The organism is Dehalobacter sp. TeCB1 (genome assembly GCF_001707455.1).
In the GTDB taxonomy this organism is placed as follows: Bacteria; Bacillota; Desulfitobacteriia; order Desulfitobacteriales; family Syntrophobotulaceae; genus Dehalobacter; species Dehalobacter restrictus.
Genome location: NZ_MCHF01000065.1, coordinates 57,672 through 113,856, shown reverse-complemented (window position 1 = coordinate 113,856; position 56,185 = coordinate 57,672). Strand labels below are relative to the sequence as shown.

At 45.4% G+C, this 56,185-nt stretch carries 62 protein-coding genes (2 of these 62 only partly in view); 22 read left to right on the top strand and 40 right to left on the bottom strand.

Annotated features, from left to right (window positions below):
• On the top strand, window positions 1–633 hold the 3' portion of the coding sequence (locus A7D23_RS13950) for a glycosyltransferase (protein ID WP_019224691.1). Its footprint begins 504 nt before the window's first position; only the last 633 of its 1,137 coding nucleotides appear in the window; its start codon lies off the left edge, out of view; the stop codon is at window positions 631–633.
• 164 nt (window positions 634–797) lie between these two features.
• Here A7D23_RS13950 and A7D23_RS13945 read toward each other — a convergent pair whose 3' ends face one another.
• On the bottom strand, window positions 798–2,177 hold the full coding sequence (locus A7D23_RS13945) for a citrate/2-methylcitrate synthase (protein ID WP_019224690.1): 1,380 nt from the start codon (window positions 2,175–2,177) through the stop codon (window positions 798–800).
• Between the two features lie 232 nt (window positions 2,178–2,409).
• Here A7D23_RS13945 and A7D23_RS13940 point away from each other — a divergent pair, with 232 nt between their 5' ends.
• Window positions 2,410–3,666: a CapA family protein gene (locus tag A7D23_RS13940; RefSeq protein ID WP_019224689.1), complete on the top strand. Its 1,257-nt coding sequence runs from the start codon at window positions 2,410–2,412 to the stop codon at window positions 3,664–3,666.
• Between the two features lie 270 nt (window positions 3,667–3,936).
• Here the strand turns inward: A7D23_RS13940 and A7D23_RS13935 are convergent, their stop codons facing one another.
• The 14 genes from A7D23_RS13935 to A7D23_RS13870 all read right to left on the bottom strand — a co-directional run bounded on the left by A7D23_RS13935 (window position 3,937) and on the right by A7D23_RS13870 (window position 15,600).
• The gene (locus A7D23_RS13935; protein WP_019224687.1) at window positions 3,937–4,560 is read right to left on the bottom strand and encodes a biotin transporter BioY; all 624 of its coding nucleotides are present in this window, start codon (window positions 4,558–4,560) and stop codon (window positions 3,937–3,939) included.
• A 134-nt stretch (window positions 4,561–4,694) separates the two neighbouring features.
• A complete protein-coding gene (locus A7D23_RS13930; protein ID WP_019224686.1) occupies window positions 4,695–5,513 on the bottom strand; it encodes a biotin--[acetyl-CoA-carboxylase] ligase in 819 nt (272 codons plus the stop codon).
• Window positions 5,513–6,457, bottom strand: coding sequence for an acetyl-CoA carboxylase carboxyltransferase subunit alpha (locus A7D23_RS13925; RefSeq protein WP_019224685.1), 945 nt, complete (start codon window positions 6,455–6,457; stop codon window positions 5,513–5,515). The genes A7D23_RS13930 and A7D23_RS13925 overlap by 1 nt, the downstream gene beginning before the upstream one ends.
• 21 nt (window positions 6,458–6,478) lie before the next feature.
• A complete protein-coding gene (gene accD / locus A7D23_RS13920) occupies window positions 6,479–7,375 on the bottom strand; it encodes an acetyl-CoA carboxylase, carboxyltransferase subunit beta (protein WP_019224684.1) in 897 nt (298 codons plus the stop codon).
• A 36-nt stretch (window positions 7,376–7,411) separates the two neighbouring features.
• Window positions 7,412–8,761, bottom strand: a complete 1,350-nt coding sequence (locus A7D23_RS13915) for an acetyl-CoA carboxylase biotin carboxylase subunit (protein ID WP_019224683.1) — start codon at window positions 8,759–8,761, stop codon at window positions 7,412–7,414.
• 20 nt (window positions 8,762–8,781) lie between these two features.
• Window positions 8,782–9,204: a 3-hydroxyacyl-ACP dehydratase FabZ gene (fabZ, locus tag A7D23_RS13910; protein ID WP_019224682.1), complete on the bottom strand. Its 423-nt coding sequence runs from the start codon at window positions 9,202–9,204 to the stop codon at window positions 8,782–8,784.
• A 37-nt stretch (window positions 9,205–9,241) separates the two neighbouring features.
• Window positions 9,242–9,700 (bottom strand): acetyl-CoA carboxylase biotin carboxyl carrier protein, encoded by a 459-nt coding sequence (accB, locus tag A7D23_RS13905; RefSeq protein WP_019224681.1) that lies wholly within the window; start codon window positions 9,698–9,700, stop codon window positions 9,242–9,244.
• Between the two features lie 4 nt (window positions 9,701–9,704).
• Window positions 9,705–10,946, bottom strand: a complete 1,242-nt coding sequence (gene fabF, locus A7D23_RS13900; protein ID WP_019224680.1) for a beta-ketoacyl-ACP synthase II — start codon at window positions 10,944–10,946, stop codon at window positions 9,705–9,707.
• A 15-nt stretch (window positions 10,947–10,961) separates the two neighbouring features.
• A complete protein-coding gene (fabG, locus tag A7D23_RS13895) occupies window positions 10,962–11,702 on the bottom strand; it encodes a 3-oxoacyl-[acyl-carrier-protein] reductase (protein WP_019224679.1) in 741 nt (246 codons plus the stop codon).
• Between the two features lie 69 nt (window positions 11,703–11,771).
• Complete coding sequence (gene fabD / locus A7D23_RS13890) at window positions 11,772–12,710, bottom strand: ACP S-malonyltransferase (RefSeq protein ID WP_025206191.1); 939 nt, start codon at window positions 12,708–12,710, stop codon at window positions 11,772–11,774.
• A gap of 87 nt (window positions 12,711–12,797) precedes the next feature.
• Window positions 12,798–13,748, bottom strand: coding sequence for an enoyl-[acyl-carrier-protein] reductase FabK (gene fabK, locus A7D23_RS13885; RefSeq protein WP_019224677.1), 951 nt, complete (start codon window positions 13,746–13,748; stop codon window positions 12,798–12,800).
• Between the two features lie 13 nt (window positions 13,749–13,761).
• Entirely contained in the window at window positions 13,762–13,992 is a 231-nt protein-coding gene (locus tag A7D23_RS13880) for an acyl carrier protein (protein WP_019224676.1), read from the bottom strand.
• Window positions 13,992–14,975, bottom strand: a complete 984-nt coding sequence (locus A7D23_RS13875; protein WP_019224675.1) for a beta-ketoacyl-ACP synthase III — start codon at window positions 14,973–14,975, stop codon at window positions 13,992–13,994. The genes A7D23_RS13880 and A7D23_RS13875 overlap by 1 nt, the downstream gene beginning before the upstream one ends.
• A gap of 97 nt (window positions 14,976–15,072) precedes the next feature.
• Window positions 15,073–15,600: a MarR family winged helix-turn-helix transcriptional regulator gene (locus A7D23_RS13870; RefSeq protein WP_019224674.1), complete on the bottom strand. Its 528-nt coding sequence runs from the start codon at window positions 15,598–15,600 to the stop codon at window positions 15,073–15,075.
• 188 nt (window positions 15,601–15,788) lie between these two features.
• On the opposite strand from A7D23_RS13870, the gene A7D23_RS13865 reads away from it, so the two are divergent.
• On the top strand, window positions 15,789–16,145 hold the full coding sequence (locus A7D23_RS13865; protein ID WP_019224673.1) for a LysM domain-containing protein: 357 nt from the start codon (window positions 15,789–15,791) through the stop codon (window positions 16,143–16,145).
• Window positions 16,146–16,148: 3 nt separating this feature from the next.
• Here the strand turns inward: A7D23_RS13865 and A7D23_RS13860 are convergent, their stop codons facing one another.
• Window positions 16,149–16,688, bottom strand: a complete 540-nt coding sequence (locus A7D23_RS13860) for a hypothetical protein (RefSeq protein ID WP_242871538.1) — start codon at window positions 16,686–16,688, stop codon at window positions 16,149–16,151.
• A gap of 328 nt (window positions 16,689–17,016) precedes the next feature.
• Between A7D23_RS13860 and A7D23_RS15745 the strand changes: the two genes are divergently transcribed.
• Complete coding sequence (locus A7D23_RS15745; RefSeq protein ID WP_019224671.1) at window positions 17,017–17,166, top strand: DUF1540 domain-containing protein; 150 nt, start codon at window positions 17,017–17,019, stop codon at window positions 17,164–17,166.
• Window positions 17,167–17,247: 81 nt separating this feature from the next.
• Here A7D23_RS15745 and A7D23_RS13855 read toward each other — a convergent pair whose 3' ends face one another.
• From A7D23_RS13855 to A7D23_RS13840, 4 genes are all read right to left on the bottom strand, one after another.
• Window positions 17,248–17,631, bottom strand: coding sequence for a hotdog fold thioesterase (locus A7D23_RS13855; RefSeq protein WP_019224670.1), 384 nt, complete (start codon window positions 17,629–17,631; stop codon window positions 17,248–17,250).
• Window positions 17,616–19,235, bottom strand: a complete 1,620-nt coding sequence (locus A7D23_RS13850) for a HAMP domain-containing sensor histidine kinase (RefSeq protein ID WP_019224669.1) — start codon at window positions 19,233–19,235, stop codon at window positions 17,616–17,618. The genes A7D23_RS13855 and A7D23_RS13850 overlap by 16 nt, the downstream gene beginning before the upstream one ends.
• A gap of 49 nt (window positions 19,236–19,284) precedes the next feature.
• Entirely contained in the window at window positions 19,285–20,343 is a 1,059-nt protein-coding gene (locus A7D23_RS13845) for an HD domain-containing phosphohydrolase (RefSeq protein ID WP_019224668.1), read from the bottom strand.
• 139 nt (window positions 20,344–20,482) lie between these two features.
• The gene (locus A7D23_RS13840) at window positions 20,483–20,758 is read right to left on the bottom strand and encodes a DUF1294 domain-containing protein (protein ID WP_019224667.1); all 276 of its coding nucleotides are present in this window, start codon (window positions 20,756–20,758) and stop codon (window positions 20,483–20,485) included.
• A 348-nt stretch (window positions 20,759–21,106) separates the two neighbouring features.
• Here A7D23_RS13840 and A7D23_RS13835 point away from each other — a divergent pair, with 348 nt between their 5' ends.
• The 8 genes from A7D23_RS13835 to A7D23_RS16490 all read left to right on the top strand — a co-directional run bounded on the left by A7D23_RS13835 (window position 21,107) and on the right by A7D23_RS16490 (window position 26,937).
• Window positions 21,107–21,406: a zinc-ribbon domain containing protein gene (locus A7D23_RS13835; RefSeq protein WP_021315824.1), complete on the top strand. Its 300-nt coding sequence runs from the start codon at window positions 21,107–21,109 to the stop codon at window positions 21,404–21,406.
• Between the two features lie 193 nt (window positions 21,407–21,599).
• Window positions 21,600–23,993: a vitamin B12-dependent ribonucleotide reductase gene (locus tag A7D23_RS13830; RefSeq protein WP_019224664.1), complete on the top strand. Its 2,394-nt coding sequence runs from the start codon at window positions 21,600–21,602 to the stop codon at window positions 23,991–23,993.
• Between the two features lie 127 nt (window positions 23,994–24,120).
• Window positions 24,121–24,291 carry a hypothetical protein gene (locus A7D23_RS16180; RefSeq protein ID WP_019224663.1) on the top strand — a complete coding sequence of 57 codons (171 nt, stop codon included), beginning with the start codon at window positions 24,121–24,123 and terminating at the stop codon, window positions 24,289–24,291.
• A gap of 15 nt (window positions 24,292–24,306) precedes the next feature.
• Window positions 24,307–24,477 carry a DUF3787 domain-containing protein gene (locus A7D23_RS13825; RefSeq protein ID WP_015044768.1) on the top strand — a complete coding sequence of 57 codons (171 nt, stop codon included), beginning with the start codon at window positions 24,307–24,309 and terminating at the stop codon, window positions 24,475–24,477.
• A 195-nt stretch (window positions 24,478–24,672) separates the two neighbouring features.
• A complete protein-coding gene (locus A7D23_RS13820; protein WP_019224662.1) occupies window positions 24,673–25,254 on the top strand; it encodes a TetR/AcrR family transcriptional regulator in 582 nt (193 codons plus the stop codon).
• Between the two features lie 59 nt (window positions 25,255–25,313).
• The gene (locus A7D23_RS16500; RefSeq protein WP_242836967.1) at window positions 25,314–25,634 is read left to right on the top strand and encodes a YhgE/Pip family protein; all 321 of its coding nucleotides are present in this window, start codon (window positions 25,314–25,316) and stop codon (window positions 25,632–25,634) included.
• Window positions 25,635–25,736: 102 nt separating this feature from the next.
• Window positions 25,737–25,883: a hypothetical protein gene (locus tag A7D23_RS16495; protein ID WP_019224661.1), complete on the top strand. Its 147-nt coding sequence runs from the start codon at window positions 25,737–25,739 to the stop codon at window positions 25,881–25,883.
• A gap of 4 nt (window positions 25,884–25,887) precedes the next feature.
• Entirely contained in the window at window positions 25,888–26,937 is a 1,050-nt protein-coding gene (locus A7D23_RS16490; RefSeq protein ID WP_242836968.1) for a YhgE/Pip family protein, read from the top strand.
• A 106-nt stretch (window positions 26,938–27,043) separates the two neighbouring features.
• Here A7D23_RS16490 and nifJ read toward each other — a convergent pair whose 3' ends face one another.
• The 7 genes from nifJ to A7D23_RS13780 form a co-directional block, all read right to left on the bottom strand.
• Window positions 27,044–30,595, bottom strand: a complete 3,552-nt coding sequence (gene nifJ / locus A7D23_RS13810; protein ID WP_019224660.1) for a pyruvate:ferredoxin (flavodoxin) oxidoreductase — start codon at window positions 30,593–30,595, stop codon at window positions 27,044–27,046.
• Between the two features lie 266 nt (window positions 30,596–30,861).
• On the bottom strand, window positions 30,862–31,422 hold the full coding sequence (locus A7D23_RS13805) for a hypothetical protein (RefSeq protein WP_019224659.1): 561 nt from the start codon (window positions 31,420–31,422) through the stop codon (window positions 30,862–30,864).
• 20 nt (window positions 31,423–31,442) lie between these two features.
• The gene (locus A7D23_RS13800) at window positions 31,443–31,859 is read right to left on the bottom strand and encodes a hypothetical protein (protein WP_019224658.1); all 417 of its coding nucleotides are present in this window, start codon (window positions 31,857–31,859) and stop codon (window positions 31,443–31,445) included.
• Between the two features lie 134 nt (window positions 31,860–31,993).
• Complete coding sequence (locus A7D23_RS13795) at window positions 31,994–33,400, bottom strand: HAMP domain-containing sensor histidine kinase (RefSeq protein WP_019224657.1); 1,407 nt, start codon at window positions 33,398–33,400, stop codon at window positions 31,994–31,996.
• The gene (locus A7D23_RS13790; RefSeq protein WP_019224656.1) at window positions 33,393–34,097 is read right to left on the bottom strand and encodes a response regulator transcription factor; all 705 of its coding nucleotides are present in this window, start codon (window positions 34,095–34,097) and stop codon (window positions 33,393–33,395) included. The genes A7D23_RS13795 and A7D23_RS13790 overlap by 8 nt, the downstream gene beginning before the upstream one ends.
• Before the next feature lie 191 nt (window positions 34,098–34,288).
• Window positions 34,289–34,453 (bottom strand): rubredoxin, encoded by a 165-nt coding sequence (rd, locus tag A7D23_RS13785; RefSeq protein ID WP_019224655.1) that lies wholly within the window; start codon window positions 34,451–34,453, stop codon window positions 34,289–34,291.
• Window positions 34,454–34,669: 216 nt separating this feature from the next.
• Window positions 34,670–35,401, bottom strand: a complete 732-nt coding sequence (locus A7D23_RS13780; protein ID WP_019224654.1) for a FadR/GntR family transcriptional regulator — start codon at window positions 35,399–35,401, stop codon at window positions 34,670–34,672.
• 139 nt (window positions 35,402–35,540) lie between these two features.
• Here A7D23_RS13780 and sleB point away from each other — a divergent pair, with 139 nt between their 5' ends.
• From sleB to A7D23_RS13750, 7 genes are all read left to right on the top strand, one after another.
• Entirely contained in the window at window positions 35,541–36,236 is a 696-nt protein-coding gene (sleB, locus tag A7D23_RS13775) for a spore cortex-lytic enzyme (protein ID WP_019224653.1), read from the top strand.
• Window positions 36,237–36,247: 11 nt separating this feature from the next.
• Window positions 36,248–37,615, top strand: a complete 1,368-nt coding sequence (locus A7D23_RS13770; RefSeq protein WP_019224652.1) for a PepSY1/2 domain-containing protein — start codon at window positions 36,248–36,250, stop codon at window positions 37,613–37,615.
• Window positions 37,616–37,656: 41 nt separating this feature from the next.
• Window positions 37,657–37,794 carry a hypothetical protein gene (locus A7D23_RS16175; RefSeq protein ID WP_015044780.1) on the top strand — a complete coding sequence of 46 codons (138 nt, stop codon included), beginning with the start codon at window positions 37,657–37,659 and terminating at the stop codon, window positions 37,792–37,794.
• Window positions 37,776–38,468: a Crp/Fnr family transcriptional regulator gene (locus tag A7D23_RS13765; protein WP_019224651.1), complete on the top strand. Its 693-nt coding sequence runs from the start codon at window positions 37,776–37,778 to the stop codon at window positions 38,466–38,468. Before A7D23_RS16175 ends, A7D23_RS13765 begins: the two co-directional genes overlap by 19 nt.
• A gap of 37 nt (window positions 38,469–38,505) precedes the next feature.
• A complete protein-coding gene (locus tag A7D23_RS13760; RefSeq protein WP_019224650.1) occupies window positions 38,506–38,772 on the top strand; it encodes a hypothetical protein in 267 nt (88 codons plus the stop codon).
• A 270-nt stretch (window positions 38,773–39,042) separates the two neighbouring features.
• Entirely contained in the window at window positions 39,043–40,200 is a 1,158-nt protein-coding gene (locus A7D23_RS13755) for an ABC transporter substrate-binding protein (RefSeq protein WP_025206193.1), read from the top strand.
• 277 nt (window positions 40,201–40,477) lie between these two features.
• The gene (locus A7D23_RS13750; protein ID WP_019224648.1) at window positions 40,478–41,893 is read left to right on the top strand and encodes a DEAD/DEAH box helicase; all 1,416 of its coding nucleotides are present in this window, start codon (window positions 40,478–40,480) and stop codon (window positions 41,891–41,893) included.
• Between the two features lie 115 nt (window positions 41,894–42,008).
• Here A7D23_RS13750 and A7D23_RS13745 read toward each other — a convergent pair whose 3' ends face one another.
• From A7D23_RS13745 to modA, 3 genes are all read right to left on the bottom strand, one after another.
• A complete protein-coding gene (locus A7D23_RS13745) occupies window positions 42,009–42,680 on the bottom strand; it encodes an ATP-binding cassette domain-containing protein (RefSeq protein WP_026071816.1) in 672 nt (223 codons plus the stop codon).
• Between the two features lie 5 nt (window positions 42,681–42,685).
• Complete coding sequence (gene modB, locus A7D23_RS13740; RefSeq protein ID WP_019224647.1) at window positions 42,686–43,378, bottom strand: molybdate ABC transporter permease subunit; 693 nt, start codon at window positions 43,376–43,378, stop codon at window positions 42,686–42,688.
• Between the two features lie 279 nt (window positions 43,379–43,657).
• Window positions 43,658–44,446: a molybdate ABC transporter substrate-binding protein gene (gene modA, locus A7D23_RS13735; RefSeq protein WP_019224646.1), complete on the bottom strand. Its 789-nt coding sequence runs from the start codon at window positions 44,444–44,446 to the stop codon at window positions 43,658–43,660.
• A gap of 233 nt (window positions 44,447–44,679) precedes the next feature.
• Between modA and A7D23_RS13730 the strand changes: the two genes are divergently transcribed.
• Entirely contained in the window at window positions 44,680–45,633 is a 954-nt protein-coding gene (locus A7D23_RS13730) for a helix-turn-helix transcriptional regulator (RefSeq protein ID WP_019224645.1), read from the top strand.
• 107 nt (window positions 45,634–45,740) lie between these two features.
• Here A7D23_RS13730 and A7D23_RS13725 read toward each other — a convergent pair whose 3' ends face one another.
• The 5 genes from A7D23_RS13725 to A7D23_RS13705 all read right to left on the bottom strand — a co-directional run bounded on the left by A7D23_RS13725 (window position 45,741) and on the right by A7D23_RS13705 (window position 50,935).
• Window positions 45,741–46,583: a DegV family protein gene (locus A7D23_RS13725; protein ID WP_015044790.1), complete on the bottom strand. Its 843-nt coding sequence runs from the start codon at window positions 46,581–46,583 to the stop codon at window positions 45,741–45,743.
• Window positions 46,584–46,916: 333 nt separating this feature from the next.
• Window positions 46,917–47,432: a hypothetical protein gene (locus A7D23_RS13720; protein ID WP_019224644.1), complete on the bottom strand. Its 516-nt coding sequence runs from the start codon at window positions 47,430–47,432 to the stop codon at window positions 46,917–46,919.
• Window positions 47,433–47,454: 22 nt separating this feature from the next.
• The gene (locus A7D23_RS13715; protein WP_019224643.1) at window positions 47,455–48,933 is read right to left on the bottom strand and encodes a HAMP domain-containing sensor histidine kinase; all 1,479 of its coding nucleotides are present in this window, start codon (window positions 48,931–48,933) and stop codon (window positions 47,455–47,457) included.
• A 16-nt stretch (window positions 48,934–48,949) separates the two neighbouring features.
• Window positions 48,950–49,624 (bottom strand): response regulator transcription factor, encoded by a 675-nt coding sequence (locus A7D23_RS13710; RefSeq protein ID WP_019224642.1) that lies wholly within the window; start codon window positions 49,622–49,624, stop codon window positions 48,950–48,952.
• A 132-nt stretch (window positions 49,625–49,756) separates the two neighbouring features.
• Window positions 49,757–50,935 (bottom strand): GGDEF domain-containing protein, encoded by a 1,179-nt coding sequence (locus A7D23_RS13705; protein ID WP_019224641.1) that lies wholly within the window; start codon window positions 50,933–50,935, stop codon window positions 49,757–49,759.
• Between the two features lie 201 nt (window positions 50,936–51,136).
• Between A7D23_RS13705 and A7D23_RS13695 the strand changes: the two genes are divergently transcribed.
• Window positions 51,137–52,321 carry a pyridoxal phosphate-dependent aminotransferase gene (locus A7D23_RS13695; protein ID WP_019224639.1) on the top strand — a complete coding sequence of 395 codons (1,185 nt, stop codon included), beginning with the start codon at window positions 51,137–51,139 and terminating at the stop codon, window positions 52,319–52,321.
• 166 nt (window positions 52,322–52,487) lie between these two features.
• Here the strand turns inward: A7D23_RS13695 and A7D23_RS13690 are convergent, their stop codons facing one another.
• Window positions 52,488–52,727, bottom strand: coding sequence for a DUF2922 domain-containing protein (locus A7D23_RS13690; protein ID WP_019224638.1), 240 nt, complete (start codon window positions 52,725–52,727; stop codon window positions 52,488–52,490).
• Between the two features lie 37 nt (window positions 52,728–52,764).
• On the bottom strand, window positions 52,765–52,989 hold the full coding sequence (locus A7D23_RS13685) for a DUF1659 domain-containing protein (RefSeq protein ID WP_019224637.1): 225 nt from the start codon (window positions 52,987–52,989) through the stop codon (window positions 52,765–52,767).
• 143 nt (window positions 52,990–53,132) lie between these two features.
• On the opposite strand from A7D23_RS13685, the gene A7D23_RS13680 reads away from it, so the two are divergent.
• Window positions 53,133–53,879, top strand: coding sequence for a DUF3102 domain-containing protein (locus A7D23_RS13680; RefSeq protein WP_019224636.1), 747 nt, complete (start codon window positions 53,133–53,135; stop codon window positions 53,877–53,879).
• 17 nt (window positions 53,880–53,896) lie between these two features.
• Here the strand turns inward: A7D23_RS13680 and A7D23_RS13675 are convergent, their stop codons facing one another.
• The 3 genes from A7D23_RS13675 to cbiQ all read right to left on the bottom strand — a co-directional run.
• Window positions 53,897–55,117 (bottom strand): trypsin-like peptidase domain-containing protein, encoded by a 1,221-nt coding sequence (locus tag A7D23_RS13675; RefSeq protein ID WP_019224635.1) that lies wholly within the window; start codon window positions 55,115–55,117, stop codon window positions 53,897–53,899.
• A 173-nt stretch (window positions 55,118–55,290) separates the two neighbouring features.
• Entirely contained in the window at window positions 55,291–56,061 is a 771-nt protein-coding gene (locus A7D23_RS13670; protein WP_025206194.1) for an ABC transporter ATP-binding protein, read from the bottom strand.
• Window positions 56,062–56,185 carry the end of a cobalt ECF transporter T component CbiQ gene (gene cbiQ / locus A7D23_RS13665; RefSeq protein WP_025206195.1) on the bottom strand. The gene runs 686 nt beyond the window's last position, so 124 of the gene's 810 nt are visible here — the last part of the coding sequence; the start codon falls outside the window, past its right edge; the stop codon is at window positions 56,062–56,064.

Sequence of the window (56,185 nt, the reverse complement as noted above, 5' to 3'; positions counted from 1 at the left end):
GAAAATAAAATACACATTTTCGGCATTCCGGTACGGGAAGAATTCCGTCAGCCCCGCCTTGTCAGAAACAATGATGTATTTACACTGCTGATCATGGGCGGGAGCATGGGCATCCCCTATATCAAAAAATGCCTGAAAACGCTTATGGAAAACCGGCATCATCTTCGCATCCTGGTAGTATGCGGAAGCAATCGCAAGCTTTGGACTGATCTTGCAAAAAAGTACACAGGTACCTTTAACGCCAAAGATGTTGTCATTTATGGTTTCACATCGAACATCTATGACCTGATGGACCAGTCCGATGTGATTATCACAAAACCCGGCGGTCTGACTGTCTCGGAAGCGATCAACAAAAATATCCCCATCATTATTCCATTTTTTATTCCGGGACAAGAAGAAGAAAACACCGAGATTCTAGTTAAAGCAGGTGTTGCTGTCAGAACCTCAAAGATCTCCGAACTTAATCCTCTGATCGACAGTTTCTGTCTAAATCCCGGTTTACTTGAAGAAATGCGTAAGAATGCTGCGGACTTGGCCCGACAGCTTTCTCCGGGTAGTATCGTAGGGTTGGCTGATCAGCTGCTGTATGAAGGCCCTCAAGTCAAAGAATATCTGAGAGCGCATCAAAGTTAATATTTCTACGCAAAAAGCAAAGCGGTGCTGCAAAACTACTAAAGTAGTTGGCGACACCGCTTTCTTAATGTTAAAAGACAAAGAAACCAAAGAAGGTAGGGCTACGCAATGTACAACCGCTTTCGGCTGTTGTCTTCATCCGCGTATTTATTTAAAATCTCTATCTAATTCCTGCCGGAAAGCGGAATATATTCCCGCCTTGGAGCAACGCTTTTATAGGCCGGTCTAACAATCTTACCATTATTCACAATCTCTTCGATCCGGTGGGCGCTCCATCCTGACATTCTGGAGATCGCAAAGATCGGGGTAAACAGTTCCAGCGGAAGCCCCAGCATTTTATAGACAAAACCGGAATAAAAGTCCACATTAGCGCTGATGACCTTGCCTGACTTGTTATGGCCCAGGACAATATCGGGAGCAAGTTTTTCCACTCTGCTGAATAAATCATACTCTTCGGCTAGACCTTTCTCTTGAGCGAGCTTCCCGGCGTATTCTTTAAGCAGGACTTCCCTCGGATCAGAAATCGAGTAGACGGCATGGCCAATCCCGTAAATAAGGCCAGACCTGTCAAAAGCCTGTTTATTCATAATCTTCATCAAATAAGCCTTGATTTCATCCTCATCCTGCCAGTCTGTGACATTTTGTTTAATGTCTTCAAGCATATTGTAGGTTTTAATATTGGCGCCTCCATGCTTGGGACCTTTTAAGGCGCCAATAGCAGCAGCCATGACCGAATAAGTGTCCGAACCGGTCGAGGTAATGACATGCGTAACAAAGGTCGAATTATTCCCGCCGCCGTGTTCGGAATGCAGGACCAGGGAAATATCCAGCAGGGCAGCCTCAAGCTTCGTGTATTTACTGTCCGGCCGGAGCATGTGAAGAATATTTTCCGCTGTGCTGAGATGAGGCAGTGGACTGTGCAGAAATAGGCTCTTGTTTCCATGATAGTGCGCACAGGAGTGATAGCCATACACGGCCAGCAAAGGCATCCAGGCAATCAGTTTCATGCATTGTTTCAGGACATTTTCGATGGAATTGTCATCGGGGTTGTCATCATAGGAATATAGGCTCAGGATGCTCCTGGCCAGCATATTCATGATATCCTTGCCCGGGCTTTTCAGGATAGTACCCCGGACAAAGTCCTCGGGCAGTTTTTGATATGCCGTCAGCACCTGTTCAAAATCCTTCAGCTCCTCGGCGTTCGGAAGATGCCCGAACAGAAGCAAATAGCTCGTTTCTTCAAAGCCGTATCTTTCGTCTTTGATAAAGCCGTCGACGATGTCATTAATATCGATACCTCTATAGGTTAATCTTCCCGGAACAGGAATCTTTTCTCCTTCGTCTATAATATAGGAGTGCACTTCACCAATCTCGGTCAGACCGACGAGTACGCCCTTGCCTTCAAGATCACGCAAGCCCCTCATTACTTGATATTTACTATATAGCTCAGGATTGATTTTACTGCTGTCTATCGCTTTCTGCGTCAGTTCTTTAAACATTTTTGTTTCAAATTGTTCAAATTGTACGGACTCTGTTTGTTCCATTTCCCTACCTCCTCTGGATCATAAAGAAAGCTCGGCTGGCACCAAGCCTTCAGCGATAACATTCACCATTTATTCTTCCTGTCATTATAATTCGTTTTCGCTTTGAAGTAAATGTATTATAATGACTAAGAGCGACCATCCTATTCGCAGACAAGTCTAACAAAGCCAGACTATAAATCAAAAATTCTATGATCAAAAAATTATTATATCATTATCATTTGAGGTCAAGCTTATGAAAAGAAGACTCCTGATTATCCTCCTCTGCACAGTCGCTGTCCTATTCATTGCGGGCGGTCTGATCGCCTACCAATATACCAACCAGATTTCTTTTCAAAATCCTCCGGATCCTTCTTCGCTTCCGGAATCCGAGCCGCAGCCTTCCTATGTGGATATCTCTATCGCTTCCGTCGGCGACATCCTGATTCATAACACGGTCTATATGGCCGCTTACGATTCTTCAACAGGTCTGTATGATTTCAGCAGCCAGTTTCAGTATGTTAAATCCTATCTTGGAAATGCCGATATTACCGTAGCCAACCTGGAAACCTCGCTTGCCGGGCCTGAGCAGGGCTATTCCGGTTATCCCAAATTCAATACCCCTGATTCGATCGTTGATGCTCTGAAGGAATCGGGCATTGACATTGTTACCGCAGCCAACAACCACCGTTTAGATCAGGATATCACCGGATTCTACCGGACGATCGACGTTGTCAAAAACAAGGGACTGGATATTATCGGCGTCAAGGCTACCGAGAAGGAAACCACCTATGTCGTCAAGGACATCAAAGGTGTTAAAGTGGCGTTTGTCAATTTTGGCTACGGCTATCCGCAATATGACGGCAGCCTGAGCATCAATGGTCTTATCCTTCCCGTCAACATGACCGGACTGATGGATACCTTTGACCCGCAGGATTTTGACAGTTCTGCGCAAACCATTAAGGCGAGAATCACCGAAGCGAGACAGGCCGGAGCGGAAATCGTCATTTTGTGTATGCACTGGGGAGATGAATATCATCGACTGCCTAGTACCTTTCAGCAGGACTTGGCCTCCGTACTGGCTGACTGCGGCGCAGATGTGATTTTTGGAGGCCATCCGCATGTGCTCCAGCCCTTCGTATTTTTGGCCACAGACAACAATGGAACTGTTCCGGTTTTTTATTCTCAGGGAAATTTCATCTCAGATCAGCGTCAGGAAACCGTCGATAACATTTATACCGAACAGGGAATCATCGCCAATGTGACGATCAGGGTATATCCAGATCACACCCATCAAGTTCTCCAGGCGGACGCCGTTCCTACTTGGGTGAATAAAAAACGCCTGAATAATCAATTGATTTATGAGGTTATACCCGCCAAAGCTGCTCTGGACAATCCGGGACTGTATCCCCTTCTGAAGGATGCAGATCTGGAACGGATCCGGTTCTGCAGGGACACTGTGCAGAAACTAATGCCTGAAGCAGGAAAAGAACTCGAATCCCAATCCAACTGAAATAAAAGGGTTAGAACCGTAAAAATAAACCTATGCGCATATGTTCATATGTCCATAGGTTTATTTCTTTATCACCTTGCCTCCCCGGACTTCATAGAATAAAATAAAACAAATCAAATATCTTACAAATCAGCCTGCGGGGGGGATCCGGCATGTACGCCTATACATTTAAATATGGTCAGCGTGCAGCGTTCTTTGTTGTCATTATTCTGGTACTTATTACTCTTGAAGTGCTGCTTTAGTCCAATATTAACCCAAATCGATGCTGTGCTAGTATTTTTCCATCGGGACAATGGCTTTGGCAGCTGCTGCTCCGACGAGTGACTTCAGAATATCTCCGACAATAAAGGGTATATAGCCCATAAAGAGGACTCCGGCCAGGGTAACTGTCTGTCCGGTCGACCAAAGCCATATGGCCAGGGATATTAACCCCGGAACATAGACAAGGACAAGCTGGGCAAAAAGGATAATGCCGGTCAGCGGCAAAGCTTTACGGTTTTGGGTTCTGGAATCAATCATACCGCCGATAAACAGTGCTGCAAGGATAAAACCAAACACATAACCAATTGTCGGTCCGGCAAGCGCCGCCGCTCCGCCTTTGAAACCCGCAAACCACGGAATTCCTGCCAAACCGCCGACAGCATAGATTGCCATACTGATACCGCCCCATTTTCTACCCAGCAGCACAGCAGCCAGGATCACCCCAATCTGGGAAGCCACCAAAGGCACGGGAGTAAATGGCAGGTAGATTTTCACCTGGGCAAGCAGGCCGGTCAGGCAGGCCAGACTTACTGCCAGAGCAATTTTGGCAAACGTCGTTGACTGCGTGCGCCATTGGAAATAGGACAAACGTTTTTGACGGTAAACTTCGAGCGTATGCGAATTTTGAATCATCATCATTCCTCCGTTCTGTTCTTTCATGTAATAAACTATATTCTCAGTACTATATCATTAGGACGCTTCGTTTTCAATGCCATTTTCCATGTAAATACTGTATTCATTTTGGGAACCGCGACCGTACTTCTCGTTTAATCGTGTAGGGCCACAGAAATTTCTCCCGAAATGATCGCTTTGATCTCCCCTGTCTGCGCCAGCCTTACGACTAGTTCCCCTTTAGGCCCGAGGTCGATTACCTCAGCGGTCTGCACCGGCCCCTCCCTGTTTTCGAGAACCACTTTTCTGCCTATGACTTCGGAACGCTCCCTGCAGATGGTTAAGGTCCTGCCTAGATCAACCGTGCTGAGGTATTCCAGGTAAAGCGGTTCAAATCCATTTAGGATTCCGGCTGTCAGCCTGGTCCTGTCGTGTTCCCTGCCCGTCTCGAGACGTAAAGAAGTCGCTGTGGATTTCAGTTCATCAGGAAAATCCGTTTCAGCAAGGTTCACATTCAGACCGATGCCGATCACCACTACCGGGGTCCGCCTGCTGCTGACCGACATTTCCGTCAGAATCCCTCCGGCCTTCTTTCCGTTCAGGAATAGATCATTTGGCCATTTGATGGTGATTCCTCTTCCAGGGAAAGAAATAGCTGCTTCGTCCACTGCCAGACATACTGCCGCTGCGCCGGCCAGCGTCAGCTGGGGTATCACATCCGGCGGAAGTTGAGGTTTCAAAATGATTGACATCCAGATCCCCTTGCCTCCCGGTGACTGCCACTTTCGGCCAAAACGTCCCCGGCCGGTCGTCTGCTGTTCACTGATGATCACAGTTCCTTCTTCTTCAGCCAAAGCTCTGCGGGCTGCTTCACAGTTGGTGGAGTCCAGCACGTCAAAACAGAGGATCTTTCTTCCCAGAAAAGTTGTCCGGAGGTATTGTGTTATTTTTTCAGGGCTGAGAGATTCGTTCATTACTCGGTATAAGCCCCTATCCTGCGGTATTTCTGATAACGCCTTTCAAGAACATCATCGAGTTGTTCCAGCATGGTTCTGAACGGGACCTTTAACAAATGTTCCTTGATCACGGCAGCCATCGCCTCGGGATCATGGTGGGCACCGCCCAAAGGCTCCGGCAGAACCTTGTCGATCAGGCCCATTTGCTGCAAATCCTGAGCAGTAATCTTCATGATCTGGGCTGCCTCTTTTGCTCTGGAGGAATCCTTCCAAAGGATACTGGCAAAACCTTCAGGAGACAGTATGGAATAGATCGAATGCTCCAGCATCCAGATCTCGTCTGCGATCGACAGGGCCAACGCCCCGCCGCTGCCTCCTTCTCCCAGAACAATGGAAATGACAGGCGTCCGCAAACTGACCATTTCCATCAGGTTGCGTGCAATCGCTTCCCCCTGGCCCCGTTCCTCCGCTCCGATACCGGGATCAGCCCCTGGTGTATCAATAAAGCAAACCACGGGCCGGTGAAATTTTTCCGCCTGCTTCATGAGCCTTAACGCTTTACGGTAACCTTCGGGATTTGTCATCCCGAAATTTCTTTTGACATTTTCTTTGGTATTTCTGCCTTTTTGCTGGCCAATGACCGTTATCGGCAAATCGCCCAGTCTGGCAACGCCGCCGACAATGCAGGGGTCATCCCGGTACATCCGGTCTCCATGCAGCTCAATAAAGGAGTGAAAAATTCTCTCGATATAATCGAGCGTGGTGGGTCTTTCCACCATTCGGGACAGGGCCAGCTTATCCATCGCCGTCAAATTCAAGAATGCTTCCTTTTTCATCCTGGTAAGCTTCTCTTCTAATCCCTCAATCTCTGATGAAAAGTCGGCTTGCTTATCTTCAGCAAGCTTCCTTAAATCACTGAGCTTATTATTCAGTTCCGCTAATTCTTTTTCCCGCTCGAGCATAGCCACACTCCGTCTTTTTGCTTAACGCCTGTAATGAAGCTTAATCAGGCGAGACAAGGTTAGTTTGAGGTCCTCTCTGGCCACGATTTTATCAATAAAACCGTGTTCCAGCAGAAATTCTGCTTTCTGAAAACCTTCCGGCAACTCCTGCCTGATGGTCTGTTGAATGACCCGCTTGCCGGCAAAGCCGATCAGCGCGTCGGGTTCCGCCAAAATGATATCTCCCAGCATTGGGAAGCTGGCCGTGACGCCGCCCGTTGTCGGGTCGGTCAAAACCGCGATATACAGTCCTCCCTGCCGGCTGTGTCTGCCAACGGCTGCAGATGTTTTCGCCATCTGCATCAGGGAAAACATTCCTTCCTGCATCCTGGCCCCACCTGAAGCAGTAAAAGCAATGATCGGCATTTTCCTTTCAGCAGCAAATTCAAAAGCCCGGGTCACTTTCTCGCCAACGACCGAACCCATGCTGCCCATCATAAAGTTACTGTCCATCACCGTAATCACAGCATCCTGGCCATGAATCTTGCCATACCCTGTCAGTACAGCTTCCGAAAGGCCCGTTTTCTCCTGGCCAGCGCTGACTTTCTCTGCATAGCCTTCAAAGTCCAGCGGATTGACGCTTTTCATCTCCTGATTAATTTCTTTAAATGTACCGGTGTCCATGATCAGATCGACTCTTTCCCAGGCTCCCATCCTGAAATGGTAGCCGCAGCGAACACAGACCTTGTTATTATTACTGAGATCCTTCGTGTAAACTGTCTCTCCGCAATTCTGGCATTTTGTCCACAGCCCGTTCGGAATGGCAGGCAAAACATTCTTTTCCCCCTGCCCCTCTATCTCTGCCGGCAACGGCTGACTATTATTCTGTTGTATGGTTAGATAACGCGGTTTCTTAAAAACCCTGTTTAATTTAAACATGAGCACCAACCGTAATCATTTTTTTATTGGTTGTCATTACGCTCCATAGTCAAATTCTTTGGCAATGAAGGATGTGTCAATTTCTGCGCACCTAAATTTCGGGTTATTCAAAATCTGAAACAGAAATTCAATATTGGTGTCAATGCCTTCAATGATAAACTCATCAAGAGCCCTGCGCATTTTACTGATGGCTTCATTCCTGTCCTGGCCGTGCGTAATCAGTTTCGCGATCATCGAATCATAGGTCGGCGGGATATCATAGCCGCTGTAGAGCGCGCTGTCCAGTCTTACGCCATTTCCTCCGGGCCAGAGAAGGATATTCACTTTGCCGGGAGACGGCCTGAACCCAAGTGCGGGATTTTCCGCATTGATTCGGCATTCTATGGCATGGCCTTGAATATGCACGTCGTCCTGCCGGATGTTTAGCTGTTCTCCCGAGGCAATTTTCAGTTGTTCCTTCACAATATCAATTCCTGTAACCAGTTCGGTTACGGGATGCTCGACCTGGATACGGGTATTCATTTCCATAAAGTAATAGCCGCCGTTGTTGTCAACTAAAAATTCGATGGTCCCGGCGCTCTTATAACCTACCGCTTGAGCAGCTCGAACAGCTGTATCCCCCATTTTCCACCTAAGCTCGTCACTCAGGACGGTTGAAGGAGCCTCTTCAATGACTTTTTGATTTCTGCGCTGGATTGAACAGTCTCTTTCTCCGAGGTGAATGACATTTCCATAGTGGTCGGCCAGGATCTGAAATTCGATATGTCTCGGCTCCACCAGATATTTCTCCAAATACATTGAATCATCATCAAAGGCAGCCTGCGCTTCTTTTTTGGCCATATCATAAGCTTTCTTCAGTTCATCCCGGCTCCAGACAATCCGGATACCCTTGCCTCCGCCGCCTGCCGATGCCTTCAGCATGATCGGATAGCCAATACGCTCCGCAGAAGCCTCTGCCTGTTTAAAATTAGCCAACACACCTTCGATACCGGGAACGATAGGGACACCCGCCTGGCCCATGATCTGCCGGGCCTTAGCTTTATTCCCCATCATTTCAATCACTTCCGGGTCAGGACCGATAAATGCGATATGGCACGCTTTGCACATCTCGGCAAATTTGCTGTTTTCCGCCAAAAAGCCAAATCCCGGATGAATGGCTTCCGCGCCCGTCAGAACCGTTGCACTGATAATATTCTTGGTATTCAGATAGCTGTCCCTTGCTCTGGCCGGTCCGATACAAACCGTCTCATCAGCAAGATCCACATGCAGGGAGTTCCGGTCGGCTTCCGAATAAACTGCAACTGTTGCAACTCCGATTTCCCGGCAGGCCCGAATAATCCGGACCGCTATTTCGCCTCTGTTGGCAATGAGTATTTTTTTGAACAAGTTTTCACCCACCAACTTTATTAACTGATAAAAAACTTGATTTCGGCTTCGGCAGCTTTTTCCCCGTCAACCGTAGCAAGGGCTTTGCCGATGCCGGCAGGGCCTTTGATTTTTATGATCTCTACTTCCAGCCTCAGCACATCACCAGGAAATACCTTCCTTCGGAACTTGGCCTTGTCAATTCCGGTAAAGTAAGCGAGCTTACCCTGATATTTTTCCATTTTTAATAAAGCTACCGCACCGGCCTGAGCCAGCGCTTCAATAATGAGTACACCGGGCATTACCGGTTCTTGCGGAAAATGTCCCTGAAAAAAGTACTCATTGATCGTAACATTTTTATAAGCAACAACCCTTTTACCTTCTTCAAGCTCTTCGACTCGGTCCAGAAGAAGGAATGGGTACCGATGCGGAATGATTTCCTGAATCTCTTTGATGTTCAGCATCTTTACCTCCACAATAGTTCCGCTTGCATCCTTGCCGCTACTTGGTATTAATTTCAAACAGCGGTTGGCCAAATTCGACCATTTGCCCGTCATTAACCAAAATGCTGAGAATTTGCAGGTCTTCTTCAGCTTCAATCTCATTCATCAGCTTCATCGCCTCGACAATACAAAGCGTATCCCCTTTTTTGACTTTGCTACCCGCGTTGACAAAGGGTTTCTCTCCGGGCGACGGTGCCAGGTAAAAGGTTCCGACAATCGGGGCATTGATTGTCTGCGGCGCTTCAGTTTTAGAACTTGGATGTTCCGGAGTCACCGCCTCTTTTCCGGCTGCAGCCCCAGGCATAAAGCTCTGTATGGGTTGAAGTGCAGGCTGAAACATGGGCTGAAGCTTTTCTTTCTTCAAAATAATTTTATAATCCTCTTGCTTAAGCTCAAATTCAGTCAGCCCGGACTCATCCACCATTTTTATCAGTTCTTGAATTTCTTTTAAATCCATCACTTTATCCCTCTAACCATTTTTTTAAGATAATGGTAGCATTATGGCCGCCAAATCCAAGCGAATTGGATAGGGCGTAGGTCAAATCCATGTTACGCCCGCAATTTGGTACATAATCCAGGTCACATTCCTCATCTTTAACCTGATAGCCAATCGTTGGTGGTACAAAGCCCTCCTGAAGTGCTTTGGCGCAGATAATCGCCTCTATAGCTCCTGCTGCTCCCAGTAGATGACCGGTCATTGATTTAGTCGAACTCACCGGTATTTGATAAGCTTTTTCTCCAAATATGGCTTTGATCGCTTCCGTCTCAAACTTGTCGTTGTACGGTGTACCTGTTCCATGCGGATTGATATAGGATATTTCGTCCGAACCAATTCCGGCATCAGCTAAGGCAAGCTTCATCGCCCTGGCCGCGCCTTCCCCTCCCGGTGCAGGTGCGGTCATATGGTAGGCATCGCAGCTAGCTCCATAACCAACTACTTCGCCATAGATTCTTGCATTCCTCTTTCTAGCATGCTCCAAAGATTCCAGAACCAAAATACCCGCACCTTCACCAATCACGAACCCGTCCCGCTCCTTGTCAAACGGGATGGAAGCCCTGTTGACATCATTGCTGTTGCTCAAAGCGGTCATGGAAGTAAATCCGGCTACCGCCAGAGGCGTAATCGGGGCTTCAGCGCCACCGGTAACAATCATATCCGCCTGACCGTCTCTGATCTTCCAGAAAGCTTCACCCATGGAATGCGTTGCTGAAGCGCAGGCTGTGACAATACTATAGTTAATTCCTTTGGCACCAAGCTTGATCGCAATATTCCCTGAAGCCATATTACTGATCGCCATCGGAATAAAGAAAGGGGAAACCCTGCCGGGCCCTTTCTCGGTCAGTCTGCTGTGCTGTTCTTCGATCGTTAGCAGACCGCCTATCCCCGATCCAACCAAAACACCTAATCTTTCCGGGTCGATCTCGGCTTCTTTCAGACCCGCATCTTCATAAGCCTGCTGTGCCGCCACCACTGCCAGCTGGCAGTAGCGGTCCATACGTTTGGCTTCTTTCTTATCCAAAAGCGTTTCAGGATCAAAATCTTTGATCTCGGCACCAATTTTTACTTTATGGTCCGTCGTATCAAAGGCTGTGATCGGACCTATCCCGCATTTTCCTTCTTTGATGCCCTGCCAGAATGTGGCTGCATCGTTGCCAAGCGGAGTAACCGCCCCAATTCCAGTAATAACTACGCGTGTTCTCATATTGTTGGTCTCCTCCTAAAATGCCATTCCGCCGTCAACGCTTATAACCTGGCCGGTAATGTATTCACCGGCGTCTGAAGCTAGAAATAAAACCGTATCGGCGATATTCTCCGGTTTACCAAACCGCTTTAAAGCAATGCTCTCTTTGGTCAGTTCTCTCACTTTATCCGATAACCCTGACGTCATATCCGTCTCAATAAAGCCAGGGGCTACAGCATTCACCGTGATGTTTCTGCTGCCGATTTCCTTGGCCAGTGATTTAGTAAGTCCAATAACACCGGCTTTGGCCGCTGCATAATTAACCTGCCCTGCATTTCCAAGAATTCCAACAACAGAAGTGATATTGACGATCCTGCCACTTCTTTGTTTGACCATGATAGGAACGGCATGCCGGGTACAATTGAACACCCCTTTAAGGTCTACTTCTACGACTCGGTCAAAATCGTCTTCCGACATCCTCATGAGTAAACCGTCGCGGGTTATCCCTGCGTTATTGACCAGAATGTCTATGGTTCCAAATTCTGCTTTGGCCATCGCAATCAATTGTTCCGCTTCACTGAATACACTGACGTCCGCTTTTAAGACCAAGGCCCGCCCTCCGAGATTTTCGATTTCCTGGGCAAGCTTTAACCCTTCCTGCTCGCTGCTTGCATAATTCACCGCGATATTCGCGCCTTGTTCAGCAAGCTTTAAAGCGATGGCTCTGCCAATACCCCTGCTGGCACCTGTAACAACTGCTGTTTTCCCCTTTAGCATATCCTACCTCCTTCTGGAACTCAATATTGATAGAAACCATGACATGCACTCTAGATTTCAAGTACGTTCTTAATCGTTAAAGTATTTCACCACAGCTTCGAGAGATGTCGGGTCTTCGACATTCAGAACCTTCACGTTCTTGTCAATCTTTCTCGCAAAGCCCTTTAAGACACTTCCAGGTCCCAGTTCCACAAAGGTATCTACGCCGTCGGCAAGCATCCTTCTGAAGGACATCTCCCAAAGGACGGAACGCATAACTTGTTGTGGCAATAGTTCCTTGACCGCCGACTTATCCGCCATATAATCTGCAGTAACATTGGAAATCACCGGAATCCGGGGATCAGAAAATTCAATGCCTGCCAGCTCGTCAGCCAATTTCCGGGCGGCCGGTTCGAGTAAGCCCGTATGAAACGGTCCGCTGACTTCAAGCGGGATCACCCTTTTAGCTCCGAGCTCAATAGCCCTAGCCGAAGCAGCTTCCAAGGCCTTGTTTTCCCCGGATATCACAACCTGACCTGGGCAGTTATAATTGGCAATCCGTACAACCCCGAGACTTTCAGCCCCAAGACAAGCCTGTTCGACCCCGGATGTTTCCAAACCGAGGACTGCAGCCATTCCTCCAACACCCTGAGACACAGCCTCCTGCATATACCTGCCTCTGTTCCGGACCAGTTTCACAGCCGCCTCAAATGGCAATACACCGCTCAAGACCAAGGCAGAATATTCACCCAGACTGAATCCGGCTGTCAGATCAGGATTGATCCCCTGATCCATCAGCGCCCTTGCGGCTGCCACACTGACCGTAAGAATGGCCGGCTGTGTATGTTCAGTTTTATCCAGTTCCTCTTTGGGTCCGTTAAAACACAGGCCACTCAGCGAATATCCAAGTTCCTGATCCGCCAGGTCAAAAACTGCCCACGAAACATCGTTATGCTGATAAAGTTCTTTTCCCATGCCAACATACTGTGAACCCTGGCCCGCAAAAATAAACGCTGTCTTTCTATCCATTCTTTCCGTATCCTCCAATAATCATCCGATAATCATCCGAATATGGGGGACAAAGGGATGGTTCTTTCGTCCCCCATACGTATCCCTTTAGCGGGTAATACTGTCAAGCTTAATAGCTTTCAGACGTTCCTCTGCCTGGGCAAACATTTCTTCAATAATCTCTTTGCAGGTCTGTTCTTTTTTAATCAGACCTGCAATTTGCCCAGCCATTACCGATCCGTAATCCGTATCTCCCTCTTTTACAGCCTTGCGCAGCGCACCGGCGCCAAGCGTCTCATACTGCTCCAGAGGTGCCCCCGTCCTTTCCAGCTCTTCAAACTGCCGGGTAAGTTTATTTCTGAGGACTCTGACCGGATGACCAGTTGGCCTGCCTGTAACGACTGAATCGATATCTTTAGCTTTCAGGATTCTATCCTTATAGTTTTGATGCACGGTACATTCTTCGGCAGTTAGGAACCTTGTGCCAACCTGGACACCACTTGCACCCAACATAAAAGCTGCGGCAATCCCTCTGCCGTCACCGATTCCCCCAGCAGCAATCACCGGAATATTTACAGCGTCAATCACCTGAGGAAGCAAGGCCATGGTCGTAAGTTCACCGACATGTCCGCCGGACTCTCCCCCTTCCGCCACAACGGCATCTGCCCCCTCCTTCTCCATCCTGCGGGCCAGCGCAACGGAAGGAACTACGGGAATGACCGTAATGCCGTTTTCTTTCCACATTTTAATATATTTCCCGGGACTTCCGGCGCCTGTCGTCACTACTTTTACCCCTTCTTCACAGACGAGGTGGGCAATGGCTCCGGCATTTTCACTTAACAGCATGATATTTACGCCAAAAGGCTTGTCTGTCAGAGCTTTGGCCTTCCTAATCTCTTCTTTGACATATTCGACAGGTGCATTGGCCCCCGCAATGATACCGATTCCGCCGGCGTTTGATACAGCCGATGCAAGTGAGCTGTCCGAAATCCAGGCCATACCGCCTTGAATCAGCGGGTATTTTACGCCCAGCTTATAAAAAAAATCAAAGTTATTCATGCCACTCTCTCCTTCAATTCGTTCGCTTACTCATATAGTCAACCAGATCTGCTACGCTGATTAATTCTTCAAGATCTTCAGTCGGAATTTCAATCCTGTATACATCTTCCAGCTCCATAACAATTTCAAAAATGCTTAGAGAGTCAATCCCGAGGTCTTGCTGGAACTTGGTGGACAGCTGTATTTTCTCCGGTTCAATCTCAATCTGGGAGGCAATAATCCTGCAGATCGTGTCAAAAGGCATCACTTACCCCCTATGGTCCATTTAATCAGCATCGCGCCATAGGTGAGTCCTCCTCCAAATCCGACAAGAACGAGCAGATCCTCTTTATGGATTAACTTCCCTTTGGCCATTTCATCCAAGGCAATTGGGATACTCGCACTCGAGGTATTTCCATAACTGGGAAGGTTGACATAAAACTTCGCCTGATCCACCTGCAGCTTTTTGGCCGCTGAATCGATGATCCGCAGGTTCGCCTGGTGCGGTATGATATGGTTAATGTCTTCCAGCGTATAAGGTGTATTTTCAAGTATCTTCAAAATACACTCAGGTAAAATATTGACTGCAAATTTAAAAACTTCCCGTCCGTTCATTTTGGCATGTGGGGGCTTTGCTTCCTCGGCCTCAATAAAGACGTTCTTGAGCGGAAGGGCAGGACATTCCAAACATTCGCCTTTGCTCCCATCAGAACCGATTACTTCGGAAATGATGCCTTGATTTCCTCTTTTGATAACCGCCGCGCCAGCCCCGTCTGCAAACAGGACACAAGTGCCGCGGTCTTCCCAGTCCGTTATTTTGGAAAGGGCCTCGGCACCAATGATCAGTGCCTTTTGATACATCCCTGTTCTGATAAACTGGGAGGCAATGCTGAGTCCAAAAATAAAACCGGTGCAAGCCGCACTGATATCAAAACAAGCTGCCCGGCTGGCTCCGAGACTATTCTGGACAAAACATGCCGTTGACGGGAAAAAATAGTCCGGTGTAACCGTGGCCACAATAATCAGATCAAGCTCCTCAGCGGCAACTCCGGCATCATCAAGCGCTCTGCGGGCGGCTGCAACTGCCAGATCCGCTGTGGTTTCCGTCAGTGAAATTCTACGTTCTTTGATCCCTGTCCGGGTACGGATCCATTCATCGCTTGTGTCAACAATCTTAGACAGATCATCATTCGTCACCCTGTTTTCAGGAACATAGCTGCCAGTGCCAATTATCTCGACGTCATACATATTTCCAAATTTCCTTTTCTCTCATATTATTTCGTTTATTATCATCCATTACGAATCTTCTGTTCGTTTACCTTTTTCATGTATCTTTTATCTCTTGTTAATGGTTAAAGGAATACTTCGAATCAAAAAATTCGGTGAGTTTCTGCAATGATTCGATTAAAATATTCTCCTGTTCCCCTAATCCGAGAAGCATATGCTTGACCATATCCAGATGGAATTTTTCATGAATCCTGTAGGCAAGCTTTCCCCTTCGGGTCAGACTGATCCTGACAATTCTCCGGTCTGCCTCATCCCTTTGTCTGGAAACGTACTCCTTTTTAACGAGGTTATTGATGAAAGAAGTAAGCGCTCCGACAGTGATACCCAGATCAGCGGCAACCTGAGACATTGTCCTGTCCTGATACATTCCAATCGCTTCAATCGCATGCAGTTCTGAGATAGACAAATTATTTAATGGTCCTTTCTTAATCTCATTCTGCTCTACATCTAGAATTTGATTAAATGTTCCAATCAGAAGTTCATTTAAAACAGTACGAAAATTTGTTTCCAACCTTTCACTTCCTCTCAGCGCATAATCAAAGTTTACCTTATTTTTAATTTGGTTGTCAAATATTTTAGTATTCAAACTAACTTGTACATCTCCTGCTTTAATCTGAATATTTTAGAAGTATTTTCACTATCCCTTTATGGATTTTCTTATTCTAACCTTTAAAACGAAAAAAATTTGGGGTTGGGTTTGTCCTTCTGTCCGGCAGACAGGTAATCCTTTCATACAATGAGAAGAGAAAAAATATCTGCTGGGAGTGAGCTTTCATGACCTGTCCGAAAGGAACAATCCCATATCAAATCAAGCCGGGTGATACTTTTTATAGCCTTGCCCGCAAATTCAATACAACTGCAGAGGCAATTGCATCGGTGAACACAGGAGTAAACCCAAATAACCTGAAACCGGGGGTCTTGATCTGCATTCCAATCAGGAGGAGCGTTGTTTCATGTCCACCAGCGAACCGTTATGTTATCAAAGCAGGTGATACCTTTTCCAAATTGGCTGGTAAATACCACCTTTCAACAACTTCGCTTATCTCACTGAACCCCGGAGTTGATCCCACGAACCTGCGGATCGGCCAAATGATCTGTCTTCCTGTCAAGAGACGGAGAAGATCCCGCTAAGGACTATGTGATCAAAGATATAAGAAGTGACAGAACAAATAAATTCCAGAAGGATTCCACAGCAGCCATGATTTGCGTCCCGCTTTTTTCCGGTGTCACATTAAAAGTTTCCCCCACTGAAATACTACCAATGCTTAAAGAAAGAAACGAAATAAACTGAGTTACACGCGTTTTTCCGATTGTCCCGGAAAAGGAAGACGGATAAAGCGAGTAGACCAGATTAAAGAGCAGTGCAAAAAACAAAATGACTGTTATCAGCGGAAGAATAATATCCTTTAGTTTGGCGTCTTTCCTTTCCTCGAGGGTTAACGTTTCGAAGATATATGTCCCGGCGCCCAGAGAAGCAATGATCGCATAGATATTAACAAAAAAAATAAATTTTGAATATCCTCTGCTGAAACTGCGGCCGTACAAACTAAATCCGACCGTAAGCGCGGCCGCAGCTCCAAAAATTGCCGGCGTAAGCAAAATCAGATTGGCTCTGGACGGAATCGAAGGTTCAAAGAGAGGATGGATGCCGTTATTCCAGCTATTTTGCTGCATTGGACAGCCCCAAGGCTTTCTGGGATTGCCCGGCTGCGGTTGATAATAATAATTTACCGGATTGCTGTGGTTTACGGCATATCTGTAATTAAAATCATTCGTGTGAGTCACCCCATTCCAAAAAATGATCATGGCAATAATAATATATGCGGCCTTCTTCAATAATTTTCCATTTATGCAAGCCTTATGAAAAAAGACGCCGAGGCGTCTTTAGAAATTTATTGATTTTGCTAACCACATAGTAAATTAATTTTTGTTCATAATAATAAGAGGTATAAACGCCAAAGCTTTAACGTTAATAAGATACTCGCCCAAGGAGGTGAAAAAAATGGGTTCAATTAAATGTACAGTCACCGAGTGTCATTACAATAAAGATGTCATGTGCGATGCGCCGATGATTCAGGTGAATCACAGAGGGGTCAAGTATTCCCAAGGCTCGGAAGAGACACAGTGTGATACCTTCAAACCTCAGAAGTAATGAATGCCAGACGTATGAAATTCCAGAGCCCATGTTCGCACCATGTCACCGTTAGTATGGTACGAACATGAGCTTTCTATTTTATTGTTTTCTGTAAACCGTTCCCTGAAACATGGCGATGAGATTGTCTTTCTCATCCGTGACTTCAACCAGATAGGTCGCTATTTTCCGGTTTAGGGATACTTCTTTGGCCCTGGCGGTGAGTATTCCCAGACCGGCAGCTTGACAATAGGTAATACTGACATTTACGGCAATTGCCGTACCCTCCCGGGAATTCGACGCTGCAGCGAGTGCCGAATCCGCCAGCGTGAAAATGGCTCCGCCCTGAGCGATCCCAAGCGCATTTAAATGGCGCTCGTCTATCTTTAACCTGGCCTCAGCTGTTCCGGCTTCGGCTTTGAGTATTTCTATCCCAACATATTTTGCAAAAATATCCTTACCCATTTCCTCTAATATGTTATCCATTTTGTCATCCTTTCTGCCGAGCCGGCATGAACCAAAGGAAGTTCAAACCAGAAATGGCTTCCCTTTCCCTCTTGACTGTCAAATCCAAGATTTCCGCCCATCAGTTCAATTAATTCTCTGGCAACCGGCAACCCAATCCCGGTACCTTCGATTAAATGGTTGATATTCGATGCCCTGAAAAAAGGATCAAATATCTTACCCTGTTCTTCCAACGGAATGCCTAAACCACTATCGATGATGCTTAACCGCAGCCACCCATCAAACTCCTGACAGCTGGATTCAACCATTCCATTATCAAAACTATATTTAATCGCATTCGAAAAAATATTCAGCAGCACTTGTTTCAAACGGATCTGGTCTGCCGCCACACAATAATTCTCACACCCGGAATACGCTGCCGTGATCGCAATTCCTTTCAGATCAGCCAGAGGCTTGACTAAATTGATCGAAGCTTCTAGGACAGGTTTTATTTCTACCGGTTTAATCACGACATCAAATTTGCCTGTTTCAATCTTCGCGAGATCAAGGACTTTATTAATCAGGTCAAGCAAGTGGTTCCCTGCTTTATAGATTTCTTTGACACTCTGCTTCTGAAATTCGTTTAAAGAAGCCTCCGTATCGATCTCCAGGAGTTGGGCAAAGCCCATAATCGCATTCAGGGGTGTTTTAAATTCGTGGCTCATACTCGAGAGGAATTCCGATTTGGCCAGGCTGGCCCGTTCAGCCTCCATCTTGGCTGAAATAAGCGAATTCTCCAGCGCCTTCCTATCGGTAATATTCCTTACGGAGATGGAAACACTATGCCTATCATTGTCAATAAGGGCTATCCGTGCCTGATACCAACGGACGCCTTTTGAAGTGTTCAGGAAATATTCAAATACCTCCGGTTCCTTGCCTTGAATAGCACGATTGATCAAGGTCATGTTGATCTTTGCGGTCTCCTCATCCATAACGGAATAAAAGGAGGAACCAATGATTTCAGCAGCCGGTCTAATTAAAATACTCTGATCATTTGTCCAAGCATTCCGAACGATCCCGGATTCATCTACTTCAAAAATAGCATCATCAATGGATTTTACCAGGGCCTGCAGATTTTCTTCCTTTTTCCTGATTTCAGACTGGTAAACTGTCAGATTGGCATCGAGATGATGCAGCCGTTTACCTAATTGTACGACTGAGACTGCCGTATCCTGCAACTCTTCAATGAAGAAATCCGGTTGTTCCTGGAGGTGCTGTCCTGTACCGATATCAAGGACCATCTGCTTAATCCTGGCCAGAGGGTCCGAGATCGCCTTGTTTATTCGATGAGCTTTCCGGTAAAACATGATGATAAATATACCATAGAAAATAAGAAGACCTACAATGATAAAACGGCCAATACGGTACAATTGATCGCTTAAACCGTTCAGCGCGGCATAGAGCTTTTCTCCCTGACCAGCAATCGGCATACCTGATACTTCTTTATGCAGCCAGAAGTGCGCGAGAATGAACATAGCAATAAACACCAATCCCATGATAATCAATGGAATGAGTGCTTCGCAAACATAGGTGCGCCAAGTCCACTGGAAAAGCGGTAGCTTTTTCTTTAACTCTTTTGACCTCATTCCAACACCGCCGCCGTTTATTACATTCAATGACCATAGGCAGAACTTGTTATTTATAGATTTCCGTAATTTCCCTGATTACCGGCATAATTTTCAGAAAATGATCGACAAGAGAAGGATCGAAGTGTGTGCCTCTACCTTTTTCTATCTCAGCTGAGGCTTCGTCGATTTCCCACGCCTTCTTGTAAGGACGCTCCGAAATCAAAGCATCAAACACATCACAAATGGCGGTGATTCGTCCCACCAACGGGATTTCCTCTCCTTGAAGCCCGTTCGGATAACCGTTTCCATCCCATTTTTCATGATGATACAGCGCAATCTGCTCAGCAAGCTTAATCATTTCCGCTGAACTGCCGGCCAGGATCTGAGCCCCTTTAACGGTATGGGTTTTCATTTTTTCCCAATCATCAGGAGTGAGTTTTCCTGGTGTCAGCAGTACTTCGTCGGGAATGCCAATTTTCCCAATGTCATGCAGCGTACTGGCATGAAACATTAGTTCACAGTCTTTTTCCGGCAATCCGAAGGCTTTACCAAGTTCATACGTGTATTTGCTCATTCGCAGAATGTGATTTCCTGTCTCGCTGTCCCGAAATTCTGCGGCTCTCGCCAGCCTGTGGATCAGTTCAACCTGCAAATCTTCCAGTTCTTTTGTTCTCTCCTGGACTTTATTGACCAGTCTGCGGTTGTTCTCTTTGATTTCGTTGTTCAGTAAACGTATTTCCAGTATATTTTTGATTCGCATCAGAACTTCAGCATAATCGAACGGCTTCCCAATAAAATCTTTGGCGCCGAGCGTCAAGGCTTTCAGTCTGTGCTCCTGATCGTTGTAGGCTGTAATGGCAATGATCGGAAGAAAGTCATCCTCTTTGACTGCATTCAACTGCTCCATTACCTCAAATCCATCAAGGTAAGGCATCCTTAAATCCATTAAAATCAGATCGGGATTATGCTCTCGATATAAGGACAGGGTTTCCCTGGAATCAGTGGTGGACATGATATTGCTGTATCCCGACATTTTTAACAGTTTTTCAAGTAACAAAATATTTACAGAATTATCGTCGACGATCAGTATTCTGGCCCTTGAAATACTATCAGTATTTATCTTCATCCGCCTCCCAATCTTTCACAAATCAACTGCTTATTAATGAGGAAATTTCCGGTCAGCCGGCCACTATATCTTAATATACCTTATTCTTATGGGAAATTCTAGATAAAAAATGTTTATCCTTGGAATCTCTACAAATTTTTTAAAATTTTTGCAGAAAATAAACAAGAACAGATATATTCAATATGATCAGAACAGGGATACCGTATATAAAGGCCTTATGCTTGGTTTTGTGCCGAAAGAAACGCATGGCCAGATAGATCCCCGGAGCACCAAATATCAGTCCTGTAAGAAAGAAACGGCGTTCAGGGACCCGCCGGCCTCCCCGTTTGGCCTTATATTTGTCCCACCCCATAACGGAAAAACCATAAATATTTACAAGGACAATGTATCCCCATATAAGCCAGTTATATTCCATATCTGCAGCCTCCTTGCTCAGTTAAAAACCATTTATGACCAAAATCATACCATGAATGAGACAGGAAAAAAATACGCAGAGAAATGCTTGAAAAGATATTAGGACTAAATAGGACAAAATATAAAGATATAGGACAAAACATAAAGATTAATAGAAAAAATGCTGAGAAGTTTGAAAAATTAGCCAGAATACTTTATACTTTGTTTTGACAATTTGTATTTTTTTAGTTATACTAAGTATTGCTCGTTAATATTTGAGGGATTAGAAGACCTTCTCGACTGCCTCAGGCTCAGGGAAGATGTCGAATCAACTTCCAATGAGGCGGGTAATAAATCTAGGAGGTCATTTATGTATAATGACAAAACACTAAGTTGTAAAGACTGTGGCCGTGAATTCACTTTTTCTGCATCCGAGCAGGAATTCTACGCTGAAAAAGGATTCACGAACGAACCAGGCCGCTGCCCCGAATGCCGTTCAGCAAGAAAAGCACAGAGCAGAAATGGTGGCTATTCGCGCCCTCAACGTGAAATGTTCCCTGCTGTTTGTTCTGCTTGTGGCAAAGAAACCACAGTACCTTTCCAACCTACTGGTGACAAACCTGTTTATTGCCGGGATTGCTACCAACCCCGCTCCAGAAACAACTGGTAATTTAATTGTTATCAGACCCTTCCGGGTATCTTACCCGGGGGGGTTTTTGTTTTGAGAGCCTATTTATTTTTTATGATTAATTTTTCCATTTGACCCCTTGACTACCAGATATAGTATCTGTAAACTTTATATAGTACTACTTGTAGTTTACTAACCGGATTTACAGTCCGAATGAATTTTGGAGGTATAAACGTTGCGTAACAATACGGAAGTTTGGAAAAAGTGGCCCAAAGCCAATCTTTCGCCGAATGCCAGAGTTGTCCTGGAACGGAGATATTTGAAGCAGGAAAATGACCAAAAATGCGAGACGCCGGAAGTGATGTTTTACCGGGTTGCTTCGGTCATTGCCGGCGCTGAAGAAAAGTATGGTAAGAATCCGCAGGAAATTGAAGATTTGACCAAAGAATTTTACACGGTCATGGCTAATTTGGAGTTTATGCCGAATTCGCCGACACTGATGAATGCCGGGCGTGACCTTGGACAGTTAAGTGCCTGCTTTGTTTTGCCGGTCGGGGACAGTATGGAGGATATATTTGATGCACTGAAACATGCAGCAATTATACATAAGTCAGGCGGCGGAACAGGCTTTAACTTTTCCCGGCTGCGCCAGAAGAACAGCATGGTGCGTTCCACTGGAGGGGTTGCTTCCGGTCCGGTTTCGTTTATGAAAGTCTTTAATGCCGCTACGGAGGCTGTCAAACAAGGAGGAACAAGACGCGGCGCCAACATGGGCATTCTTCGGATCGACCACCCGGATATTCTGGAATTTATCAGCTGCAAAGAAGATAACCGAGATATTAACAACTTCAATGTTTCGGTTGCTGTAACGGAATCATTTATGAAAGCTGTGGAAAATGACACGGAATATGACCTGATTGACCCTCATTCTGGAAAGTCGGCAGGTAAGCTCCCCGCCAAACAAGTCTTCGCTAAAATTGTTGACCACGCTTGGCGGAACGGTGAACCAGGCATGATCTTTATTGACCGGATGAACCGCGATAATCCGACGCCGCATATTGGCGTGATTGAGGCTACCAACCCCTGTGGCGAACAACCCTTACTCCCCAATGAAGCATGCAATCTTGGCTCCATTAATTTAAAGCTTATGGCGGCGGAAAAGGACGGAAAGACCGTAATTGACTGGGAGCGTTTAGGCTATGTCACAAGGCTCGCGACCCGTTTTCTTGATGATGTGATTGATATCAACCAATATCCTCTTCCCGTAATCGAAGAAATGGTCAAAGGAAACCGGAAAATTGGCCTGGGTGTTATGGGTTTTGCAGATTTGATGATTCTTCTGCAGACATCCTATATTTCCGAAGAAAGTACAGCCTTCGCCGAAAAGATTATGGAATTCATCCGTACCGAATCCCGTATAGAGTCCCAGCGACTGGCCAAGGAACGCGGTACCTTTCCTAATTATCAGGGTTCCATTTATGACGGCAAGATCGAATTACGCAATGCTACACTGACTACAGTTGCCCCGACAGGGACGATATCGATGATCTGCGGTGCTTCCAGCGGCGTGGAGCCGCTCTTTGCCGTGGCCTATACTAAAACGGTCATGGACGGTACGGCACTGATTGAGGTCAACCCGCTTTTTGAAGATTATGCGCATAAGTATGGCTTTTACTCAAAGGAGCTTATGTCCAAAATTGCCGAACGAGGTAACGTCTTCGGTTTGCCGGAAGTCCCGGAATGGGTACAGAAGGTCTTTGTTACCGCGCAGGAGATCTCTCCTGAATGGCATATCCGAATTCAGGCTGCTTTTCAAAAATATACGGATAATGCGGTTTCCAAAACTATTAATTTTGCAAATACAGCTACCTGCGAAGATGTTGCCGAAGCGTTTCGTTTAGCCTTTGAGCTTGGCTGCAAAGGAATTACGGTCTATCGGGACGGCAGCCGTGAACAGCAGGTGCTGTCTGCCGGAACGAAAGAAACTGCCAATCCGGCGGCTGATTTCAAAGCCACAGCTGAACCTGAGACGACTGCAAAGCTCGAGACCACCACTGAATCTGAAGCAACCGCTTCTGCACCGATGCCTACCATCAAGCCGAGGCCCCGCCCGCCGGTGACTGTCGGCGTCACTGAAAAGATTAAAATTGGTTGCGGTAATCTCTATGTTAGCGTAAACGCCGATGAAACCAGTATCTGTGAAGTGTTTACCAATACGGGAAGAGCCGGTGGCTGTTCTTCCCAATCGGAAGCAACCTCCCGCCTAATCTCGATCGCGATGCGTTCAGGTATCTCTGTTGATGCTATCATAGAGCAGATCCGTGGAATCCGCTGCCCCGCCTGCATCCGAAGAGAAGGTGTCAATGTCACCTCGTGCCCGGATGCAATCTCGCGGGTAATCAAAAAGTATAAGGATATCGGCGTAAACGGTAATTCTGCGATTATCAATCGCAATAAAACGGAAGAACCTGTCCTTTCGGATGATTTGAAGAAAACTGAAAAAGCCGTAATTAAAAAAGCTCAGGCCGCCGTCGCGATCGACAATGCCTGCCCTGAATGCGGAATGCCCGTGAATCACGAAGGCGGCTGCATGGTCTGCATCCACTGCGGCTATTCCAAATGCGGGTAAAATAACGACTTTTGAAAATGCACAGCCAATACACAGTCATCATTTTCCATTGATGACTGTGTATTTTTTTCTAAAAAATATCAAAAACTACAGGCAGCGAATAATTCTTGGTGAGGTGAATCACGCGATGGCGAAAGACAGACGCAAAGTCAAAGAAGTATTGACAACCAATAACTCGCTTGCTTGGGGTCACCTGAACAACACTCATCCGATGCCGGCAGGCTCGATTGCTTTTGCCAGTCCGCAGGCGATTGGCGGGATGGCTGAAGATAGAAGACGGTCCCCGGATAAAGCGTAGCGGAGGAATAGAAAAGTGGCCAATAATAAAAAGAAGGAAACTTTTATGGCGAACCCTGTTGAGAAACATACTACCGCTGCCTGGGACAGCCGCTTTGAAACAAAGAAGCCTGTATCAAATGTAGGCATTCCCGGAGAACTTGAAGTTCGCAATGCCAAAGAATATGTGGACTCTAACGAAAAATAAACAATTTGGGTCAAGGGGCTGTTGCAAAACGAATAGTAATCATTCGCATGCAGCAGCTCCTTTCCTATTGTTAATTACTTTAATGTAGAAAAATGCTTTCTTCTTGTGAATGATAAACTTTTTCTCTTGACAAATAAATCCTTAAAACATAGTATTTATACTGACTAGTCAGTATAAAGTGTAAAGGAGAAAGGGATGACAAACCAAAAAGATAAAGCAATATTTCAGGCTGCACTTCAATTATTCGCTGTCAATGGGTTTGAACGAACGACAATGGAAGACATTGCCTCTCAGGCAAAAGTTGCCAAAGGGACATTATTTTACCGGCACAAAAGCAAAGAAGAATTATTTGTCAGTATGATTCGCTGGACTATCGACCAATTTGTCGCAACAGTTAAAGAATCAGCCGAAAATGTAGAAGGAGCAATCCAACAGTTAGAAAAGTTAATTGAGGTTCAAACAAAGCTTTCCTTTGAACATCCTGAGTTTGCAAAAGTACTTTTAAGCGAAGTTTGGGGAAGACAAGACAGGCAACTCCTGCTGCGTGAAAGTTTAAGAGAATATTTGCAATTCATTGAAAAAATTATTCAGGAAGGAATAGAAAAGAAGGAAATCAGGCCTTTGGGCCCGGAACTTCTGGCTGTCTCCATATTTGGCATGACAGCGGCAGCAAGTCTTCGCATCCTATTATCCAATCAGAAGATCTCTTACGAAGCCACCGTAGAAGAAATCAAAGGGTATTGGTTAACTGGGATCAAATTATCAGAAAATCTTTGAAAAAACAATAGGAGCTGCAGTAGCTAATTAGTTATAAATAGCAGTTTGGAGGAAATGTCATGGCATTAGAGAAAAAACGTTGGAGAAAACGAGCAGTTATTGCAGCTGTAATCATTCTTCCCCTCATATACAGTGTATTTTTTCTTTCAGCGTTCTGGGATCCGTACAGCAAATTAGAGAAGCTTCCTGTGGCTTTTGTCAATCAGGACCAGGGCGCAGTTATCAATGGTAAGTCAAGAAATTTAGGAAATGAGATCACTGAAGAACTAAAATCCGATGAAAACATCAAATGGGTTTTGACTACGGACGCAGAAGCAAAGACAGGAATACAAAACAGAGAATATTATGCTGAAGTTTCGATACCGGCCGATTTCTCATAAAAAATAGCTTCGGCAGATAAATCAGATAAGAATGAGGGCATCATCATCTATCAACCGGAAGAGAAAAGAAATTTCCTTGCTGTCCAGGTTCTGAACAGAGTCATGCTCGAATTTAAAGATAAGGTTTCACAAAAGGCGACCAAAGAAATCGTCAGTGAAATGACGACCGAAATGAAAACGATTCCTGAGGATTTAGGTGAACACCGCCACTTTAGTCAGCCGTTCCCAACAGCTGCAGGCAGGAAGTAAACAATTGAATGACGGCATCGCATTAATCGATAGCAAGTCAAAAGAACTCATGAATGGTGCAACGCAATTGGCAAGCGGGGCAAATCAGTTAGGGACCGGCTTAAATCAGCTATCTGGTGGTGTAGGACAGTTGGCGGAAGGTTCCGCAGAATTGGCAGCTGTGTATCCACAACTAAATTCTGGTATCCAGACGGCTGCCATGGATATAGCGGCAGCTGCCCAAGGAAGCAGTGAACTGAACGCCAGTGCGGCTAAGTTTCCGGATGGCGAACAGCGGCTTCTAAACGGTAGTCAGACCTTGAATGATGGCATCAACGAGGCAAAGACTGCGGTTGCGGATTCAATCACAACAGCAAATGACAAAACGGCGAATCTTTCTGGACTCGATACCTACGCAGCAACACCTGTTGCGCTTAATCAGCTGAGCATTGATCCAGTGCCGAATTATGGAACAGCATTTTCACCGTATTTTATTTCGTTGTCATTATGGATCGGATCAATCCTCATGCTAATTGTTATTTACCTTGATCCGGAAATCAATTTTGAACGCCGTCTTTCAAGATATCTGCCTGCGGATCCAAGGTTTATTGGATTCTCACTGGTAGCTGCAGTTCAAGCGGTGGCATTAGCTCTTGTTTTACAGCACGGATTGCATCTGGTGGTGAAGAATGTTTTCATGTTTTATGTCGTGTGCATTCTGATTGCTTTATGCTTCACCGCCATTGTGGATTTTTTGATCGCGAACCTCAAGGATGTTGGCAAGTTTTTGGCACTTTTTTTACTGATCCTTCAGCTTACCGCTTGCGGAGGAACCTTCCCACTGGAGCTTGTACCACAATTCTTTGATATCGCATATCCATATTTACCAATGACATACGCAATCAATGCACTTAAAGAAGTAATATCCGGTGTCAACTACAGCTTTCTGTATGAGAATCTGTCTATATTGGGAGGCATCACAGTTGTAATTTTTGCAGTAAATCTACTGCTGAGCATCAGAGCAACGAAAAAGCAAAGGGAAAAATCCGCTGTTGAAATGACCGTTGTTTCATAGACAGGAGGTCATCTTCTTTCAATAATCGAAGGGGCCGTTGCAGAACGAATGAAAGTAAATTCGTCTGTAACAGCCCCATATAATTCTATAGCCGAATAATTGTAGATTAGGATTGGGAGGTTGCCATCTTCCTGTAGCTCTCATAACGTTCAGCAGCATGTTGTTCCGCCAAGCTAAACATGTCTTCGGCAATCTCAGGGAAAACGTTTTTCAAAGAAGCATAACGGATCTCGCTTTCCAGGAATTCTTTAAAGTTTCCTTTGGGTTCTTTGGAATCTAGGATAAACGGATTTTTACCCTGCTGCTTAAGATCCGGATTGTACCTGTAAAGATGCCAGTATCCTGCCTCTACTGCTTTTTTTTGCTGGGCCAGGCTCATCCCCATCCCGTTCTTAAGACCATGATTGAAGCAGGTGGAATAGGCAATGATCAGGGACGGTCCGTGATATCTTTCAGCCTCTGTAATCGCTTTGATCGTCTGCATCATATTCGCTCCCATTGCAATCTGGGCGACGTAAACATAGCCATAGGATATCGCCATCATGCCAAGGTCCTTTTTCCGGATCTTTTTGCCTGCGGCGGCAAACTTGGCAATCGCGGCTGTCGGGGTCGCTTTGGAGGACTGCCCGCCTGTATTGGAATAGACCTCCGTATCCATTACAAACAGGTTGACATCGTCCCCGCTGGCCAGGACATGATCGACACCATTATAGCCGATATCATACGCCCAGCCGTCCCCGCCGATTGCCCAAACTGAGCGTTTGACGAGATAGTCCTTTCTCTTCAGTATTTCACGGATGACAGGAAGACCCAAGGCAGCGTTGCCGTTCAATACCTGAAGCACTTTGGCGGAAGCGGTCAGCGACCTTTCCCCGTCCTGGTACGCATCGAGCCATTCTCTGAAAGCTGTCTTGATTTCTTCGGACAGCTCCATCGCCAGGGCTTCCTGCATCAGGGCAGAAATTCTTTCTCTGATCTGCAAAGCGCCGAGGTACATGCCGTATCCGTACTCCGCGTTATTTTCAAAAAGTGAGTTGGCCCAGGCCGGTCCTCTGCCCTCGGCATTGGTCGTATACGGGATGGAAGGGTAACTTCCTCCCCAAATTGAGGAACAGCCTGTCGCATTCGCGATCATCATACGTTCCCCGAAGAGCTGCGTCAGCAGTTTGACATACGGCGTTTCCCCGCAGCCCGGGCAGGCACCGTTAAACTCCAGCAGCGGACGGATAAACTGGCTTCCTTTTAAGGTATTGCGGTCCATACGGTCTTCCTTGGGCCGGATGGATAACGCATATTCCCAGTTTTCCGCTTCCATTTCGATTTCGTGTTCGGCTGGTTTCATGATTAATGCTTTTCCCGGAGCAGGACAAATGTCGGCACAGTTCATACAGCCTGTACAGTCCAGAGGGGCAATCTGTATACGGTAATGCAGGCCCTCCAGTCCTTTTCCGGCAGCTTCCTTCGTTATAAATGTCTCCGGTGCCTGGGCTTTTTCCTGATCATCCAATAAAAAGGGTCTGACCGTCGCATGCGGACAAATATAGGCGCACTGATTACACTGAATACATTTGTCTATCTGCCATTCTGGAATCTGGACTGCAATACCGCGTTTTTCATAGGCTGTTGTCCCGAGAGGCGTACTCCCGTCCTCCATCCCCAAAAAGGTACTGACAGGAAGCTCATCTCCCTCAGAGCGCGCAATCGGCCGCTGAATTTTCTTGATAAATTCGGGTTCTTCTTTGAGCTCCGTTTTTTGATCCTGGGCACTCTCCCAGGAAGCAGGCGCCTCAATACGGATAAGCCGGCTGATGCCTTGATCTACGGCGGCTTTGTTCATTTCAACGATCTTCTGCCCTTTCCGGCCGTAGGTTTTTTCAATCGAATTTTTCAGATACCGGACGGCATCTTCAATCGGTATGACATTCGCCAGCTTAAAGAATGCGGCCTGCATCACCATATTGATCCGTCCGCCCAGGCCAATCTGCGAAGCAATATCAATTGCGTCTATGACATAGAAATGGATGTTGTTTTGAAAGATCGTTTTCTTCAGGTATGCCGGAAGATGCTCTTCAAGTTCATCAAGGCTCTTCCACGGGCAATTCAAAACAAAAGTGCCATTTTTTTTGATTCCTTTCAGGAGATCATAATGGTAAATGAACGATTGATTATGGCAGGCAATGTAATCCGCGCTGAAGACCAAATAGCGGGACTTAATCGGACTTCTGCCGAATCTGAGGTGGGAAACCGTTGTCCCTCCTGATTTTTTGCTGTCATAGGAAAAATAGGCCTGGGCGTTAAGGTCGGTATTGTCCCCTATAATCTTTACCGCCGATTTGTTTGCCCCGACAGTCCCATCGGAACCAAGCCCCCAGAACTTGCAATTGATGGTCCCTTCCGGGGTTGTATCCAGCCATTCGCCCTCCGGTAAAGAAGTACCGGAGACATCATCCACAATCCCGATGGTAAAATGATTTTTTGGTTTGTCCTGTTTCAGATTCTGGTATATCGCCAGGATCTGAGAAGGCGTTGTGTCTTTGGATCCTAGCCCATACCTCCCCCCCACGATAACCGGCTGATAGGCTATTTGTTCCGGAGTCCCATCCGAGGTGTGCCTGAATAATTCTAGAATATCGAGGTAGAGCGGTTCGCCTAATGCTCCCGGCTCCTTGGTACGGTCCAAAACCGCAATTTTTTTGACGGAAGCGGGTAATACATTAAAGAAATATTTTGCCGAGAATGGCCGGTAAAGATGAACGATCACCATCCCGACCTTTTCCCCTCTCTTCTGCAGAACGTCAATCGTCTCTTCAACCGTGTCACAGACTGACCCCATTGCCACAATGACATTTTCAGCATCCGGTACTCCGTAATAATTAAAAGGGTGATAGACCCGTCCTGAAATTCTTTCTATTTCCCGCAGATAGCCTTCTACAATATCCGGGACCTTCTCATAAAACGGATTGGAAACCTCCCTGAACTGAAAGTAGACATCCGGATTCTGCGTTGATCCTTTTACAACGGGGTGTTCAGGACATAAGGAATGATCCCTGAAATCCTGAAGCGCCTGATGGTCTACAATTTCTCGGATCTCTTCCTGTTCAATTAAGCTGATTTTTTGATACTCATGCGATGTACGAAATCCGTCAAAGAAATGAAGAAACGGAATTCTGGATTGGATTGCACTTAGATGAGCGACATATCCCAAATCATGTGCTTCCTGGACGTTAGTTGATGCCAACAGCGCAAAACCTGTCTGCCTGCAGGCCATGACATCCTGATGGTCGCCGAAGATGGACAGCGCATGGGTTGCCAGTGCTCTGGCACTTACATGAAACACGGCCGGCAGCAGTTCCCCGGCAAGCTTGTACATATTCGGAATCATCAGAAGCAGCCCCTGAGAAGCGGTGTAAGTAGTGGTCAGCGCTCCTGAAGCGAGTGATCCGTGAACGGCTCCCGCAGCACCAGCTTCAGATTCCATTTCCACCACTTTTACAGGCTGACCGAAAATATTCTTTTTGCCGTGCGCCGACCATTCATCAATACCTTCGGCCATTGGAGATGACGGAGTGATCGGAAAGATGGCGGCAACTTCAGTCAGGGCGTAGGACGCCAGCGCTGCAGCTTCATTGCCATCCATCGTGGCCGTTTTCATTGGCATCAAAAGACCTCCTTTTTAGCTTAAGCTTGATCCATATTTGTGATCCATTATTAAATTGATGACCCAGTGCCTCGTTAACTCAGTACTAAGCTTTATGATCTATATTATTGATACTTTCCAGCGAAAAATGCACAGAAATGCAAACCAATCAATTTTGCAAGAATTACAAAAAAATACTGCCAATAGTGCGTTACTATTAGCAGTATCTCAGAGGCTTATGGTTAATCTCATTTTTGATCTTTCATCAGACAATTACTGGAGAATGTCTAATCCAGAAAATCCTCTAAATCTTCAATCGTCGCTTTCAGCGTCGTAATTCTTTGTTCTTGTGCCATAATAATATTATGCAGCGTTATTTTGGCCTGAGCAATATCCAGTTCTTTTTTTGTCTTTCTGAGATCAACGACTTGCTGCTGAACGTCGCCCAGCTGGCCTCCTATCTCAGCTTTATCTTCCTTGAGCGTCTGCAAAAAGTCCTTCAGCGGAGCAAGCAGGGCATCCATCTGTTCATCGGTCAAATTCTCATTCTGTTGTCTAAGATCATCAATCTTGGCAACTGCATTATCGCGAAGCTGAGTTAATTGATTGCGCAAATGGATCGTCTCTGTTTTATTGGCACGGATTTCATCAAATAAAGGCTTGAGTTCCTTCTGCCATTGCTGGACAGTAACACCCTTAGCTTCAGTATTCGCCTGCTTGTTGCTTTGGGAACTCTGTTTACTTGATGTGCCATCCGTTGTTTTGTCTGTCTTGGCCAAAACCAATGCACTGTTAAGGATTAAGCAAACACTCATAACAGCCAGTACCAAGACTTTTATTCTTTTCATATTGCTTCCTCCCCACAATGCTATTTCAGGTCATTTTCCTCAATATCATCCATCGCATTCACAGTGTTGATGATTTCATCAAGCTCTCTGGAAATCTCGTCCAATACAGCTTCTTTTTCTTCATCTGCCGACCGTGTGCCTGATTTTGCAACCACCGAAATTTCTTGATTATCGGATTCCTTGTTTTCTTTCTTGTCTGTTTCCGTTCCGTCTGTCCCCGCTCCATCGATTCCTGCTCCGCCGGTTTCTGCTCCATCGATTTCTACTCCATCACTTTGCACCTGATCGCCTTTGTTCGCGGATTGCTGGTCTTCAGTCTGAACACCGTTTCGCGGCACTTCGGAATTCTTCGATTGATCCGTTTGGCCCGAGCAGCCGCTCAGCGTGACAAAAAAGGAAAGAATTAGGAATGCCGTTAAGAACACTCTACCTTTCATCACTACCCTCCTGATACTTCAGGCAGGCAGACCATCGGTCTACAGCCTTACTATAAAGAAAAAATATCAAAGCAAAACAGATGAGTTGTAAATAATACGTAAAATTATGACCGTACTTTTTAAAATTCTAGGTATTATCCAGGGAAAAAAATCACAATCTCCGTTCCCTGCCCATAGGTGCTGGAAGCGCTAATTCTGCCGCCGTGCTGCTCAACCAGCATCTTGGTGATGTTAAGACCAAGACCGGTTCCGCCTTCCACCTCCTGCCGGGATTTATCTGCCCGGTAGAATCTCTCAAAAATAAATGGCAGATCCTGTGGTGCGATTCCCTTCCCGTTGTCCTGAACGCTCAATTTGATCCCGCCGTCTTCCGGCGTTACAGTCAGTTTGATTTTTCCGTTCTTTCCGGTATATTTCAACGCATTATCCAGGATATTGATCAGGATCTGTTTAAAACGATGCTGATCTGCATAGATTTCCAGTCCGTCCGGACAATCCATCATCAGCTCTATGTTTTTAGGATTTTCCCTCATCCCTGTGCTTTCCAGAATCTCCTCCAGGGTATTCCCGACCAGGAAATACTTCCTGGTGAGTGTAATCTCCCCCGACTGAATTTTCGCTGATTCCAGGATTTCACCTGTCAGCCCCATTAAACGGTTTGTTTCCGTTTTAATAATATTCAAATACTTTGGATAGTCCTGAGGTTTTACCAATCCATCCAGCATTCCCTGGACAAAACCGTTGATCGATGTCAGCGGAGTTCTCAGATCATGAGACACACTTGCCATAAAATCCCGCCGCATATTTTCGGCCGTACTGATTTGGTTTTTCATATTATTGAAGGCTTTTGCCATCTTTTCCAGCTCATCACCTGAATGAACTGCCAAATCATTGATCTGCTCTCCGGCGGCCAGCTGTATCGCTCCCTCTTCCATGATTTTCAACGGCCTGGTAATTTTAAGGGCTGCCAGATAAATCATGATACCGCTTAAGATAACTGCCGCCAGCGCAGAACACCATATGATCATATTGATCTTTTGAATATAAGCGTAGATTTCGTCAAGCGGAGCAAAAAACAAAATAGCTCCTTCAATCATATTGCCCTGGCCGTAGGGGACCCCTAAAAAGGCTACATCTGCGGCAAACCTGTCCGAGTATTGCTTTTTCCGGGAAACTTCCTTGCCCTGCAGGATGCTTTTTAAATCTTCAAACAGGTACGCATCCAGCAGTTTCTTATCCAGTACCAGATTCTTATTCGCAAGAACCTCCGGATTCAGCCGGATTGCATAAATCCGTGAACCCGTCATCGAACCCAGGATATCCAGCGAATCATTTAGTTCCGAATAGGTTATTTCGGCCTGTTCATACTTCCCAAGCAGCAGAACCGTTTCGGCTGCCGCAGCACGCATTTCTTGCTGCTTTTCCCCGAATACATAGTTGTTAAACGCATAGGAGAGAAGAACGGCAATGACAGCCATCACCGCAATGATCAAGATCAGATAGGTAAAAAACAGTTTTGAGAAAATTGTTTTCTTAACCATCAATCTCCAGCTTGTATCCTACTCCCCAGACGGTACTGATCCGGCAGTTAGAATAAACACCCTCCAGTTTTTCTCTCAGTTTGTTGATATGAACATCAACAGTCCGGGTATCTCCTTCATATGAGTATCCCCATACTTTTTCCAGCAGCTGATCTCTGGTAAAAACCATATTTCTGTTCTTGAGAAGGAAATACAGCAGCTGGATCTCTTTCGGCTTCAGTTCTATTTTTTCGCCTTCCAGTCTGGCCTCATAACGGTTCATATCCACCTGGATATTTCCGATATTCAGAACATTGGTTTCAGCTTGTTGATCTGCTCTATCCTTCGTTTCATATCCTTGAACGTTTTTTAGTCTGGCTTTGACCCTGGCCACTAGTTCCCTCGGTTCAAAAGGCTTCACAATATAATCATCGACACCAAGTTCAAACCCCTGAATCTTATCTTCCATCAAATCACAGGCAGTCAGCATAATGATCGGAACAGAGCTGATCTGCCTGATCATTTTACAGACTTCCCACCCGTTAATGACCGGCAGCATGATATCGAGAATCACTAAATCTGTTTTTTCTGTTCGCAGGACATCGAGCGCACTGCTTCCATCATGAACCATATAAAGCTGGTATCCCTCATTCAAAAGATAAAGTTCCAACAGCTGGCAGATATTGTGATCATCATCAACGACAAGTATGCTTGTCATCCATCGTTCACCCCCACACTTCCGGAAAGGAAAAATAAGTTGCCAATAGACCAGACAACTATACCTGATGCTATTATATCAGTTTTTTTCCAATTCTGTCATGGTTTTTCAAATGAAAAGAGGATGCCGAATAACATCCTCTCTGGTCAATCTTTATTTAAAATCAAAGTGAAAAAATAATCGCAATTCTTCTATTCAACAGCAACTTCGAATTCGTCTTTCCCGGCCCCACACAAAGGACAAACCCAACTATCGGGCAGATCTTCAAAAGCTGTACCGGGAGCAATCCCACCATCCGGATCTCCTTCAGCCGGATCATAAACATAACCACATACTGTACATTCGTACTTTTGCATTCAAAGCGCCTCCTTTGTCAATTTTTTTCATTATAACCGCAGGTTTTCTTGAAAACAAGAGGCTTTCAGCTAAAATATTCACTGAATTTTCGCGGTTATTCCTGCACTCTCTTAGCTGCGCGGCGGTCCATAAATCCTGAACGATTTACGGATACTCTTTATCCAGCTTGTAAAACAGCAGCACTACAATCAGGAAATAGATGTATACCAGGCATACTAATACTCCAGGATATCCCTAATTCTTTCAAATCTTTTCAGTTCCTGTTGGGCTTTGGAAAGATGGGCATTCATCAGCCGGTTAGCTGATTCGTTATCCTTATTCTCCACAGCCTGAAAGATCTCCAGATGTTCCTGATAAAGCATCTGTCTGTTTTCAAAATAATAGGTCCGCACCCACTGCTGATACGTCGATCGTAAAACCTGACCGGATATATCCAGAGCGGTATTGATCATTCGTTCCAGAAGCGGGTTTTTGCACATCCCGGCTAAAGCGAGATGAAAAGAGACATCATCCTTCTGGACATTTTTGCCTTCCGGCAGATCCTGTTTCATCTTTTCAAACAATATGTGCATGGCGGCAATATCGCTGTTATCCCTGTTTCGGGCAACAAGATCAACGGCTTGGGTCTCCAGAGCAATACAGATATCAATAATTTTTTCGAAATCATTTTCCAGCAAAAAAATAAAACTTAGAGGTTCAATCACTGCATTGGATGGAGAACGTTTGACAAAAATTCCTTCTCCCTGCCGGATATCGAGAATCCCTGTCAGGCTCAGCGCTGATAATGCCTCCCTGACCGAAGTTCTGCTTACTTCAAACTTTTCGGCAAGAATACTTTCTGTCGGTAGCTTATCACCCGGATTCAGCTGACCCTGAATCATAAAGTTTTTGATCTGCTCAAGAATAATCTCTGTAGTTCTCCTGCTCTTGATCGGCTTGATATCCATGCCCATACTCCCTCACAGGTATCCGACAAAATATAGTTATACGATTGTATTATAACATATGACTTCAAAATATGGGAAAGCGGATAATATTCGGTATCTTAAGCCAGACTATGGAAAAAAAGAATCATGAGGTGGTTGTATGTCATTATCTCCCCATCCAACGTATAAAAGAATTCTTGTTGTAGTGATGACCCTCATGCTGTGTGCATCCTCCTTGAGCAATGCTGCCTTGGGAGACCGCAATCTTTCACGCGGATCCCGCGGGCCGGAGGTAGCGGAACTCCAAAAAAGGCTGTCTATGCTGGGATATGTGATCGGTTCAATTGACGGAATCTATGGACGTCAAACCGAGGCCAGGGTCCGTTTGTTTCAAAAAGAACACGGACTAGGCGCAGATGGTATAGCCGGAACCAGAACCATACGTGAGCTCAAACGCTTGACAGGGGAAAGTGTGACAGTCGGCGGCACAGCGATTGGATATAAGAATTCGGATATTAATCTTTTAGCCCGTCTGGTCAGTGCCGAAGCTAAAGGAGAGCCCTATCGCGGACAAATTGCCGTTGCCTCTGTTGTGTTAAACCGTATCCAAAGTTCCTCATTTCCAAATACGATTCCAGATGTTATTTACCAACCCGGTGCTTTTTCTCCAGTAGCAGATGGGTCCATTTGGAATGAGCCTGTTCCTTCGGCCTATAACGCAGTATATGAAGCGTTACACGGAACAGACCCTGCCTACGGAGCATTATTCTTTTTTAACCCTGCCAAGACAAGCAACAATTATATCTGGTCACGACCTCAAATTATTCAAATTGGCAAACACATCTTTTGTCGTTAGGAGGAAAAACTATGAAGAAAAGATTTTGGCCGTGGGCTTTAGCTGCGGGGCTCGCGCTCTCTCTGATCTGGGGGGTGAATCAATTCCAAAGAGCTGAAAGTTTGGACCTCGCTGCCGAAAACCAATATCAAAGATCTTTTGCCGACCTGGTGACTCACCTTGACGGTTTGGAAACCACTCTGGCCAAAAGCAGGGCTGCAGGGACCCCGACCCAGCAGGTATTGTATTTAAGCCAATCCTGGCAGCAGAGTGGAACGGCCGTGAAGGATCTCTCTCTGCTGCCGTCAGATGAATACGGGTTAAATTATGTCGATCAGTTTCTGAATCAAATCGGCGAATATGCCCATCTGATGACGCAGCAGATTGCCAAAGGTGAGCAGATGAATGCTTCTCAGGAAAAAACGCTGACCAATATGCAGGAAAGGCTTATTTCTGTTAACCGGACCGTTCAAGAACTCAACGTCAGTCTTAGTACAGAAAATATTTCCTGGCTCAGTAAAAATAAGCGGAGTGCTTCAACTAATTTTTCCAATGCTGCTCCTGCCTCAGCCATTGGAGAAGAAGGTGCTGCTACAGTCCCTGACTCAGTCAGCTCTGGTCTTGAGCAGCTTGATTCCAGCCTGCAGAAATACCCCCCATATTCTTATGAGGGTCAGGCGGATACGCATTTTGTGTCGGAACCGCTTGGTCTGCCTGAAAAGACCGTAACAGAGACGGAAGCAAAAGCTGCAGCCACTGATTTTTTGCAGACCCTTGGCTATACGAACGTTGATCCGCAGTCTTCCGGCATCTCCAACGGTACTTTCAGCGTTTATGTTTTCAAATTTAGCAGCACTACGGTCGACGTGGCTAAAAAAGGCGGTGTGATCACGTACTTCCGGGATGAAAGAGCGCTTGGTCTGCAGCGATTTGATGCAGACAATACAGCATCTCGGGCCTTGAAAACTTTACAAAATCTTGGATGGAAGAATCTTGTTCAGACTTCAGTCAATGATTTTGGCGGAACGATACAGCTGGACGCAGTCGTTGAAGAACAAGGCATTCGAATCTATCCTGATAAAATCCGGCTGATTGTTGCCAAAGACAACGGCAGAATAATAGGTTATGATGCAACATCGTACTGGCTGTTTCACCATAAACGCACGCTTCTGCCTGAAATCACGATGGATCAGGCCAAATCTCGTCTTCGTTCTGACGTCTCCATCCAGGAGTACAGGCTGGTCGTCATATCCCTTCCCGGCTGGCCCGAAGCTTTCTGTTATGAATTCCGAGTAAAAAAAGGCGGGGAGGAATTCATGATCTATATCAATGCGGTCAGTGGGTACGAGGAAAAAATCCAGCGGGTTATCCAAACTCCACGGGGAGAATATCTGGAGTAAGGTAAATCACTGGAAATACACCGCCAAAAAGGTTATAATTCTTGTATAAAAAAATGCGCAAACCGGCAGCCCAAAGCAAAGAATCCGCCGGTATGGTCACAGAAATCCTGACAAAAATGAAAGATGCGCTACAGGATATCGATTCAGAGGTGTGTGGGACATGTATGAAAAATGGCTAAAGCCGTTGAGCAGCTGTGCGCTGTTTGACAAGATTGAACCCAGCGAAATTCTTGGTATTCTTCATTGTATGAATATAAAAATTCATGATTATAAAAAGAATGAATGCCTGACCTTAGCTGGGGAAACGCTCTCCAAAATTGGTGTAGTTTTGAGCGGGAATGTTTCCTCCACCAAAGAAACGGTTTCCGGGAACAGGGTTTTAATCAGTATTCTTGGCCCCGGAGAAATGTTCGGAGAAATGGCCGCCTATTCCGGTACAAAGTCCTGGCCGGTCACAGTCATCGCCCAATCAAGCTGTACGGTGATGTTTTTTCCACAGGACAAAATTGTCGGCTGCTGTGAGAAAGTATGCATCAGCCATAAGAAATTGATCATGAATATGCTGAAGGTCTTATCGAACAGGGCATTAATGCTCAATAAAAAGGTAGAGTACCTTTCAATCAAGAGTCTCCGGGGCAAGGTCAGCACCTATTTACTCGATGAGTACAAGAAGACCGGCAATCATACCTTTCAATTAAACCTCAACCGGAATGATTTGGCCGATTTCATTAACGTCTCCCGCCCTTCCCTTTCCCGTGAACTCTGCAAAATGAGAGACGAAGGAATGATCGATTTCCACAGTACAGCGATTAAAATAAAAGATTATGAGGTTTTAAAAAAATTTAGCGAATGAAGTTGTTGATTTAAACGATACCTGAAGGAGTGTTGTGATGACGAAGGACACCTTTGCAAGAACATTTGGCTTCGAGGATTATGGCCATATGCTTGCAAGTACAACAACTGTCTTTAAGGACAACGATGCTGATACTTGCTGGAATATCACCAAACTCTCGCAGGATAGATTTCTTACCTGGGATGATGCTGAAATCGGGGACGACCGGGTTGAAGTATTCTTGACAGAAAATGAAGCCCAGGCTTATCTGAAACAGCTAAGAGACAATCAAAATATACTCAAGACCGTCATTACGGACAGATGATGTCCCGGTCCAGAGGCAACTTAGTTGTTAGCGAGACTTTAACTTTGGTTAAAGTCTCTTTTTAGATTGCTTTGATTACTGCCGGAGTTTTGCTGGTTGGACAATGGAAAAAACAAAAAACCTGCTCGACAAAGTAATAGCTTAAATTTTGCTTGTGCGCTGAGGAACATCGTAAAAAGCAACTTCATTGTTAAACTGATTCTCTTATTGACACTTTCCTCAATAAACTATACGATTAAAATGGTTGGAAACGTAGGAGGATCAGAAGATATGAAATTTAAACAAATCTGTTCTGCCACCTTGATTACAGGACTATGTCTGATGCTTGTATCCGGCTGCAATGCTCCAAAAACAGCAAAAATAAAAATCGGCGGCAATTTTGAATTAACCGGAGAAATTGCCGAGTTTGGAATCATGGGTGAAAACGGGGCGAAGCTGGCAATCAAAGAAGCGAATGAAAATGGAGGCGTACTTAAACGTCAAATTGAATACATCAGTGCCGACAATCAGTCCAATGCTGCCGAATCAACCGCAGCGACCACCAAACTGGTTACACAGGATAAAGTCATCGCGATCATCGGTTCGATGACGAATGCGAATACGCTTGCAGCAATCCCTGTTGCGTCCGCCAACAATGTACTGCTGATTACGCCGACCAGCACAGACGAAAGCATTACCGTCGGCGATGAAGGGCTGAACAAATGGGTGTTCCGGAGCTGCTTTATCAACACTTTCCAAGGGGAAATCGCTGCATCCTATGTGCTGAACACACTGAATGTGTCCAAAGCCGCGCTGATTATTGATCAGAACGGCACCTATGCCAAGAGTCTGGCAGTAGGTTTTCAGGATACTTTTGAAAAAGCAGGCAAACAAATTGTCGCTTCCGAAGAATACACTTTCGGCCAGGATACAGATTTCCGGGTCATGCTTGCAGAAATTAAAGCTCAAGACCCTGATGTGATCTTTGTCCCCGGATGGGCCAATCAAGCCGGGGCCATCATAAAGCAGGCCCGTGAAATGGGACTTGACACGGTCTTCCTCGGCGGTGATGGCTGGGGAACAGGGCCGATTAGCGATATTGCCGGCAAAACCGCGCTGAACAACGCTTATTATGTAGATCAGGTCGCTTTGGATGATCCAGTCCTGGCAGACTTTGCAGCTGCTTACAAAAAGGAATACGGTCAGGATGCTGATATGTTTGCCGCACTTGGTTACGACGCTGCGAACATGATCATCACAGCCATTGAGCAGGCGAACAGCATGGATACGGAAAAGATCAGGGAAGCCCTCGAGAACCTGACAGATTTTCAAGGAATCACCGGTACAATCACCGTGAATCCTGCAACCCATAATCCTGAGAAAAGTGCTGCCATCTTGAAGTTTGTGGGAGGCCAAAAAGTATTTGCTGCTCGCGTGGATCTTCAATAAAGGAAATTTGTGAACGTAATTATAGATAGAGTAATGAAAGAAGGCAGTTCTCTATTCTTTTATACTTCTATTTTTCTGTAATTCTGTTTCCTATTTCTTTCAACAGTTGTATTTAACTTCCCTGTTTTTCAGTTATGTGTTAAAATGTTTAGATAGATTTGATTAGATATTATAACGATTGCTTTTTCATTTATTATTTATAAAAATGAATAAATGATATGAAGCAGTTTTTGTCATAATAAAATAGTAAACACGATAAAAAAGGAGAACCATTTACATGTCAAATTTCTTTGAAATAGGCCTTAGTAGTGTACTGACCAAAGCTATTTCTGAAATGGGCTTTGAAGAGACCACACCGATTCAGGAGAGAACGATTCCGCTTGTGCTGGAAGGCAAGGATATTATCGGGCAGGCTCAGACCGGAACTGGCAAGACAGCCGCTTTCGGAATTCCGATGATTGAGCGTATGAATCCTGACAGAGAAAGTATCAAAGCCCTTGTGGTCACACCAACCCGGGAACTAGCTATCCAGGTAGCTGAAGAACTGAACCGTATTGGTCAGTTTAAAGATGTCCGGTCCCTGCCAATTTACGGCGGACAGGATATTGACCGGCAGATCCGGTCTCTGCGGAACCGGCCGCAGATTATTGTGGGGACTCCCGGACGGCTGATGGACCATATGAGAAGAAGAACCATCCGTCTTCAACAGGTTGAAACGGTCGTGCTTGATGAAGCAGACGAAATGCTCAGTATGGGTTTCGTGGAAGATATTGAAAACATTCTGAAGGAAGTTCCCGAACAAAGGCAGACGCTGCTTTTCTCTGCAACGATGCCAAAATCGATTCTGGATCTGGCCCAGCGCTTTATGCAGAATCCGGAATATATCAGCATGAAAACCAAAGAGATCATAGTTCCTCAAATCGAACAGTGTTACGTGGAAGTCCAGGAAAAACAAAAGTTTGATGTACTCTGCCGCCTGTTGGATATTCAGTCTCCCGATCTGGCCATTGTCTTTGGACGGACAAAGCGGCGGGTCGATGAGCTGTTTGAGGCTTTAAGCAAAAGAGGTTATTCCGCGGAGGGAATCCACGGCGACCTGACCCAGGCCAGGCGCGATATGGTAATGCGTCATTTTAAAGAAGGTTTAACGGAGATTCTGGTTGCTACGGACGTTGCGGCCAGAGGTCTCGATATTAGCGGCGTGACGCACGTCTACAATTTTGACGTTCCCCAGGATCCAGAAAGTTATGTCCACAGAATCGGACGTACTGGCAGGGCCGGCAAAGGCGGACAGGCGATTACATTTGTTACTCCAAGAGAGATCGGCCATTTAAGACTGATTGAGCAGGTCGCCAAAAGAAGAATTACGCGCAAGCCTCTGCCGACCTTTAACGACGTACTTGTCGGTCAGCAGCGCCTGACCATGGATAAAATTCTTAAAGCGGCCGAGGACGAAGATATTTTACGCTACAAGGAAATGGCGGAGGAACTGTTGGAGGACAACGATTCCATCACTTTGTTATCCGCTGCACTGAAGCTGCTGACAAAGGAGCCAAGTACTGCTCCGATCGTGCTGACCGAGGAAGCGCCTTTGCGCAGTAGGCAGCCCCGCAGGTTTGACCAGCAGCAAGGATTCCACCGAAACCGCGATAACAGCAAATATCCTTCAAGGTTTCCGAAACGGAAATTCTAAACGAATAACCCATAAGATGGTTTACAATTCATAAACATTTTGGCAACATATAAAAAATCCTTTCCGTTTTTAGCGGGAAGGATTTTGCGATTTATTCAAGAACAGGTGACAGGGTTTAGCCTTTAATGTCTCCAAAGCTTTGTCTTCTATTGGAAATGCTTTGGCCCCTGTCTATGCGGATGATCTGATCCCCCAGCAGTTCTGCTTCAGCAAGATCATGGGTAACCAAAACAAAAGGAATTTTCCACTGGCTTTGGATTTTCTTTAGCTCCTGCTGCAGCCCGCTTCTCGTTTCCTGGTCAAGAGCTGACAAAGGCTCATCAAGCAGCATGATCTCAGGTTCGGTCATTAATGCCCTGGCCAAAGCGACCCGTTGCTTTTCTCCTCCCGAAATATGCTGAGGATAACGGTTCTGGAGGTGAAGAATACCAAGCATCTCCATCATCTCCTCAGCAGCCCGCGGTTTGGCATGACGCTTTTCCTTGCTTACTCCGTACAAGATATTTCTTCTGACCGACATATGAGGAAACAAGGCATACTCCTGGAATACGTATCCCACCCTTCTCTCTTTTGAAGGACAATTAATTTTATTCTCCGAGAAGTAGACGATACGATCGTTGATTTGAATGATCCCCTGGGAAGGAGCTTTCAGTCCGGCCAGGCATTTTAAGATCGTCGTTTTTCCCGAGCCTGAGGGTCCAACAAGGACCAGAATTTCATTTTCAGCTTCTAATTCGGCCTCAAGCTCAAAATGACGAAGCGTTAAATTAAATTTAGCCTTTAGCATCTTACTTACTCACTCCCCTCTTCCTGAATAAATCCTTTTTGCTGCCTTTTTGACCAACGGTTCAGCCAAAAGATCACTAAGAAGCTGAATACCGTCATGATCACAACCAGAATCATCGCCGTTGCAGTATCCCCGCCTTCATTGGCCATATAAATCGCAATCGGCATGGTTTGTGTTTTTCCGGGAATATTGCCTGCGATCATTAGTGTGGCTCCGAATTCTCCAAGAGAACGCGCAAAGGATAGGATGAACCCCGAGACAATACCCGGCCAGGAAAGCGGGATCGTGATGGTAAGAAAAACGCGCAGCTCACCTGCACCCAAGGTACGGGCAGCATTCTCCAGCGTTTTGTCGACTCCCTCCATTGCAGCTTTCGTCGATTGATACATCATAGGGAATGATACTACAGCCGCAGCAATGACTGCTCCAGCCAGATTGAACACGACGCTGACATGAAAAACACCGGTCAAAAATTGACCTAAAGGCCCATTCTTACCGAACAGCCAAAGCAGGATAAAGCCAACGACCGAAGGAGGAAGAACCAGCGGCAAAGTGACAAAAGCCTCTACCAGATCCTTCCCCGGAAAATTTCGTCTGGCCATATGACCGGCTAAAGGGATCCCCAACAAGACAACAATGATAACTGCTGCCGTTGCAACTTTTAGGGATAAGATAATTGGTGTGTAGTCAAAGCTCATTAGCGTCTCTCCTGATCCGTGCAGAACAAATATCCTATTTACTGTACTCTATCAAGCCAAAATATGAAATACATGACAGCAGATTTTAAGCAATACTGCGTTAACATACCGCTCCTTTACTACTAAAAATCTGCTCGCCATAATTTGATAATTTAATATATTTATTTCGGGCATGTATTATCATACCTATTATTTAGATATAAAACAACTAAATATCAACAACTAAATATTTATCATGCTGTCAAATTCCACTGAATGTTGATGATTCTTCTTATTTGTTTATTTGAAACCGTATTTTCCAAAAATTTGTTGAGCATCTCCACTGCTTAAGTAACTTAAGAAATCCTTCACTTCAGTCAGATTCTTGGTACCGGCAATTACAGCCGCAGGATAAACAATGGTGCTATGGCTGTCAGCCGGTGCAACTGCAACGACTTTTACTTTATCGGATCCCTGAGCATCAGATTGATAGACAATACCAGCATCAACGTTCCCGCTTTCTACGTATGTCAGTACTTGTATGACATCTTTGGCCAGAACCAATTTGGCTTGCAGCGTGTCCCATAATTTCATACTGGTTAAAGCTTCCTGAGCATATTTCCCTGCCGGTACACTGTCCGGAGTACCAATACTGATTTTGTTTGCCTTGGCAAGGTCCTGAAAACTGGTAATATCTTCATTATTTTTCCCTGCAATCAGCACAAGATCGTTCCCAAGCAGGTCAATCCGGGTCTCTTCCGCTAAAAGATTCCCTTTTTCCAATGCATCCATTTGTTTTTTTCCTGCTGAAATAAATAAATCAGTCGGCGCACCTTGCTCAATCTGCTGCTGCAAAGAACCAGATGAACCATAGTTAATCGTCAGATTAATCCCTGCGTTTTTTCCTTCGTACTGTGTTTCTATTTCCGTCATGGCATCTTTTAAACTGGCTGCTGCTGATACAAGAATCTCCACCGGAACCGTTTCTTTTTGTTCAGTACGATTTGCTGAACTACCCGAACTGCTGCAGCCAACAAGTACCAAACATGAAACCAAAACCGCAATCAGAATTCCACCCATTTTTTTCATTAAATTTTCCTCCTAAAAATAAATGATATGTTTGCTTTCCTATCTCCATCCAAGATAAACAAACATAAGCCAATTAAACTAATATAAATGATTATACAATATATAACTCGGCCCTTCAATATTAATTGAAAACCAATATAGACCAATATAATTGTTTTGTTCTTTCATTTTGAGTACTGTTTTGTCCTGTGATATAATAAAATGATATTATTTTAAAATTGAGGTGACTGGCATTGCTTGAAAGCACTTCCTATACCCCTGAAGAAGTAGCCCAGAAACTTAAAATATCCAAGTATACCGTCTATGAATTGATCAAACGCGGGGATCTTGCTGCATACCGGGTTGGACGTAAGGTAAGAGTAGAGGACAAGGATATCGAAGCCTATATTCAGAAAAGCAAAGGTGCCTCAATGACGACCGACGTCTTTACTTATCCAGTCTTAGAGCACTCTTCAGAATCCGTCCGTTCTCCTGATGTCTCTATATCGGATACGGTCGTTATTTGCGGCCAAGATATCATACTGGATATTCTAACCCGTCACCTTTTGAAACAATACCCGAATATCAAATTCTTAAGAAGCTATATCGGCAGCATTGATGGTCTGCTGGCACTCTACAGGGGTGAAGCCAACATTGCTACTGTCCATCTCTGGGACAGTGATGCCGATGATTATAATCTTCCTTATATCCGAAGACTTATGCCCGGACACCAAACAATCGTGATTAATCTGGTCTATCGCCAGGAAGGCTTTTATATTTCCCGTGGCAATCCTAAAGATATTACATCCTGGAAAGACCTGATCAGACCGGACGTCCGGTTTATTAACCGCGAACGCGGGTCGGGAGCCCGAGTCTTGCTTGATGAAAAATTGCGTATTGAGAGTATCCCACATCACTTGATCAATGGCTACTACGATGAAGAAATGAGCCATATGGCCGTGGCCAGCAAAGTTGCGCGGGGAGAAGCCGATGTAGGGCTTGGCATTGAAAAAGCAGCTATGCAGGTGTCAGGTCTTGACTTTATTCCACTAAAAACGGAAAGATATGACCTCGTGATGCGCCAGGAAGACCTGAATAAACCACATTTCCAGGCCCTGCTGGCTATTATCCGTTCTGAAGCCTACCGCAAGGAAATCAAGGGATTAGGCGGCTATGATGTCTCGCGGATGGGCGAAATGATGGGGTAGTCAAAACATATAAAAAAAGAGAAAAGACTTCCTGCTGCCTTTCGAAAAGGCAGCAGGAAGTCTTTTCTCTTGAAAATTTACTAAACAGATATCGTATTGTCACCTGGTTACTCCAGCTGGATAGCTGCTCCAACTGTTCCCGGTCCTGTATGGGCACCTATTACGGCTCCAACCTGCGCAAACATCTCAGCCGGTTTTTGAAAAGCATTCTCCAGTTCTTCTTTCAAATATAGTCCTGCCTGGGGAGCCGCTCCATGCGCAACGGCAAATTTAATATTTGTCCTTTTCCCAGCGAAGTCCTGAAATGCCTTGACAATGCTTTTTAAAGCTTTCTCCTGACTCCGGACTTTGCCAAAATTCTGGTAAACTCCGTCATCACCTACCCGGATTACCGGTTTGATATTCAGCAGTGTCCCCATAAACCCTGATACCCTGCCGATTCTTCCGCCTTTTTGGAGGTATTCCAGCGTATTTAAGGTAAAAAGCGTTTCAATGCTATTTCTGGCCTGTTGAAGCTTATCCAAAACTTGAACTGATTCCAAACCCTCTTTGATAGCTTTGGATGCCTCCATTACCATCAAGCCCAGACCGAGGCTTATGGTCTTAGAATCCACTAGATGAATGGCACCTTTTATTTTCTCTTTGGCCAGATGGGCCGCGTTCAACGTACCGCTTAAGCCGGAAGAAATATGAATGGAAATAACCTCCTGATATTCTTCAAGAAGCATCGAGTATAACGAAACAAACTGTTCCGGGGAAGGCTGAGAGGTTTTCGGAAGCTCTTCTTCCTGTTCTAGACATCGATAAAATTCTTTGGGGCTAATTTCTCCATCCACAAAACTTTTTTCCCCAAATAGAATTTTAAGAGGAATAACATGGGCCAGACATTTTTTCGATAGTTCGTCCGGCAAATCCGCAGTGCTGTCAGTGACCAAAGCAATTTTTTTCATACTTCATCCTACTCTCTCTTGAAATATAATCTGTTCCATCTCTTTATATGTCTCTTCTTATATCTCTCCATATCATCCCAATATATCAATCACGGAAGATTCACTGGCGCAACATCGGATTCCCCGACCCGGGCACCTCTGACAATGATAAACTTAAGCTCATACGTTTGTCCGTTTGTATTATTCTCTATATTCCGCCATTATCCCTTTAAAAGCAAGCAATCCGTTTTGGGATAAATCGGTGTTAAAAGGGATGCATCCTTCTGATTGGATACATCCCTCAGTTTTTTGATTCAAACAAACCAAAATCCTTCTCGCAAAGCATATTCTGACTTACGTCGTTTGCTGCGACGTTAATTCCACGTATACTGCGTTGGATTCTTCTGAAGTATTCAGTTCTTTCACCCATATTCTCAGGATATCGCCTGCTTTTAAATCACTCAGATTAATGCTGGTTTCCTGAGCGCTATCTGCGCCCGCCGTTCTACTAAAAATTGGTGTATCTTCAGCAATGACAATTGTATAGTTCATTCCGGTCGCCTTATCATTCATTTCCCGTGCCGGCGAAGTTCCTGCACTCGTATCTCCTTGTTCCAGCGGAGCTGCTTTCTGTTCGCTTTGTGAAGAATCCGAAGATTGCAGTTCTGCGACAATCAGTTGTTTTTCACCCACACTGACCACTTTTCCGAGTAAATCCATCTGCCGGGTTGGCCGGACTCCCTCGGTCTGTGTGCTTTCCATCTGTGCTGTTACCGTGTCGTCCGTCGCCGTCGAAGAAGTACTTGCCGAACACCCTGTCAACACGATCAGTAAGGTAACAAGTCCCACAACTAATAACTTCTTTTTCACTCACAAATTCCTCTTTTCTTGGTTATTCCGCTAGATCTACTTCAAACCAAAACTCGACGCCATTTTCCACGTTTTGAACCCCATATGCATTGCCATGCTGTTCCTGAGTGGCCCGGACGATCGACAAGCCAAGGCCTGTGCCGCCATAAGAGCGGGTTCTTGCTTTGTCCACCTTATAAAAGCTGGTCCAAATCTTATCCAGAGCTTCTTCCGGAATGGGAGTGCCGGAGTTGAAAACGCTTACTCTGGCTTTTTGTCCTGTTTTTTCGAGCTTGACATTAATTTCTTTGCGCTGGTCTGCATGATTGATCGCATTGACCAGATAGTTCACGATGATCTGTTCAATCCTGTCGATATCGGCATTAACCGTAAATTTATCCTGAATTTCCTGGGTCAGCTGAATATTTTTCTCTTTGATCGGCAGCATATTCTTTCTGAGGACAAATTCAACCAGTTCGTTTAAGTCAAAATCTGTTTTTTCCAGCCGGGTGTAGCCCGCATCGATCTGCGATAACTCCAGGAGCTGTTTGACAAGCTTATTCATCTTGGCGCTTTCATCAATGATCACATTACAATAGAAGTCTTTATCCTCTTCACTTTCATTGACATTGACCTTGAGTCCCTCGGCATAACCCTGGATCAGTGCAATCGGCGTCTTTAGCTCATGTGAAACATTGGAAATAAATTCTTTTCTCATGTCGTCTATTTTTCTTTCTCTTTCGATATCCTCCATGAGCTTTTCATTGGCCTGCCGGAGTTCATTGATCGATTTCTCCAATTGGGTGGAAAGCGAGTTAATGCTTGACCCAAGTTCGCCAATTTCGTCGTAGGTCCGCACTGGGTATTTTTTGCCAAAATCCAGTTTGACCATGGCCTGGGCGATCTCATTCAGACGAAGGATGGGTTTGGTAAATCTATTTGTAAAGAAAAATACGATCAGCACCCCGATAACCATAATAAACAAACCCGTAATAAGAGAAAACTTATTGGCAATTGCCGCACTTTCCTCGATCGCGACGACCGGAGTGTTTAGGTACAGATAGTCTCCGTTATTTAACCGTCCAACCAGATTAATAAAATCGGAATTCAGTCTGCGGTCAGTGGATTTAACAATCACAGGCTGCGTGGAATTCTGGGCATCTTTAAGGATGGTAATATCAGGAATAAACGAATAATCCGAGCCTCCAGGCTTTTTGAATGGCTCATGAAAAAATTCTTCTTCTTTTAATGAAGAAATATATTTGATATACATGGATGAATCAAGAATCGTAATGTTCAGGCCCTCGGTCCTCTCAATTTTCTCCAGATTGAGTAAAATATCGAACGGCTCGCCATCATAGTTTTCATTGATCTCATGGTAGTACTCCTTCAAGGTGCTTTCCTTGTTCAAGTAGTAATACTTCGCAAGAAACTGGTCATTTAAAAACCACGAAAGCAAAACATACAATAGGGTCAGACAACTTATGGCAGTGAATAGTTTTAGTTTGATTGATGATTTCATTAGAATTACCTCAAATTCAGATTATCTCAAATCTGTATCCCAGTCCTCTGACGGTTTGAATAAAGTCTCCTTTGATCCCTAATTTGTACCTTAACCGTTTGATATGGGTGTCCACAGTTCTGGCGTCGCCATAATAATCGTAATCCCAGACTGAATTCAAGATCTGTTCCCTCGATACAGCCAGGCTTTCATTGTCTACCAGATATAAAAGCAGTTCATATTCCTTCGGGCTTAAATCTACCCGTTCTCCGTCAATACTTACAACTCGCCTGTTTTTATCAATCTCCAGGCCGTCAAGGTTTTTAACGCTAGCCTTCGGATCGCTGGTTCTGCGAAGAAGGGCCTGCACCCGCGCGACCAGGATCAGCGGACTGAAAGGTTTCGTAATATATTCATCTGCGCCCAGATCAAAACCGAACAGCTCATCCGATTCCTCAGATCTTGCCGTCAGCATGATGACCGGAGTCTGGCCGCTCTTTCGGATTTCCCTGCATACCGTCCATCCATCCGTCTCGGGCATCATGACATCCAGGATAGCCAGGCTGATATGCTGTCCAGAATGAATAATATCCAGGGCCTGTTTCCCATCTTCCGCTTCGATGACGGTATACCCTTCCTTTTTTAAAAAATCAGCAACCAGTTTCCTCATTCTGGCTTCATCGTCTGCGATAAGTATATTCCCTGCATTCATTGCCTAACCCCCTTTAGGTTTTCCCAACAGTCCATGATTCTATTTGTCTCAGGAGGGATTGTATCCCTGGATGATATTCTAAGGAATGAATGTGTACATTTCGTGAACAACCGATTAATATTCTGTGAAAATTCAGATCTTTGAGCCGACATGGTTTATTGCGTTCTTACCGACCCTTTTGGACTGATACAGGCCAGCATCGGCGGTCTCAATCAGATTCTGGGCTGTCCTGCCATCTTCCGGATAAGCAGCCAATCCAATAGAAACCGAAATATCCGGTTCTTCACTGACTCTCTTTCTGAACCGTTCGGCAATAATCAGGGCATCCGTTATTTTAGTTTTCGGCAAAATGACCAGGAACTCATCTCCGCCGTAACGACCAAGTATGTCAAACTCCCTGATATTTTCCTTGGCAATACTTACGACCTTTTTGAGAACCATGTCCCCGACGACATGTCCCCGGTTATCATTAATGCTTTTAAAATTATCAATGTCAAAAAGCATGAGAGTGAATTCGCCTGTCTTGGGATCATCAATCAGGTTTTTAAAATAATTCATAATCCCCTTTTTATTATATGCATCGACCAGGGGATCTCTCTGGACCATGTTGAGCAGGTGTTCATTGTGCAATTCCATTTCCAGCATTTTTCTCTTTACTTCGTAGTTGATGGTTTTATTGATGTTCACTAGCTTCTCTTCAGCGTTCGCCAATTTTAAACGATACGGCTCCTTTAATGTTTTTTGGATATAACAGTAAAACAGCAGGTACCCGGCAAACTGACATAACGGAATCAAGAAAGAGGAATTGGTAGGAAACTCATATTGGAGCAGCTGTCCAAAACCCATAAATATGACTCCCCAGGTCAATGATATCTGCTTTTCACCGAGGAATCTATGCAGCAATATAATAATGCCGGCGGCCAGGACGACAGCCGCTCCGCCTAAGAATTCCGTCATCGTCAGAATAACCGGCAGGTGGTCCGCATTCATGACCGTGAAAAGTACCAGAAACGGGAAAATCACGCTCAAAGCGGCAGATGCAGCGTAATTCTTCCACCGCCACGATAATATCAGTATAAGCAACAAGCAGAGAAAAGCAAAATTTGTATGATGAAGCACTTTTATACGCAGTACCATATCAGGATATGCTATACTAAGCAGCGCCAAGAGAAACGGCGCAATAAAACTGAATCCAAAAAGAGCCGAAAAACTCTTCTCCTTGTTCATGGTAAATACAAATGCCAAATTCAGAAAAGAAAAACATAAAATAATAATGACTGCAGCCTGATCATTTAAATAGGCATAGAACATTTTAATCCCTCTAATCTTTTCTCGTCTGATTAACTGTAAAATTCGACATTTTCTTCTATATTCCTGTTTTCGTTTATTCTTGACATTTTTTTCATCGATACGGACATTTTGCCGGACTTCAACAAATAGACTTTTTTGTCAAGATGAAATGAGGTAAAATAATACCAGTAACAATATGAATGTCCTAAAGGAGAAATGTGCGTGTTTTCGGAAAAAGTAATCAATAATTTAAAGAATGCCTCCTGGATTAGAGCAATGTTTGAGGAAGGCGAAAGGCTCGCCAAAATTTATGGACGCGAAAACGTCTATGACTTCAGTTTGGGCAATCCCTTTTCTGAGCCGCCAGAAGAGGTCATTGAATCTCTGAAAAATTATGTCACCGGGAATTATAAAGGAATTCATAAATACATGAACAATGCCGGCTATCCCGAAGTCAGAGAAAAAATTGCTCAGTCGCTCCGGAGTGACAGCCAGATCGGACTTACACAAGATAATATCATTATGACTGTCGGGGCTGCCGGTGGGCTGAATGTTGTCCTGAAAGCACTTCTGAATCCCGGTGAAGAAATAATTATCTTTGCACCTTATTTTGTGGAATATATTTTCTATACGGATAACCATGGTGGGAAACCTGTCATTGTGCCGCCGGATCCCCGGACACTCGAGCCGGACCTGGATGCCCTAGAAAAAGCGGTTTCGCCCAAAACAAAGGCGATTGTCATCAATACCCCGAATAATCCAACCGGCATTGTCTACAGCAAGGAGAAGCTGGAACAAATCAAAGAAATCCTGCAGAAAAAAGAAAACGAATACAGTACGATCATCTATATTATCTCCGATCAGCCCTACGACCAGATTGTCTATGACGGGATGAAAATTCCGAACATCCTATCGATTTTTGAAAACAGCATTATTGTCAATTCCTTCAGTAAATCACTCGGCCTTGCCGGAGAGAGAATAGGATATATTGCAGCGAGCAGCAGAATTAAAGACGCTGACGTGCTGAATAACGCCTTAAGCTTTTGCAACCGAACGCTGGGGTTTGTCAATGCTCCCGGATTGTTCCAGAAAGTTATCGGTGATTCTCTGGACGTCAAAACAGATACCGCAGATTATCAAAAGAAAAGAGATTATTTATATGAGCATCTGACTGCGCTTGGTTTTGAATGTGTCAAACCACAGGGAGCCTTTTACCTTTTCCCCAAAGCACTGATTGAGGACGATGTTGAATTTGTCAAAAGAGCCGTTAAATATAATTTACTGCTTGTCCCAGGAAGCGGATTTGGCTGTCCCGGTCATATCAGGATCTCCTACTGCGTAAGTATGGATACCATTGTAAATTCCATTCCTGCGTTTGAAAAACTGGTACAGGAATTCCGATCCTGATAGCTGATCGAAACGAGCTCTTGTAAAAGAATTGCTTATTTAGGAGCATCGCTAATTACTTGAATTCGTATTCAGCGATGCTCCTTTTACAGTTGATTTGGTAACACCAGAATATCAAAAATTCTGTTTAACGCGGTCGCATCAGGGCTGGCTTTGATGCCGGCGCTTAGGCCTGAGGCGGGTCATATAAGTCATCGGTAGTCGTATCGATGACCTTGATGTCTCGTACACCTGTCAGGGCTCCGCTGGATGTCATGAATATATTGCTTTCCACAATCGTATTCATAACGGCCAGGGCCTCGGTCTGATTCAGGTCCTCCCGCGGATCAGGAATCGTAATGGTGAACGTCTTCCCGCCGGCGGTGGCAAAACTTAACCTTGCCACTTTGCTTGTGGTAATGGCCATGGGCTTCTTACCCCCTCTCCCCGGATTTTCCTGCCGGTCACTCCATGATCAGCTCAAAGTTCTTGCGCAGTATCACGTCGAGCACCGGATGCAGCGACAGTCCGAATAAAGCCTGCACAACCTCGAAAAGCGCCTGTTCCGTAGCGTCGGGCCGTACATAACTCAGGCTTTTCTGCCTGCTGATCGGGGCGCCAGCGGAATTAGTACCCTCCTGGTAGGCTACGACCAGCGCCGAATTCAAAGGTACCGCTACAACTGCCATTCCTTTCGCCACCTTTCTTTCGTATGGACAAGCCGTGCTTACCGGCATGTCCCTATACTTTATGATTTTGCTTGTCCAAAAGTTACCATTAAAATGAAGCATGTCCCAAATTATTCAACGTTGAATAATTTGGGACATGCGTTGTGCTGAAGGAAGCCAAAGACCTGCTTCCGCATGGCGGATGGGGCAAGTGGCTGGAAGAGTCGGTGAGCTACTCCCAGATTACGGCTGATCGGCTTATGCGTATTTATAGCGCCTACGGGAGCAATCAGCCCTCTTTACCCGAATCCGACGCGCAGGCGCAGGAACTGCCGAATTTGACCTCCTCTCAGGCTCTGATTCTTCTGGGACTCCCGCCGGAAGACCGGGCTCAGTTCCTTGTCGAAATGGATGCCGAAGGCCTGAGCACGCGAGCGTTGAAAAAGGCTGTTGATGACTGGAAACTAGCCCGGCAGGACAAAGACCGGGCCTTTGAGGAACGGGATCAGGCCCTACAGGAAAAAGAGGATGTCCGTCAAAAGCTGGATGACGAAAAAGGCAAGAATGTTGAGTTAACCGCAGAGCGCGACAAGTTGAAGGCTGAAACGAATCATCTGAAGCAGACCAAACAGAAACTCGAACAGGAGATTGAGAACGGGAAGGCGGCCTATGATAAGCTCAAGGAAAGGATCGGTTATAAAAATATCGAAAAAATGAGCGCTGGGCTTACGGAAGCGCATAACAAGGCGGAAGCCAACAAAATCGCATTTTTATACGACACCCTGAACAAAACATTTAAGGAACTGGCCTATGAGATGACGCGGTTTGCCGCCAAGAATCCGGACGCACACGCCATGTATCAAGAAAAAGTGAGGGACTTTCTGCTCAAATCGATAAAGGAGAAATTGTGAAGCTTAAGGCTGGCTGCTCAGGATTTTAATTCTGCCAGTGTAACCTTAACGTCTTTTGTGTTCTCCTGACGATAATAGGTAATGGTGACCGTATCTCCGACCTCAAATTTAAACAATTCATGGGTCATTTCAAGAGAACTGGTGATCTCAACACCATTGACTTTGGTAATGACATCTCCGGCACGAATCCCGGCTTTATAGGCAGGCCCTCCGGTTGAGACCGCTGAGATATAGGCGCCAGCAGGCCAGCTCTGCTGAGAAGCCCATTCAACAGTATACCGTTCATCGATCGAGACCAGAATGCCTGGATGAGCAGCATAGCCTTTCTTGATCAGCTGTTGGATCGTCGGCCAGGCATCCGTAATCGGAATCGCAAAGCCCATTCCTTCATAGCCGGTGTCTTGATTCTTCGCCGCATTAATGCCAACGACCTTTCCATGATAATCTACCAGCGGTCCTCCGCTGTTTCCGGGGTTGATCGCCGCATCGGTCTGAATCAGATTAAAACTTGCTTCTCCCTGCAGTTCCAAAAAACGGTTCGTCGCTGAAATCACACCCGTCGTCACAGAGCGGGCAAAATCTTCTCCACCTGGATTCCCAATCGCAACCACAGGTTCTCCGACTTGAAGTGTGCTGGAATCTCCGAGACTGACTGCAGTCAGTTTGTCGGCGGATATTTGAACAACGGCCAGATCTGTCCGCGCATCTCCTCCCACGAGTTTACCTGTGATATTACGCCCGTCAGCGAGACTTACCACCAGTTTCTCGGCATCTTCAATAACGTGATTGTTGGTCACAATAAGCCCTTTCTGCGCATCGATAATAAAGCCCGATCCGCTGGCTACTTCGGCAAGCTCACTTGACCGGCCAAATATATTACCGCCGCTCTGGAAATTGGCAATCCCCACGACAGCCGGACCTATTTTTTTCGAAATTTCTACCACCGGATACGTGTTGCCATTACCGTCTGTACTCGTCGAAGTATTCGCGACCGCCGAGGTTGTGACGAGTGAATTCGTGTTAGCCGAACTGCCGCTCTGGTTCTGGATACTCATGATTTCCGGATAGATTACCGGGGCTAAAGTGAGAGAGGCCGTCCCGCCCAACAAGGCGCTGATGATCGCGACAACCGCAATAACCATGATCCCCGGTTTCTTTCTCTGCGGCCGCTCCCCATTGTACGGATAGTCATGATAAGCGTTATAGTCTTTATAATGGTTATTGTTGTTAAAGTCCACGTCATTCCCCACCTTTTTAAATTAAACTTACTTATGCAAAATAATCGGGTTACAGATTATTTATTATTGTAATCATTATTTATGACAATCCTGTGAACTTTTGTTTACAGAATTGTGAAAAATGGCCCCTAAAAATCCGTTCTTAATTTTTTCTGCTTACATCACATCTCATCTTATGATCTGCCCGTAAAGTACCGTTCTCCGCATTTCGGACATCTTTGCAATGAAATCGGCACCTCAAGCCCGCATTGGTTAAGCAGCTCAGCATCCGCCAATATCTCGGCAGCCTCTCCGTCGGCAGCAATTTCGCCGTCTTTGATCACGATGACTCTCTGGCTGATGTCCAGGATCATATCGAGATCGTGGCTTGTAATGATTTTGGTATGTTCAAAACAATTCAGTAGATTGATGACTCTACGGCGGGATCTCGGGTCAAGCGATGCAGTCGGCTCGTCCATGATCAGGACATCGGGCTGCATGGAAAGAACAGACGCAATCGCCGCTGCCCTTTTTTCGCCGCCGGACAGTTTAAAAGGCGGCCGGTCTTTCAGATGTAGGATGCCGACCATTTCCAAAGCTTGAAGAACCCTGCTTTCTACTTCCTTTTCATCATAACGGTAATTCCGGGGACCAAAGGCCACATCGTCATAGACCGTCGACATAAAAAGCTGGTCATCCGGGTCCTGGAAAACCATTCCGAGTCTTTGGCGGATTAACGGCAGTGTTTTTTTGGTAACGTGAATATCGCCTACCAACACCTCTCCGCTGCTCGGAAAAAGAACGCCCATCAGTAGCATGAGCAGGGTGGATTTTCCTGCGCCGTTTGCACCGACAATGCCGACCGACTCCCCATGATGAATCGTGAACGAGATATCCTTAACCGCCTTGTTACCGTCCGGATAAACATAATTAATTGTTCTGGCCTCTAACTTATGATGGCTCATTTAGCTTATCACTCCTGATATTAATAGACCGATCATCAATGGGATATTAATCATTCTAGCAAAAATGAAAAACAACAGCCAGCCGCCAAAATAAGCTCCGTCCCTTACAGTTATCCTGGTGTCG

What these genes read in the sequence shown, in the direction of transcription:
- A7D23_RS13945 (WP_019224690.1), bottom strand. Translation starts at nt 2,177, where the DNA reads ATGGAACAAACAGAGTCCGTACAATTTGAACAATTTGAAACAAAAATG.
- A7D23_RS13940 (WP_019224689.1), top strand. Translation starts at nt 2,410, where the DNA reads ATGAAAAGAAGACTCCTGATTATCCTCCTCTGCACAGTCGCTGTCCTA.
- A7D23_RS13935 (WP_019224687.1), bottom strand. Translation starts at nt 4,560, where the DNA reads ATGATTCAAAATTCGCATACGCTCGAAGTTTACCGTCAAAAACGTTTG.
- A7D23_RS13930 (WP_019224686.1), bottom strand. Translation starts at nt 5,513, where the DNA reads ATGAACGAATCTCTCAGCCCTGAAAAAATAACACAATACCTCCGGACA.
- A7D23_RS13925 (WP_019224685.1), bottom strand. Translation starts at nt 6,457, where the DNA reads ATGCTCGAGCGGGAAAAAGAATTAGCGGAACTGAATAATAAGCTCAGT.
- accD (WP_019224684.1), bottom strand. Translation starts at nt 7,375, where the DNA reads ATGTTTAAATTAAACAGGGTTTTTAAGAAACCGCGTTATCTAACCATA.
- fabZ (WP_019224682.1), bottom strand. Translation starts at nt 9,204, where the DNA reads ATGCTGAACATCAAAGAGATTCAGGAAATCATTCCGCATCGGTACCCA.
- accB (WP_019224681.1), bottom strand. Translation starts at nt 9,700, where the DNA reads ATGGATTTAAAAGAAATTCAAGAACTGATAAAAATGGTGGATGAGTCC.
- fabF (WP_019224680.1), bottom strand. Translation starts at nt 10,946, where the DNA reads ATGAGAACACGCGTAGTTATTACTGGAATTGGGGCGGTTACTCCGCTT.
- fabG (WP_019224679.1), bottom strand. Translation starts at nt 11,702, where the DNA reads ATGCTAAAGGGGAAAACAGCAGTTGTTACAGGTGCCAGCAGGGGTATT.
- fabD (WP_025206191.1), bottom strand. Translation starts at nt 12,710, where the DNA reads ATGGATAGAAAGACAGCGTTTATTTTTGCGGGCCAGGGTTCACAGTAT.
- fabK (WP_019224677.1), bottom strand. Translation starts at nt 13,748, where the DNA reads ATGAATAACTTTGATTTTTTTTATAAGCTGGGCGTAAAATACCCGCTG.
- A7D23_RS13880 (WP_019224676.1), bottom strand. Translation starts at nt 13,992, where the DNA reads ATGCCTTTTGACACGATCTGCAGGATTATTGCCTCCCAGATTGAGATT.
- A7D23_RS13875 (WP_019224675.1), bottom strand. Translation starts at nt 14,975, where the DNA reads ATGTATGACGTCGAGATAATTGGCACTGGCAGCTATGTTCCTGAAAAC.
- A7D23_RS13865 (WP_019224673.1), top strand. Translation starts at nt 15,789, where the DNA reads ATGACCTGTCCGAAAGGAACAATCCCATATCAAATCAAGCCGGGTGAT.
- A7D23_RS13860 (WP_242871538.1), bottom strand. Translation starts at nt 16,688, where the DNA reads ATGCAGCAAAATAGCTGGAATAACGGCATCCATCCTCTCTTTGAACCT.
- A7D23_RS15745 (WP_019224671.1), top strand. Translation starts at nt 17,017, where the DNA reads ATGGGTTCAATTAAATGTACAGTCACCGAGTGTCATTACAATAAAGAT.
- A7D23_RS13855 (WP_019224670.1), bottom strand. Translation starts at nt 17,631, where the DNA reads ATGGATAACATATTAGAGGAAATGGGTAAGGATATTTTTGCAAAATAT.
- A7D23_RS13850 (WP_019224669.1), bottom strand. Translation starts at nt 19,235, where the DNA reads ATGAGGTCAAAAGAGTTAAAGAAAAAGCTACCGCTTTTCCAGTGGACT.
- A7D23_RS13845 (WP_019224668.1), bottom strand. Translation starts at nt 20,343, where the DNA reads ATGAAGATAAATACTGATAGTATTTCAAGGGCCAGAATACTGATCGTC.
- A7D23_RS13840 (WP_019224667.1), bottom strand. Translation starts at nt 20,758, where the DNA reads ATGGAATATAACTGGCTTATATGGGGATACATTGTCCTTGTAAATATT.
- A7D23_RS13835 (WP_021315824.1), top strand. Translation starts at nt 21,107, where the DNA reads ATGTATAATGACAAAACACTAAGTTGTAAAGACTGTGGCCGTGAATTC.
- A7D23_RS16180 (WP_019224663.1), top strand. Translation starts at nt 24,121, where the DNA reads ATGGCGAAAGACAGACGCAAAGTCAAAGAAGTATTGACAACCAATAAC.
- A7D23_RS13820 (WP_019224662.1), top strand. Translation starts at nt 24,673, where the DNA reads ATGACAAACCAAAAAGATAAAGCAATATTTCAGGCTGCACTTCAATTA.
- A7D23_RS16500 (WP_242836967.1), top strand. Translation starts at nt 25,314, where the DNA reads ATGGCATTAGAGAAAAAACGTTGGAGAAAACGAGCAGTTATTGCAGCT.
- A7D23_RS16495 (WP_019224661.1), top strand. Translation starts at nt 25,737, where the DNA reads ATGCTCGAATTTAAAGATAAGGTTTCACAAAAGGCGACCAAAGAAATC.
- nifJ (WP_019224660.1), bottom strand. Translation starts at nt 30,595, where the DNA reads ATGCCAATGAAAACGGCCACGATGGATGGCAATGAAGCTGCAGCGCTG.
- A7D23_RS13805 (WP_019224659.1), bottom strand. Translation starts at nt 31,422, where the DNA reads ATGAAAAGAATAAAAGTCTTGGTACTGGCTGTTATGAGTGTTTGCTTA.
- A7D23_RS13800 (WP_019224658.1), bottom strand. Translation starts at nt 31,859, where the DNA reads ATGAAAGGTAGAGTGTTCTTAACGGCATTCCTAATTCTTTCCTTTTTT.
- A7D23_RS13795 (WP_019224657.1), bottom strand. Translation starts at nt 33,400, where the DNA reads ATGGTTAAGAAAACAATTTTCTCAAAACTGTTTTTTACCTATCTGATC.
- A7D23_RS13790 (WP_019224656.1), bottom strand. Translation starts at nt 34,097, where the DNA reads ATGACAAGCATACTTGTCGTTGATGATGATCACAATATCTGCCAGCTG.
- rd (WP_019224655.1), bottom strand. Translation starts at nt 34,453, where the DNA reads ATGCAAAAGTACGAATGTACAGTATGTGGTTATGTTTATGATCCGGCT.
- A7D23_RS13780 (WP_019224654.1), bottom strand. Translation starts at nt 35,401, where the DNA reads ATGGATATCAAGCCGATCAAGAGCAGGAGAACTACAGAGATTATTCTT.
- sleB (WP_019224653.1), top strand. Translation starts at nt 35,541, where the DNA reads ATGTCATTATCTCCCCATCCAACGTATAAAAGAATTCTTGTTGTAGTG.
- A7D23_RS13770 (WP_019224652.1), top strand. Translation starts at nt 36,248, where the DNA reads ATGAAGAAAAGATTTTGGCCGTGGGCTTTAGCTGCGGGGCTCGCGCTC.
- A7D23_RS13765 (WP_019224651.1), top strand. Translation starts at nt 37,776, where the DNA reads ATGTATGAAAAATGGCTAAAGCCGTTGAGCAGCTGTGCGCTGTTTGAC.
- A7D23_RS13760 (WP_019224650.1), top strand. Translation starts at nt 38,506, where the DNA reads ATGACGAAGGACACCTTTGCAAGAACATTTGGCTTCGAGGATTATGGC.
- A7D23_RS13755 (WP_025206193.1), top strand. Translation starts at nt 39,043, where the DNA reads ATGAAATTTAAACAAATCTGTTCTGCCACCTTGATTACAGGACTATGT.
- A7D23_RS13750 (WP_019224648.1), top strand. Translation starts at nt 40,478, where the DNA reads ATGTCAAATTTCTTTGAAATAGGCCTTAGTAGTGTACTGACCAAAGCT.
- A7D23_RS13745 (WP_026071816.1), bottom strand. Translation starts at nt 42,680, where the DNA reads ATGCTAAAGGCTAAATTTAATTTAACGCTTCGTCATTTTGAGCTTGAG.
- modB (WP_019224647.1), bottom strand. Translation starts at nt 43,378, where the DNA reads ATGAGCTTTGACTACACACCAATTATCTTATCCCTAAAAGTTGCAACG.
- modA (WP_019224646.1), bottom strand. Translation starts at nt 44,446, where the DNA reads ATGAAAAAAATGGGTGGAATTCTGATTGCGGTTTTGGTTTCATGTTTG.
- A7D23_RS13725 (WP_015044790.1), bottom strand. Translation starts at nt 46,583, where the DNA reads ATGAAAAAAATTGCTTTGGTCACTGACAGCACTGCGGATTTGCCGGAC.
- A7D23_RS13715 (WP_019224643.1), bottom strand. Translation starts at nt 48,933, where the DNA reads ATGAAATCATCAATCAAACTAAAACTATTCACTGCCATAAGTTGTCTG.
- A7D23_RS13710 (WP_019224642.1), bottom strand. Translation starts at nt 49,624, where the DNA reads ATGAATGCAGGGAATATACTTATCGCAGACGATGAAGCCAGAATGAGG.
- A7D23_RS13705 (WP_019224641.1), bottom strand. Translation starts at nt 50,935, where the DNA reads ATGTTCTATGCCTATTTAAATGATCAGGCTGCAGTCATTATTATTTTA.
- A7D23_RS13690 (WP_019224638.1), bottom strand. Translation starts at nt 52,727, where the DNA reads ATGGCCATTACCACAAGCAAAGTGGCAAGGTTAAGTTTTGCCACCGCC.
- A7D23_RS13685 (WP_019224637.1), bottom strand. Translation starts at nt 52,989, where the DNA reads ATGGCAGTTGTAGCGGTACCTTTGAATTCGGCGCTGGTCGTAGCCTAC.
- A7D23_RS13670 (WP_025206194.1), bottom strand. Translation starts at nt 56,061, where the DNA reads ATGAGCCATCATAAGTTAGAGGCCAGAACAATTAATTATGTTTATCCG.